This window comes from Chryseobacterium daecheongense, from assembly GCF_003729955.1.
Classification (GTDB): Bacteria; Bacteroidota; Bacteroidia; order Flavobacteriales; family Weeksellaceae; genus Chryseobacterium; species Chryseobacterium daecheongense.
On sequence record NZ_RJTX01000003.1, the window covers coordinates 57672 to 115342 of the forward strand.

Annotated in this window: 60 protein-coding genes and 1 tRNA gene (2 of these 61 cut by a window edge); 33 read left to right on the forward strand and 28 right to left on the reverse strand. The window is 35.1% G+C overall.

Annotated features, from left to right (window positions below; translation table 11 throughout):
* Nucleotides 1-140, reverse strand: partial view of a DUF1573 domain-containing protein gene (locus tag EGI05_RS12800; RefSeq protein WP_123263445.1) — the start only. 364 nt of this gene lie to the left of the window's left edge; only the first 140 of its 504 coding nucleotides appear in the window; its start codon is at nt 138-140; its stop codon lies off the left edge, out of view.
* Between the two features lie 11 nt (nt 141-151).
* Complete coding sequence (gene nusB / locus EGI05_RS12805; RefSeq protein ID WP_123263446.1) at nt 152-1057, reverse strand: transcription antitermination factor NusB; 906 nt, start codon at nt 1055-1057, stop codon at nt 152-154.
* 89 nt (nt 1058-1146) lie between these two features.
* On the opposite strand from nusB, the gene EGI05_RS12810 reads away from it, so the two are divergent.
* Both EGI05_RS12810 and EGI05_RS12815 read left to right on the forward strand, forming a co-directional pair.
* Nucleotides 1147-2808, forward strand: a complete 1662-nt coding sequence (locus EGI05_RS12810) for an ABC transporter ATP-binding protein (protein ID WP_123263447.1) — start codon at nt 1147-1149, stop codon at nt 2806-2808.
* Nucleotides 2809-2907: 99 nt separating this feature from the next.
* Complete coding sequence (locus tag EGI05_RS12815) at nt 2908-3243, forward strand: DUF3276 family protein (RefSeq protein ID WP_121459856.1); 336 nt, start codon at nt 2908-2910, stop codon at nt 3241-3243.
* A gap of 67 nt (nt 3244-3310) precedes the next feature.
* On the opposite strand, the gene EGI05_RS12820 is transcribed toward EGI05_RS12815, so the two are convergent.
* Nucleotides 3311-3727, reverse strand: a complete 417-nt coding sequence (locus tag EGI05_RS12820) for a VOC family protein (RefSeq protein WP_123263448.1) — start codon at nt 3725-3727, stop codon at nt 3311-3313.
* 377 nt (nt 3728-4104) lie between these two features.
* Between EGI05_RS12820 and EGI05_RS12825 the strand changes: the two genes are divergently transcribed.
* Genes EGI05_RS12825 through EGI05_RS12835 form a run of 3 tightly spaced genes read left to right on the forward strand, consistent with a single transcriptional unit; the run spans nt 4105 to nt 5775 of the window.
* The gene (locus EGI05_RS12825) at nt 4105-4998 is read left to right on the forward strand and encodes a hypothetical protein (protein ID WP_123263449.1); all 894 of its coding nucleotides are present in this window, start codon (nt 4105-4107) and stop codon (nt 4996-4998) included.
* A 17-nt stretch (nt 4999-5015) separates the two neighbouring features.
* On the forward strand, nt 5016-5468 hold the full coding sequence (locus tag EGI05_RS12830; protein WP_123263450.1) for a transposase: 453 nt from the start codon (nt 5016-5018) through the stop codon (nt 5466-5468).
* Complete coding sequence (locus tag EGI05_RS12835) at nt 5446-5775, forward strand: helix-turn-helix domain-containing protein (protein WP_123263451.1); 330 nt, start codon at nt 5446-5448, stop codon at nt 5773-5775. The genes EGI05_RS12830 and EGI05_RS12835 overlap by 23 nt, the downstream gene beginning before the upstream one ends.
* 136 nt (nt 5776-5911) lie before the next feature.
* Here the strand turns inward: EGI05_RS12835 and EGI05_RS12840 are convergent, their stop codons facing one another.
* The 12 genes from EGI05_RS12840 to EGI05_RS12895 all read right to left on the reverse strand — a co-directional run bounded on the left by EGI05_RS12840 (nt 5912) and on the right by EGI05_RS12895 (nt 17988).
* Nucleotides 5912-7366 (reverse strand): tetratricopeptide repeat protein, encoded by a 1455-nt coding sequence (locus EGI05_RS12840; protein ID WP_123263452.1) that lies wholly within the window; start codon nt 7364-7366, stop codon nt 5912-5914.
* 172 nt (nt 7367-7538) lie between these two features.
* A tRNA-His gene (locus EGI05_RS12845) sits at nt 7539-7614 on the reverse strand.
* Between the two features lie 35 nt (nt 7615-7649).
* Nucleotides 7650-8369, reverse strand: a complete 720-nt coding sequence (gene bshB1, locus EGI05_RS12850) for a bacillithiol biosynthesis deacetylase BshB1 (RefSeq protein ID WP_123263453.1) — start codon at nt 8367-8369, stop codon at nt 7650-7652.
* 82 nt (nt 8370-8451) lie between these two features.
* Nucleotides 8452-10098: a tetratricopeptide repeat protein gene (locus tag EGI05_RS12855; RefSeq protein ID WP_123263454.1), complete on the reverse strand. Its 1647-nt coding sequence runs from the start codon at nt 10096-10098 to the stop codon at nt 8452-8454.
* 88 nt (nt 10099-10186) lie between these two features.
* Nucleotides 10187-11056 carry a PstS family phosphate ABC transporter substrate-binding protein gene (locus EGI05_RS12860; RefSeq protein ID WP_123263455.1) on the reverse strand — a complete coding sequence of 290 codons (870 nt, stop codon included), beginning with the start codon at nt 11054-11056 and terminating at the stop codon, nt 10187-10189.
* Nucleotides 11046-11243 (reverse strand): C4-dicarboxylate ABC transporter, encoded by a 198-nt coding sequence (locus tag EGI05_RS12865; RefSeq protein WP_317125051.1) that lies wholly within the window; start codon nt 11241-11243, stop codon nt 11046-11048. Before EGI05_RS12865 ends, EGI05_RS12860 begins: the two co-directional genes overlap by 11 nt.
* 76 nt (nt 11244-11319) lie before the next feature.
* Nucleotides 11320-12153, reverse strand: coding sequence for an energy transducer TonB (locus EGI05_RS12870; RefSeq protein ID WP_123263456.1), 834 nt, complete (start codon nt 12151-12153; stop codon nt 11320-11322).
* Nucleotides 12154-12176: 23 nt separating this feature from the next.
* Entirely contained in the window at nt 12177-12731 is a 555-nt protein-coding gene (locus tag EGI05_RS12875) for an ExbD/TolR family protein (protein WP_123263457.1), read from the reverse strand.
* A 9-nt stretch (nt 12732-12740) separates the two neighbouring features.
* Complete coding sequence (locus EGI05_RS12880) at nt 12741-13349, reverse strand: ExbD/TolR family protein (RefSeq protein ID WP_123263458.1); 609 nt, start codon at nt 13347-13349, stop codon at nt 12741-12743.
* 66 nt (nt 13350-13415) lie between these two features.
* Entirely contained in the window at nt 13416-14279 is an 864-nt protein-coding gene (locus tag EGI05_RS12885) for a MotA/TolQ/ExbB proton channel family protein (RefSeq protein ID WP_123263459.1), read from the reverse strand.
* 240 nt (nt 14280-14519) lie between these two features.
* Complete coding sequence (gene leuS, locus EGI05_RS12890) at nt 14520-17333, reverse strand: leucine--tRNA ligase (RefSeq protein ID WP_123263460.1); 2814 nt, start codon at nt 17331-17333, stop codon at nt 14520-14522.
* 181 nt (nt 17334-17514) lie between these two features.
* Nucleotides 17515-17988, reverse strand: a complete 474-nt coding sequence (locus EGI05_RS12895; protein ID WP_123263461.1) for a lipocalin-like domain-containing protein — start codon at nt 17986-17988, stop codon at nt 17515-17517.
* 198 nt (nt 17989-18186) lie between these two features.
* Between EGI05_RS12895 and EGI05_RS12900 the strand changes: the two genes are divergently transcribed.
* Genes EGI05_RS12900 through EGI05_RS12910 form a run of 3 tightly spaced genes read left to right on the forward strand, consistent with a single transcriptional unit; the run spans nt 18187 to nt 20568 of the window.
* Nucleotides 18187-19164, forward strand: coding sequence for an acyltransferase family protein (locus tag EGI05_RS12900; protein ID WP_123263462.1), 978 nt, complete (start codon nt 18187-18189; stop codon nt 19162-19164).
* Between the two features lie 22 nt (nt 19165-19186).
* On the forward strand, nt 19187-19942 hold the full coding sequence (locus EGI05_RS12905) for a glycosyltransferase family 2 protein (RefSeq protein ID WP_123263546.1): 756 nt from the start codon (nt 19187-19189) through the stop codon (nt 19940-19942).
* Entirely contained in the window at nt 19942-20568 is a 627-nt protein-coding gene (locus tag EGI05_RS12910) for a deoxyuridine 5'-triphosphate nucleotidohydrolase (RefSeq protein ID WP_123263463.1), read from the forward strand. Before EGI05_RS12905 ends, EGI05_RS12910 begins: the two co-directional genes overlap by 1 nt.
* Here EGI05_RS12910 and EGI05_RS12915 read toward each other — a convergent pair.
* The 6 genes from EGI05_RS12915 to EGI05_RS12940 form a co-directional block, all read right to left on the reverse strand.
* Entirely contained in the window at nt 20560-21792 is a 1233-nt protein-coding gene (locus tag EGI05_RS12915) for a 3-deoxy-D-manno-octulosonic acid transferase (protein ID WP_123263464.1), read from the reverse strand. The genes EGI05_RS12910 and EGI05_RS12915 overlap by 9 nt on opposite strands.
* 8 nt (nt 21793-21800) lie before the next feature.
* Nucleotides 21801-22142 carry a cupin domain-containing protein gene (locus tag EGI05_RS12920; protein ID WP_123263465.1) on the reverse strand — a complete coding sequence of 114 codons (342 nt, stop codon included), beginning with the start codon at nt 22140-22142 and terminating at the stop codon, nt 21801-21803.
* Complete coding sequence (locus EGI05_RS12925; RefSeq protein ID WP_123263466.1) at nt 22142-22606, reverse strand: DUF1648 domain-containing protein; 465 nt, start codon at nt 22604-22606, stop codon at nt 22142-22144. The genes EGI05_RS12920 and EGI05_RS12925 overlap by 1 nt, the downstream gene beginning before the upstream one ends.
* Nucleotides 22606-23322, reverse strand: a complete 717-nt coding sequence (locus EGI05_RS12930; RefSeq protein ID WP_123263467.1) for a C40 family peptidase — start codon at nt 23320-23322, stop codon at nt 22606-22608. Before EGI05_RS12930 ends, EGI05_RS12925 begins: the two co-directional genes overlap by 1 nt.
* A 33-nt stretch (nt 23323-23355) precedes the next feature.
* Entirely contained in the window at nt 23356-24003 is a 648-nt protein-coding gene (locus tag EGI05_RS12935; protein ID WP_123263468.1) for an O-methyltransferase, read from the reverse strand.
* A gap of 360 nt (nt 24004-24363) precedes the next feature.
* Nucleotides 24364-25197, reverse strand: a complete 834-nt coding sequence (locus EGI05_RS12940; RefSeq protein ID WP_123263469.1) for an OmpA family protein — start codon at nt 25195-25197, stop codon at nt 24364-24366.
* A gap of 87 nt (nt 25198-25284) precedes the next feature.
* Between EGI05_RS12940 and tilS the strand changes: the two genes are divergently transcribed.
* The 6 genes from tilS to EGI05_RS12970 all read left to right on the forward strand — a co-directional run bounded on the left by tilS (nt 25285) and on the right by EGI05_RS12970 (nt 32858).
* On the forward strand, nt 25285-26622 hold the full coding sequence (tilS, locus tag EGI05_RS12945; RefSeq protein WP_123263470.1) for a tRNA lysidine(34) synthetase TilS: 1338 nt from the start codon (nt 25285-25287) through the stop codon (nt 26620-26622).
* A gap of 1 nt (nt 26623) precedes the next feature.
* Nucleotides 26624-28690: a protein-disulfide reductase DsbD family protein gene (locus tag EGI05_RS12950; protein ID WP_123263547.1), complete on the forward strand. Its 2067-nt coding sequence runs from the start codon at nt 26624-26626 to the stop codon at nt 28688-28690.
* A gap of 209 nt (nt 28691-28899) precedes the next feature.
* Complete coding sequence (locus EGI05_RS12955) at nt 28900-30462, forward strand: T9SS type A sorting domain-containing protein (protein ID WP_123263471.1); 1563 nt, start codon at nt 28900-28902, stop codon at nt 30460-30462.
* 171 nt (nt 30463-30633) lie between these two features.
* Entirely contained in the window at nt 30634-31158 is a 525-nt protein-coding gene (locus tag EGI05_RS12960; RefSeq protein ID WP_123263472.1) for a biopolymer transporter ExbD, read from the forward strand.
* A 116-nt stretch (nt 31159-31274) separates the two neighbouring features.
* Nucleotides 31275-32057 (forward strand): alpha/beta fold hydrolase, encoded by a 783-nt coding sequence (locus EGI05_RS12965; protein WP_123263473.1) that lies wholly within the window; start codon nt 31275-31277, stop codon nt 32055-32057.
* Between the two features lie 3 nt (nt 32058-32060).
* Complete coding sequence (locus EGI05_RS12970; protein WP_123263474.1) at nt 32061-32858, forward strand: patatin-like phospholipase family protein; 798 nt, start codon at nt 32061-32063, stop codon at nt 32856-32858.
* Between the two features lie 97 nt (nt 32859-32955).
* On the opposite strand, the gene EGI05_RS12975 is transcribed toward EGI05_RS12970, so the two are convergent.
* A complete protein-coding gene (locus EGI05_RS12975) occupies nt 32956-33960 on the reverse strand; it encodes a DHH family phosphoesterase (RefSeq protein ID WP_123263475.1) in 1005 nt (334 codons plus the stop codon).
* Nucleotides 33961-34198: 238 nt separating this feature from the next.
* Between EGI05_RS12975 and rpmH the strand changes: the two genes are divergently transcribed.
* Together rpmH and EGI05_RS12985 are read left to right on the forward strand one after the other, a co-directional pair.
* Nucleotides 34199-34357, forward strand: a complete 159-nt coding sequence (gene rpmH, locus EGI05_RS12980) for a 50S ribosomal protein L34 (protein ID WP_076443849.1) — start codon at nt 34199-34201, stop codon at nt 34355-34357.
* Between the two features lie 146 nt (nt 34358-34503).
* Nucleotides 34504-35214, forward strand: a complete 711-nt coding sequence (locus EGI05_RS12985; protein WP_123263476.1) for a cell division ATP-binding protein FtsE — start codon at nt 34504-34506, stop codon at nt 35212-35214.
* Nucleotides 35215-35259: 45 nt separating this feature from the next.
* On the opposite strand, the gene EGI05_RS12990 is transcribed toward EGI05_RS12985, so the two are convergent.
* From EGI05_RS12990 to EGI05_RS13005, 4 genes are read right to left on the reverse strand one after another with little or no spacing between them, the layout of a single operon-like run.
* A complete protein-coding gene (locus EGI05_RS12990; protein ID WP_123263477.1) occupies nt 35260-36921 on the reverse strand; it encodes a toxin-antitoxin system YwqK family antitoxin in 1662 nt (553 codons plus the stop codon).
* Nucleotides 36922-36929: 8 nt separating this feature from the next.
* A complete protein-coding gene (locus EGI05_RS12995; protein ID WP_123263478.1) occupies nt 36930-37628 on the reverse strand; it encodes a tRNA1(Val) (adenine(37)-N6)-methyltransferase in 699 nt (232 codons plus the stop codon).
* Complete coding sequence (locus EGI05_RS13000) at nt 37628-39082, reverse strand: sensor histidine kinase (RefSeq protein ID WP_123263479.1); 1455 nt, start codon at nt 39080-39082, stop codon at nt 37628-37630. Before EGI05_RS13000 ends, EGI05_RS12995 begins: the two co-directional genes overlap by 1 nt.
* Nucleotides 39072-39668 carry a riboflavin synthase gene (locus EGI05_RS13005; protein ID WP_123263480.1) on the reverse strand — a complete coding sequence of 199 codons (597 nt, stop codon included), beginning with the start codon at nt 39666-39668 and terminating at the stop codon, nt 39072-39074. Before EGI05_RS13005 ends, EGI05_RS13000 begins: the two co-directional genes overlap by 11 nt.
* A gap of 48 nt (nt 39669-39716) precedes the next feature.
* On the opposite strand from EGI05_RS13005, the gene pdxA reads away from it, so the two are divergent.
* From pdxA to EGI05_RS13075, 14 genes are all read left to right on the forward strand, one after another.
* Complete coding sequence (gene pdxA, locus EGI05_RS13010; RefSeq protein WP_123263481.1) at nt 39717-40808, forward strand: 4-hydroxythreonine-4-phosphate dehydrogenase PdxA; 1092 nt, start codon at nt 39717-39719, stop codon at nt 40806-40808.
* Between the two features lie 84 nt (nt 40809-40892).
* Entirely contained in the window at nt 40893-41423 is a 531-nt protein-coding gene (locus EGI05_RS13015; RefSeq protein WP_123263482.1) for a YceD family protein, read from the forward strand.
* A gap of 62 nt (nt 41424-41485) precedes the next feature.
* On the forward strand, nt 41486-41689 hold the full coding sequence (gene rpmF, locus EGI05_RS13020; protein WP_034681046.1) for a 50S ribosomal protein L32: 204 nt from the start codon (nt 41486-41488) through the stop codon (nt 41687-41689).
* A 126-nt stretch (nt 41690-41815) separates the two neighbouring features.
* Entirely contained in the window at nt 41816-42304 is a 489-nt protein-coding gene (gene accB / locus EGI05_RS13025; protein ID WP_123263483.1) for an acetyl-CoA carboxylase biotin carboxyl carrier protein, read from the forward strand.
* Between the two features lie 95 nt (nt 42305-42399).
* Complete coding sequence (gene accC, locus EGI05_RS13030) at nt 42400-43752, forward strand: acetyl-CoA carboxylase biotin carboxylase subunit (RefSeq protein WP_123263484.1); 1353 nt, start codon at nt 42400-42402, stop codon at nt 43750-43752.
* 128 nt (nt 43753-43880) lie between these two features.
* The gene (locus EGI05_RS13035; RefSeq protein ID WP_134197480.1) at nt 43881-44375 is read left to right on the forward strand and encodes a hypothetical protein; all 495 of its coding nucleotides are present in this window, start codon (nt 43881-43883) and stop codon (nt 44373-44375) included.
* A gap of 69 nt (nt 44376-44444) precedes the next feature.
* Nucleotides 44445-45695 carry an ornithine--oxo-acid transaminase gene (gene rocD / locus EGI05_RS13040; RefSeq protein WP_123263486.1) on the forward strand — a complete coding sequence of 417 codons (1251 nt, stop codon included), beginning with the start codon at nt 44445-44447 and terminating at the stop codon, nt 45693-45695.
* A 2-nt stretch (nt 45696-45697) separates the two neighbouring features.
* Nucleotides 45698-46468 (forward strand): glycosyltransferase family 2 protein, encoded by a 771-nt coding sequence (locus EGI05_RS13045; RefSeq protein WP_123263487.1) that lies wholly within the window; start codon nt 45698-45700, stop codon nt 46466-46468.
* Nucleotides 46465-47442 carry a glycosyltransferase family protein gene (locus EGI05_RS13050; protein WP_123263488.1) on the forward strand — a complete coding sequence of 326 codons (978 nt, stop codon included), beginning with the start codon at nt 46465-46467 and terminating at the stop codon, nt 47440-47442. The genes EGI05_RS13045 and EGI05_RS13050 overlap by 4 nt, the downstream gene beginning before the upstream one ends.
* A 3-nt stretch (nt 47443-47445) precedes the next feature.
* Nucleotides 47446-48633 carry a glycosyltransferase family 4 protein gene (locus tag EGI05_RS13055; protein ID WP_123263489.1) on the forward strand — a complete coding sequence of 396 codons (1188 nt, stop codon included), beginning with the start codon at nt 47446-47448 and terminating at the stop codon, nt 48631-48633.
* A gap of 4 nt (nt 48634-48637) precedes the next feature.
* A complete protein-coding gene (locus tag EGI05_RS13060) occupies nt 48638-49678 on the forward strand; it encodes a glycosyltransferase family 2 protein (protein ID WP_123263490.1) in 1041 nt (346 codons plus the stop codon).
* 4 nt (nt 49679-49682) lie between these two features.
* The gene (locus EGI05_RS13065) at nt 49683-50660 is read left to right on the forward strand and encodes a hypothetical protein (RefSeq protein WP_134197482.1); all 978 of its coding nucleotides are present in this window, start codon (nt 49683-49685) and stop codon (nt 50658-50660) included.
* A 26-nt stretch (nt 50661-50686) separates the two neighbouring features.
* Nucleotides 50687-51523 carry a glycosyltransferase family 2 protein gene (locus tag EGI05_RS13070; RefSeq protein WP_123263492.1) on the forward strand — a complete coding sequence of 279 codons (837 nt, stop codon included), beginning with the start codon at nt 50687-50689 and terminating at the stop codon, nt 51521-51523.
* A gap of 17 nt (nt 51524-51540) precedes the next feature.
* Nucleotides 51541-52422 carry a glycosyltransferase family 2 protein gene (locus EGI05_RS13075; RefSeq protein ID WP_123263493.1) on the forward strand — a complete coding sequence of 294 codons (882 nt, stop codon included), beginning with the start codon at nt 51541-51543 and terminating at the stop codon, nt 52420-52422.
* A gap of 1 nt (nt 52423) precedes the next feature.
* On the opposite strand, the gene EGI05_RS13080 is transcribed toward EGI05_RS13075, so the two are convergent.
* Entirely contained in the window at nt 52424-53641 is a 1218-nt protein-coding gene (locus EGI05_RS13080; protein ID WP_134197484.1) for a hypothetical protein, read from the reverse strand.
* Nucleotides 53642-53805: 164 nt separating this feature from the next.
* On the opposite strand from EGI05_RS13080, the gene gltX reads away from it, so the two are divergent.
* Both gltX and EGI05_RS13090 read left to right on the forward strand, forming a co-directional pair.
* A complete protein-coding gene (gltX, locus tag EGI05_RS13085; protein ID WP_123263495.1) occupies nt 53806-55314 on the forward strand; it encodes a glutamate--tRNA ligase in 1509 nt (502 codons plus the stop codon).
* Nucleotides 55315-55363: 49 nt separating this feature from the next.
* On the forward strand, nt 55364-56320 hold the full coding sequence (locus tag EGI05_RS13090; RefSeq protein ID WP_123263496.1) for an acetyl-CoA carboxylase carboxyltransferase subunit alpha: 957 nt from the start codon (nt 55364-55366) through the stop codon (nt 56318-56320).
* Between the two features lie 53 nt (nt 56321-56373).
* On the opposite strand, the gene EGI05_RS13095 is transcribed toward EGI05_RS13090, so the two are convergent.
* The gene (locus tag EGI05_RS13095; protein WP_123263497.1) at nt 56374-57075 is read right to left on the reverse strand and encodes a DUF6759 domain-containing protein; all 702 of its coding nucleotides are present in this window, start codon (nt 57073-57075) and stop codon (nt 56374-56376) included.
* A 145-nt stretch (nt 57076-57220) separates the two neighbouring features.
* Between EGI05_RS13095 and tsf the strand changes: the two genes are divergently transcribed.
* Nucleotides 57221-57671: the 5' portion of a translation elongation factor Ts gene (gene tsf / locus EGI05_RS13100; RefSeq protein WP_123263498.1), read on the forward strand. Its footprint extends 377 nt past the window's final position; 451 of the gene's 828 nt are visible here — the first part of the coding sequence; it begins with the start codon at nt 57221-57223; the stop codon falls past the right edge of the window.

Genomic DNA, 57671 nt, shown 5'->3' on the forward strand with positions numbered 1-57671 from the left:
TGAGCACTTCTGTCATATTGAATTGAATCTGAAGATAATGTTCCTTGTGATTCACTAGCTGCTTTATTTTCTTCTTTTTTACAAGAAACCAATCCGAAGCCTATGATAGACAAGGCGATGATGGATAACGTCTTTTTCATTTGATATTCTGTTAAATTCTGTTTTTATCTTTACAATATTTATCTAAAATTCCATTAATGAAAATATTCGATCTGTCCGTAGCAAATACTTTTGCAATTTCAATATATTCATTAATAATGACTCTTGAAGGAGTGAAAGGAAAATTATCCAGTTCCGTTATCGCAGTAGATAAAATAACTTTGTCCATTAAAGAAACTCTTTCCAAATCCCAGTTTTCTAATCTTTCTCCCAATTTCTTCTCATTATTTTCCCAGTTATTCAGTGTGTCTCTTAAAAGTTTGCCTGCAAAAGTTTTATCCTCCTCATCTTTGATCATTTTGATTAATGTTCTGCTTTCTTCATTTTCTTTCATGAAACCGATCGTCTTCTGAACCATGGAATTGGAAATATGAATATCATTGGACCATGACAATTCCTTATCCTCGATATAATCATGGAAATCATCATTTTCAGCAATATATCGTAAGAACAATTTACCAATAAACTTCTGATCATCCTCAAAAGAAGGTTCTCCCTCTTTCATAAAATCCTGATAACGTTTTCCGGCAGTAATCCTTTGAAAAGTTTTCACTAATAAATCATCATGCAGATCCCACTTCAATTCTTTATGCTGTCCTGAGAAAAAAAGCCTTTCCGGATTTTCTTCCAATTTGATCAGGATCTGGTTGTTAATGAATTTTTGATTAGGATTGATATCTGCTTCTGTCTTAATGAATTTCTTTTTCCCGATTTCGATTTGATTTTCTGCCAATTCTTTTAAACCTACCAGAAAATTCAGCTGGTAAATGTAAAGATGATAGATTTTTTCTATTCCAGAGAACATGTTTTTCTCTAAAACATCAAATTTAATAGGGTTTTGGTAGTATGAATACACACTTTCTACCACTTTTTCACGGATTTGTCTTCTTCCTAACATTCAAAGAGCTTTTTATGGGCGCAAAGATACAAAAATTAAAATTGATGAAATTCGTAATCTGTTTGAATTTTGTAATTTTGTAAAAGTTTATGAAAGCTTTAAAAACTCTGAACCCTTACTTCTGGAAGCACAAAATATTATTGTTTTGGGGGTTATTATTTATTATTGCCAGTAACTTCTTCAATATCTATAAAGTTCAGTTCGTAGGAAAGTCCGTAGATGAGCTTACCAAAAGCGGACACTTAGGATTCAACAGGCAGGTTCTGATCTATGTAGCCATTATTGTGGGATGTTCTCTTTTAACAGGATTTTTCACTTTCATGATGAGGCAAACTATTATTGTGGCTTCAAGAAGAATTGAATATGAGTTGAAAAATAAAATTTACAGACATTACCAGGAATTATCTTTAACGGATTATAAGCAAACAACTATTGGAGATTTGATGAACCGTTTAAGTGAAGATGTTGTGGCCGTAAGAATGTACCTGGGACCAGGAGTAATGTACGTGGTCAACTTATTGGTTTTATTATTGATCACGAGCATTTATATGGTGAAAACAGATGTTTCCATGACCTTATGGACATTGCTGCCTCTGCCTATTCTATCTTATTTAATTTTTAAAGTAAGTTCTATTATCAATAAAAAGTCGAAGATCATGCAGAAAAGCCAGTCTGCAATCTCCACTTTTGTACAGGATAGCTTTTCAGGCATTCGGGTGGTGAAATTCTTTGCCCGAGAAAAATATATTGAAAAAAACTACGGTGTAAAAGTTTCAGATTATCAGAATAAAGCTTTAGATCTGGCTAAAACCGAAGCCTATTTCTTTACCATCATTTTATTTGTTATCGGTCTGCTCAATGTTGCCGTTATTTTAATCGGTGGACAAAAATATATTGCAGGAGAATTAACTGTTGGTAAAATTGCTGATTTTTTCATGTATATCAATATCCTGATCTGGCCATTCTCATTGGTAGGTTGGGTAACATCAGTCAATCAGAGAGCGGAAGCTTCAATGCAGAGAATTAATGAGTTTTTAGATAAAAAGTCTGAAATTGTCAACAAAAACTTTGAAAACTACCCTATTAAAGGTGATATTGAGTTTAGAAATGTTTCTTATGTGTATCCCAATACAGGAATCAAGGCTCTGGATAACTTAAGCTTTACTATTAAAGCCGGAGAATCTTTGGCAATCATGGGAAAAACAGGAAGCGGAAAATCAACGATCGCTTTATTGCTTTGCCGATTAATTGATCCTACCGAAGGAGAGATTTTAATTGACGGAAAGAATCTCAAAGAGCACAATCTGGACAATTATAGAAATTTCATAGGATATATCCCGCAGGAAAGCTATCTGTTTTCAGATTCTATTGAGAACAATATCGGTTTTGCCATTGACCATCCATCCCATGAAAAAGTAGTTGAATATGCCACCATTGCCGATGTTCATAAAAATATTGTGGAATTCAAAGAACAATATAAAACAATGGTTGGAGAGCGCGGAGTGATGCTATCCGGAGGCCAGAAACAGAGGATTTGTATTGCCAGAGCCTTAATTAAAGACCCTAATATCATTATTTTCGACGATTCCCTGTCTGCATTGGATACCGAAACAGAACAGAATATCCTTGAAAATATAGAAGCCAAAATCCACAATGCTACTTCCATAATTATCACACACAGAGAGTCTAGCGCTCAGAAGGCAGATAAAATCATTAATCTTACTGAAATTACCAATTCTGTAACCGCTTAGCCGTTTCATTTGGAATTGTTAAATAAATCATAAAAAAAATTTTGTGATTAAAAGAAAACTTTTATATTTGTTCTTAACAAGATTAAAAAATATCTAACAATGAGTGAATACAAGGAACGCCATGAAAATGAAATTTTCACGAAGGTGCTAAAAGCAGGGAGAAGAACTTATTTCTTTGATGTGCGCGAGACGAAAGCAGGAGATTATTATCTTACGATTACCGAAAGTAAAAAGAATTTCGGGGAGAATGGAGAAGCTACATTTGAGAAACACAAAATCTATCTTTATAAAGAAGATTTTAAAAGTTTTCAGGAGATGTTCAATGAGTCCACAGAATTCATCATTAATGAAAAGGGTGAAGATGTAATATCTGAAAAGCATGACAAAGACTTTAAAAGCAGATCTTACACTATAGATTCAGACGACGAGGTGTAAACCAGAAAATAGTTAAAAAACATAAAGCATCTTTTCAGATGCTTTTTTTATGCTTTTCCAATAAATTCTAATTCACTGTCTCCTCCCACAATTCAATCTTATTCCCTTCAGAATCCATAATGTGAACAAATTTACCGTAATCGTAAGTTGCAATTTCATCAAGTACGGTTACTCCGTTTTCTTTCAGCTGATCTACAAGTCCTTCAATATTCCGCACTCTGTAATTGATCATAAATTCTTTTTTCGAAGGCGCGAAATATTCACTTCCGGTTTTAAAAGGACTCCATTGTAAAGAGTTAATCTCATCTGGATTATTAATATTTCTGGATTCAAAAGTAGAACCCCATTGATTAACATCCAGTCCCAAATTTTTCGCATACCATTCCCTTGTTTGTTCAGGATTATCAGAAAAAAAGAAAATTCCACCGATTCCGATTACTTTAGGAGTTGTATCATTTGTTGTTTCGTTTTTTTGCTCTTCCATACTTTTATTTATTGATATAATTGGTAAGATAAGAATTACATTTGAAAATTCTCACTATTTGTTTTAACCATTCCTATTGCTAATCTTCACAAGCAATAAGCCCATTCACTTTTGCATAAGCTATTTCAAGGAGGTAAAGTAGCATTTTTACATCATCATCCATCTGCAACTCTTTTTGAAAAATGTTCTTCTTTGAACGAACTATGAATTTAATAAAAAAGCTACATCTAAAAAACACCACATAACTCGCTACATATCAACAAATAACGATTTTTGACAGAAACTCAATAGATGTTGAAAGATAGAATTTTTGAGAATCTCTTCCGCCAATTATAGATTTGCTACACTAAGAATGAAACTCTAAAAATGTTCTAATTATGGAAAATAAATTTATTCGACTTATACTTCTTTTTGTAAGTGTAGGATTTTTTGGTCAAGTAGGTATTAATACTTCTACTCCCACCAGCACACTGAGCGTAAACGGCTCTTTTTCAACATCTTATTCAGAAACTAATTCAACCAATTATACTATTGGGGCTACGCAACATGAAATCACCTGTACTAATACAGGATCAACGCCTCCAACCTGGACTTTACCTGCTTTGGCTGCTGGAACTAATAATATACAAGGCAGAGAATATCTTATAAGAAATGCATCAGGAAATACTTTAACATTAAAGGGTGACGGATCTGAACTGATCGATGTTGCTGGTACAGGCAGTAATGCGATATTAATACCTCACGGTTATACCGGATTTGTAAAAAGTACTGGTGGTATTTCTCCTACAGGAGTGACCTGGGCATTTTCGATGATAGGAACTCCCGGAGGAGCATCATTATCTTTACAATATTCAAGAGTAAGAGTAAGTCCTATAGATACCGCCACCCCCACTAATTCTGTGGTAACCATTGGTAATTTAAAAGTAAGATTTAATGCTACATCTCCAACCACATCAGGTGTAATTGAATACCAGCCTCTTGTAAACAGCCATATTTCAGTGCTTTACTATAAAGGGGGGTCCGGAGCTGCTAATAATGTATTTTATGGTCAGAATGCTGCTACTAGTACTTGGTACAGAATGCCGGGTGGTTCATTTACGGATTATAATCTATCTCAACAAAACAGGGATATCGGTTATGCATATATTGTATTGCACAACACAAAAGAAGTCTATAGAGTTACTGCAAATGTCAATGCAGATATTGCTGCAAGTGGTTCAGTTCCGGCAGTGGCTTCTTCCGCAACATTATTTGTCGAAAAACTAGATTAAGTCAACTCAAATTTTGAATGAATTTAAAAGAAATAAACATTGGCCATCTGATCTATATAAAGGTAAGGGAAACTTCCATAACTATGGAAAGAATCTGTAATTTTTTTGGATTGAGTGAAAATGAGATCAATGAAATGTACGATAAAAGATCCATAAATACAGAATTATTGTTGAAGTGGTGTAAATTATTGGAATATGATTTTTTCAGACTGTATTCCCAGCATTTGATTTTATATTCCCCACCTAAGGCTATTGATAACAGCAAAAACCTGCAAAAAAAAACCAAACTTCCCAGATTCAGAAAAAATCTCTATACAAAAGAAATGATTGACTTTATTTTAGAACTTCTGGAATCTAAGACAAAAAGTACAAAGGAGGTTATCGAGGAATATAAAATTCCGAAAACAACTTTATACAAATGGTTTAATAAATATAAAAACAGCTATCATGAAAAAGATGACCCAGCCTGATTATAGAAAAATATTCCAGGATATTATTACAATAAAACATCCTGAAAAAAAAGAAATATGTAAGAAGATTTTATCGAAACCTAAATTAACGAGTTTGGATATACTAAAACTTAATGACTTAATTTTTGGTTCCGTAAATAAAGAAAATAATATATCCAATCAAAAACACCGTTCATATGATGAATCTTCAATACTGAAAATTTTGACCTTCCAGAAAGAAAATGGTTATTCAAATCTGCAAACAGCTGCTCATTTTAAACTGAGCAAGAACACAATTGCCAACTGGAGAAAAATTATTATAAAATAATTTCATAATAATTATTTTATTAGTCGAATAAAACGCAAACTAATATAAAACTAAATTACAACAAACAACCAAGGAGGTGAAAACACAATGATTTGCTGGTAGCTAAACTGCCAGCTTTTTATTTTTATCAAAATCTCTAAAGTTTATTGATCCAAAGATATAAACTGATATCTTGAGGAACATTCATTTTTTTTCGCAGACGATACTTTCTACTGTCTACAGAATTTATTGAAGTCCGCATATAGTTAGCGATCTCTTTAGTCTGAATATTTAACTTAAGGTAGACACACATTTCAAGATCTAATGGTGTCAGTTCCGGAAATTCAAGCAATTTTTTATATAATTCAGGAAATACATTTTGAAAGACTACAAGCAGATGCTTATCGTTGCGTTTCGCCATTTCCAATAACAACAGAAGATTGTCTCCATTTGTACCAATGTCTTTGTCTTGTAACTCAATTCTTTTATCAGATTTAGAAACCGGATATTTTCTTCGGTAGAAATAGAAGATAATGAGTAATAACAGAATAATCAATGCTATAAGAACAGGTAAAAAAATTGATGAATTATTTTTCTTTTGTTTTATCAATGCTTTTTCATCATTTTTACCCTGTGTGATAAGCGCAGACTGGTTGATTGTTGCCAAACTATCTTTTAGATGCATGTTTTTTTCAAGGTAATAAACCTCCATTTTACTGTCTCCCTCCTTTTTATAATATTCTATCATTTTGGGATAAATGAGCAGCAACCCCTCTGTAAATTTATATTTTTTAAAGATTGGCAGACTTTTATTCCAATATTTTAATGCTTCCTGATCCTTACCCAGATCAAATTTCAGATTTCCTCTGAGCAAATATATATTAGCCAAAAATCTTTTATCATTTTCTTTTATCTGAATTTTCTCGGCCGAATTATAATATTTATCGGCTTCCTTATAATTCTTCTGCATTTCGTATGCTTTTCCTACATTTTGAAGAGCTTGTCCCAGTGTTGGATTTTTATACGGAAATTTATCAGATACTTTTGATATTTCAGAATAACTTTTCAGAGCAAAATATAATATGGAATCTTTATAATTCTTGTCATTATCCTTTTTAACAAGAAGAGTAGAATAATATGTAAGATTATCGTAGAGATAGTATTTTCGGAAATGAACAATGTTTTTATCATCAATCAGATTGATAACTTTAAGCGCTTTGGAACAACAAGAACGAGCATCATCAAAGTTATTGGCCTGTATTAATGATTTTGCTTTGTATTGGAGAAGAGCAGCCCAGTCTGAATACGATTTTAGTTCTTCAGCTACAGGTAGTCCTTCTTCTACAGATTTTAAGCATGAATTGGTATCCATTCTATTGCTGTATATTTCTGAGCGAAAAATTGCAGCTATCAGCATTCCTTTTTTATCACCCTCTTCCTTTGAAAGAGTATAAAGTTCATCACATATTGAAAGAACTTTTTCGTCTCCAAGCTTTGCATAAATATCTTTTTCGTGTATTTGTTTTTTTAATAACTCTATCCTCTGTTTCGAAAAATCTTGTGCCCATATAATCAAGGGGAAGAGTATAAGAATAAGCAGCCTGATTTTCATGAAGAGAGTTTTTTCAAAGTTAACAATTTATCCCACTTATTCATCCGCCATTAAGATATACTAAAAAGGAAATATTGTAAAATAAAAAACTGAGAGGCAGGTAAAGTATGTAAGAGAAAGGAATATAATAGTAAATAAAAAATAAAATCCTGCATATAAATGCAGGATTCTTGGGTGAATGATGGGTCTCGAACCCACGACCTTCGGAACCACAATCCGACGCTCTAACCAACTGAGCTACAATCACCGTTTTGTGGTTGCAAATATAGGGATAATATTTAATCTACAAAACAATTCCATCAAAATTTTTCATTGCAATCAGCTTTTCCGTTGTAAATCCCTCAGCGTAAGTCACTCCCGATAATCTCCCCAGATCTTGTGCTCTGTACGTTAAACTTTCAAAGAAATCTTTTGTAGCAATTGGTGTTACAGGTTCTTTGGAATTAGGATCATAAAATTGGGTTTTAAAAGCCATACAAGCTTCAATTTTTTTATCAAGATGTTCTGATATATCAATAACAAATTCTGGTTCAATATTCTTCCATTGAATATAATGGAAAATATGTTTGGGTCTCCATACCTCTTGGTTCTCTCCTTCTTCTACCGTTTCTATCTTTCTTAGGCCTGCTAAAAAACATGCATCAGACACTAATTTCGCAGCTTTTGCGTGGTCGGGATGTCTATCATCAATCGCATTGGCTAAAACAATTTCCGGGCGGTATTTGCGGATCAATTTTACGATTTTCAACTGATACTCTTCTGAATTCACAAGAAATCCGTCTTTCAATCCTAAATTCTCTCTTGCAGAAACCCCTAAGATCCCGGCAGAATGGGCAGCCTCTTCTTTTCTTGTTTCCTCTGTTCCTCTTGTCCCCAGTTCTCCCCGGGTAAGATCTATAATAACACATGTCTTTCCTTCCGAAACTAATTTGGCTATAGTTCCGCCACATCCCAATTCCACATCATCAGGATGTGCTCCGAATGCAAGTATATCTGTTTTCATAGTTTCAAAGATAAGACTTAAAATAAAAACTTCCCAACCATAACGATTGGGAAGTTTAATTATCTATAATTTACAATATAAATTATTTATTGATCTCTTTATTTAGCTTAATAGCATCTTCGTAAGTAGGATCTAACTGTAACGATTTTGCTACATAATCTTTAGCCTTTGCAATATCTGAGTCTTTACTCATATAAGCCACTGCAAAATATGCGTATGCTAATGTTTGCTTATTAGCTTCCATATCAGCAGGTTTTACTGTACTGATGAATTTCTCATAAGCTGTTTTCGCAGCCTCATTATTCCCAGCCTGCTGGTAAGAATATCCTTGGCTGTAGTAAGCAGGAGCCCAATCAGGAAGAAGAGCGATCATTTTTTGCCATGTTAAAATAGCTCCATTCCAGTTTTTAGCATCCTGATAAGCTGTAGCCAATTTAAACAATGAATCTGAATCCTGAGCATTAGCTGCTACTTTCTTTTTCAATGCTTCAATTTCAGGAGTCGTTGGTCCTGCATCTACAGAGCCTTGTGTAGCTCCTCCTGCAATGTTTGCTAATTCCATATCCCACTTCAATGTTTCGTCTTTAGCAGCTTTTGCAATTGCAACTTTCTGTTGTGCTTCTGTAGTTAGAGCCGTCTTTTTAGCCGGATCTTTCTCATCTTTAGCCAATCCCGCAGCGATCAATCCCTGTAGTCCCTGATCTGCAGGCTGTACTCTTGATTTATCTGCCTGAGAAACGAAAGTATCCATACTTTGCTTAGCTTCAGCATATTTTCCATCTGCATATAACTGATAAGCTCTTAATTTATACTTAATCGGGTCATTGATCTTATCAAAAATTTTATCTAATACCTGCTTAGAGTTGGCATAATCTTCATTGGTGAAGTATAATTTAGCAATTTCTAATTGTGTATATGGATCTTCATCCGCATACTTTGTATAGTTGATCAAATCCTGAGTTGCTTTAGCATTTTGCTGATATCTGATATCGTAAGCAGCCAATGCCTTATATGCAGGTGCATAAGTTGCATCCACAGCGATAGCTTTATCTATATTTTCCTTAGCCAGTTTCCATTGCTGTGCAGCCATCCATAAAGTTCCCATTCTTGTAAACACAGAAGCTTTGTTTTTAGCTGTAGGCAATGCTTTTTCATAAGCACTCATAGCATCACCAGGAAGTTTTTTCAATCTGTATGCATCTCCTAAGGTGTAGTAATAATTGGCAGGTACTCCTTTTTTCTGAGCTTTTTCAACTGCCTTGTTCAAAAATTGAATTGCAAGATCAGGAGCATTGTTCTTTTCGAATAGAGTTAAAGCTTCTGCTGCTCTAAAAAGAACTTCAGCATCTTTTTCTTTAGAATCTGTTACAATCTTCTGAATTTCAGCAACAGCACTTTTATCACCTTTTCCTAATTTTACAGTTGCTAATCCGATCTTATTCAAAAAGCTTTTGCTGTCAGCAGCAAGTCCTTTATTGAAATTTTCTGTAGCTGTTGCAAAATCCGGCTCTACTTGTTTTAAGTATGTATTTCCTAAATAAAAATAATTCTCAGCAGTAGGCTCTTTTGCAATCATTTGTGTGAAATTGTTTTTTGCCTGCGCAAACTTATCGCTATCAATACTATTGATACCATCCTGTAATGTCTGTGCAAACGCAAAATTGGTAAAAAATACCACAGCCGCTCCAAAAGCAATCTTCTTTACATTCATAATCATTATATCTTTCATTTTATATTTTTCTAAAACTGAATAAATTACACACAATTTTCAGACCAAAATAATTTTGTTTTGGCTAAAAATTTAATTTAATATTTTTTTAACGCATCTGTACTTCTCTTTTGTACAGATTATACGGCTGTAACCCTTCTTTTTCAACGATCATTTGACCTAGTTGAGTGCAGGAATAGCGAATAAAACCATTAGCTATGCTGAAATTCCCCTCATTGGTTAAAAAGTAAAGTACACGTGTAAATGGATATTTCATTTCACGTAATCCGTTAGAATCCGGATAGTATTCCTTACCATTATTTTCAACAGGCAATATTTTCACCATATCCCTTAATTTTTCAGCAGTTTTATCATAAGGTCTGCTGAAAGTATTTAGCCCAATAACTCCAATTTTATTAGGATATTTATCAAGTTGTTCTATGATATTCTGATTTCCGGAAATAATAGAAAATTTTAGATCTCTGGGTTGTTTTTGAAGCTTCTCTGCTACAAAATTCAGATTGCTGGAATTTGTTCCATCAAAAATGAAATTTTTATCTTCAGAATTAAGCCCGCTTTTTATTTCATCCAAAGTAATTTTTGTTTTTGGAGAACTTTTAGGAACCACAAAAACAACGGCATCCGCTGCAAATCTTGCAGGCATATATTTCAGGTCCACTTTCTCTTCATATGCCTTGATCTCTTCTTTAGATAAAGATCTTGACATCACAATAAGCTTTGCTTTATTATCTAATAAATCTAAAAAGCCCAGGTCCTCTTTTTTAGTTTCCACTTTGATATGGGTATCCGGATAATTGATCATATATCCTTCTGTTAAAGCCTGGGTAACGCTTTTGAATGATTCATCCGTAAGAACAGTGAGGTTTCCTTTACTATAGGTGGGAATATTTTCATCTTTCTTTTTATTGCACCCTAATACGACAAGTATAAAAGAAAGTAATAATAGTTTACTCTTCATTTTTTGTATTCTTTAATTTGGATATTGCTCTGAAAATTCTGAAAACACCGTAAATCACCAATACAATTCCTAATGGATAGGCCACTGCAGGCTCCAGAACTATAAAAAAGAATTTATAAGTAATAACAACAATACCCAGGATGATATAAAAAAATCCGGTAACTAATGATAACCAATTGAACATCATGTAACAAAAATACCAAAAAAAATAAAAAGAGAAGCAAATGCTTCTCTTTTTTAATTGAATTTATTTTATAAATATATTATTCAAAATTCATAGTGAAAGGTATACTATAGTATGACCTTACTGGCTCTCCATTCTTTTTACCAGGCTTCCACTTCTTCAGAGTTTTAACTACTCTGATCGCTTCACTGTCAAAATCTCCGTTTCCGGATTTTGAAGTGATCTGTACACCTGAAACTGAACCGTCTCTCTCAACAACAAATTTCAACTTCGCTGTTAATTTCCCTTCACCTTCTATACTTGTATCGAAGTTATTGGCAAGGTATTCTCTCAATGCTCCCATACCTCCAGGGTATTCAGCAGATTGATCTACCACATCATATACTTCATTGGTATTAACTGTTTTCACCTCTGCAGTAGAAGTTTTAGTACCTGTAGATGGCGGTGGAGGTGGTGGTGTATAAGCTGGAGCTTTTACTCCTTCCTGATTTTGCAAACCAGTAGTAGTTTCCAACTGCTTTGAAATCGGTGGTGGCGGAGTTTCCACTTTAGGAGCTACCTTAGGTTCAGGAACTACGTTCTGAATTACCTCGATTTTCTCCTCCTCTTTTGGTGGTGGAGGTGGTGGAGGTGGTGCTTCTTCCGGCTGCTCTAGAACTTTATCTTCCTGTAGTACATCTACTAAGTTTGCTTCTACTTTGGTTTCTTCTTTAGCATTCATCTGCTTGATTTTCATCACGATGAATGGTGTAGCAACCGCAAGAACGAAGAAAGCTGTACCAATAAGGAAAGATCTAGTAAGCAATCTTGGATAGCTGCTTCTTAAATCATAGGCTCCATACTCCTTATTTCTATGTTCAAATACAATTTCATCTAAAGTTAGATTATCATTGTATATATTTTCATTTGCCATATCTTTCAATATTTATGGTTAAATTACTTTGTTGCCGGAGCTGGTCCAACTTTTTTCTCATAAATAGCTTTCTCCCATGGCTTCACATCGGTAACCCCGTATTGTTCGCTTTTGGTAATGGCCATCTCATCAAGAATATCAACAAAGTTTTTATATACAGCATCATCAGTAGGCTTGATAATCACAGTAAACTTAGATTTATCAGCCGCTCTGTTTTTTGCATCCTCAATTACTTTTCTAATTCCCTCTCTATCAAAGGTAGTTTCATTAAGATTCTGATCTGTCAGCGTAGTGTTGTCCTGCTGATGCCAGAAAATTCTATTATCTCTTCCTAATAATAAGGAGATAGAGTTAGAAAGTTTAATTTCCGTATCTGGTGGTTTTTGGTTTTCTTTCGGCTTAGCCGGAAGTCCCAAATCCATAACGTTTGGTTTACTAAATGTAGTGGTGAACATAAAGAAGGTAATCAAAAGAAACCCTAAGTCCACCATCGGAGTCATGTCTACACGGGTATTCTGCTTTTTGGAACGGACCTTGCCGCCTTTCCCGCCATCCTCTTTTACTTGTACTTCTGCCATTTCTAATAATTATTCATTAGGTTTACCTTCTTGTGATGTAATCAACCAAAATTTAAGAAAATCGATATCTCTTAAACCTTCAAATAAACTTTTTACTTTTGGATATTCAGTTTTAACGTCACCTTTAATAGCTAACTTATAATCAGGGTTTATAGCTAAACTCTGCTGAATCCAATCTACTAATTGTTTATTTGTACTGTCCATAGGAATCCCTGGAGCTCCTTTAAATGCTTTTTGCTCATCTTCTGGTAAATCCAAATAGCTCTTCAACTGAGTAATTGGAACACCAATTGCCTGAACTTTTGTAAATGCTGCTTTTTCTTGATTAGTAAAGCTAACTCCATATTTTTTTCCCATATTTTCCAACAACTGAATTCTTTCAGTTCCGTTTTCTACAGGCTGGAAGTAAAATTTACCTCCGGGAGTTACATTTACTGACATTAAGCTAGCGTCCGGCAATATTTTTTCGGATATTGAAGATGGCGGTTTTATTTGTTCCACATCAGGTTTTTTAAACTGAGTGGTCAAGATAAAGAACGTAAGTAGTAGGAAAGCAACGTCACACATTGCCGTCATATCCGTAACTACTCCATGTCTTTTTGGTTTGACTCTCGCCATATTAATTGTAAAATTTTAAATTAAACTTCTTTTTTATGATGCAAATTCCTTGCTAGAAATAATTTCTTAGTGGAATTCTGCAAAAGATTGCTGGATGCTCATTGCGATCTCATCGATCTTATAAGTTAATCCGTCAATTTTAGAAGTAAAGAAGTTATAAAGGATGATAGCGATCGCTGAAGTACCAATACCTAAAGCTGTGTTGATCAAGGCTTCAGAGATACCGATTGATAATGCAGCTGCATCCGGAGTACCACCACCAGAACCTAATGCGAAGAATGCTTTGATCATCCCGATTACCGTTCCTAATAGTGCAACTAATGTAGCAACTGTACCTAAAGTAGAAAGAATCATCATGTTCTTTTCTAACATTGGCATTTCAAGAGTAGTAGCTTCTTCAATTGCTTTGTTAAGAGCTACCATTTTTTGTTCTTTATTTAAAGTAGTGTCGCTAGCTAAAGCTTTGTACGTTGTAAGACCTTCTTTTACTACGTTACCTACTGAACCTTGCTGTCTGTCGCACTCTTCTAAAGCCTCATCCACTTTATTCTGGTTTAGAAGGCTTCTGATTTTTAATACGAAGTTATCAAGATTTCCAGATCCTGATGCTTTTCTAAGAACGAAGAAACGTTCGAAAGAGAAAACGATTACAGTGATCATAAACGTAATCAAGATTGGTACGATTGGTCCTCCCATGTAAATAATTCCCATGAAAGACTCTGGGTGTAATTCTTTATCCGGAACATCTGAAAAATAAACAGAACCTCCTGCTAATCTTGGATCTGTTTTAAAGTTTCCAGGATTACCTAATACGAATAGATAAATACATACTCCTATTACTAATAAGATAGGAATAATTAATCCCGGGTTTAACCCTCCTTGCTTTCTAGCAACTACTTGCTCATCATTTTTTGAAACATTCATTTCCATATTTAACTAAATTATATTGTTTTAAATTTTTACGAGGTGTAAATTAAAGGCAAAATTAATTAAAATGCAAGAGTCTGAAATAAACATTTGAGTTTTTTTTGACAAAGAAATTTTAATACAATTCCGATATTTCAATTATTTTCTCTTTTTTTGGCAATATTTACTAATTTTTAAAAATACGTTAAAAATTTAAAAATATTCAGCCATCATTTTTTTTAATTTACCAATGTTAATTTTTTTTTAAATTACTATATTCACAATTCTCTTAGGTACAACAATGATTTTTTTAGGGGTTTTCCCTTCTAAAATCTGCTGTATTTTTTCATCAGCCAACACCAAATCCTCAACTTCCTTAGGCGATAACTGAGCAGAAAGTGACAATTTGAATTTTGTTTTGCCATTTACACTTACCGGATACTCAATTTCATCTTCTACCAGATAAGCCTCATTCAATACTGGGAATTTTTCAAATTCAATAGAAGCATTGTGTCCTAACAGATTCCAAAGCTCCTCACAGATGTGTGGTGCATAAGGAGAGATGATAACGGCTAAAGGTTCTAAAATATTGCGTTTGTTGCATTTTATTTTTTGCAATTCATTCACAGCAATCATAAATGAGGATACCGAAGTATTGAAAGAGAAGTTCTCGATATCAGAAACCACCTTCTTTATTAGGGTATGTAAAACCTTGTACTCTTCTTTTGTAGGCTCTTCGTCTGAAACTTCAAAAGTATCTCCATTGAAATATAAGTTCCAGAATTTTTTAAGGAAACCATAGACTCCACTTAATCCCTGAGTGTTCCAAGGTTTGGACTGCTCCAATGGTCCCAAGAACATTTCATACAATCTCAACCCGTCTGCTCCGTATTCGTCACAAATGTCGTCAGGATTTACCACATTGTATTTTGATTTGGACATTTTCTCTACTTCACGTTCTGTGATGTATTTTCCATCTTCCAAAATAAATTCTGCATCTGCATAATCCGGTCTCCATTGTCTGAATGCTTCAGTATCCAATTCATCTGATGTTCCTTTTAATAATGATACATCAACATGAATCTGCTGTGTCTGATAATCCTTTGCTAAGTTTTTAGATACATATTGATTAGTACCATCAATTCGGTATACAAAAGCACTCATTCCTAAAATCATTCCCTGATTGATCAATTTCTGGAAAGGTTCATTATGATTGATCCATCCTCTGTCTTTTAAGAACATATTCCAGAAACGTGAATATAATAAGTGTCCGGTTGCGTGTTCGCTACCTCCAATATATAAATCTACCTGCCCCCAATAATCTGAAAGATTCTTAGCACAAAACTCTCCGTCATTTTGAGGATCCATATATCTTAAGAAATACCATGAGCTTCCTGCCCAACCCGGCATGGTGGAAAGTTCTAAAGGAAAAACAGTTTTTTCATCAATCAAATCTGTAGACACCACTTTTTGGTTAGCTTCATCCCAAGCAAAAATTTTTGCATTTCCTAATGGTGGATCTCCGTCTTCAGTCGGTAAATATTTTTCAACTTCCGGAAGTTCCAACGGCAAAGCTGAAACTGGCAATGTGTAAGGCATGCTATCCTTATAATATATAGGAACCGGTTCTCCCCAATAACGCTGTCTTGAGAAAATAGCATCTCTCTGTTTATAATTAACAGTTCCGAAACCTATTCCTCTTTTTACAACCTCTTCAATGATTTTTGTTTTTGCCTCTTCATAGCTTAATCCGTTCAAGAAATCTGAGTTGATGCAAACACTGGTTTTGGAATCAAATGATTTTTCCTGAACATCTTCATCGGTCTCTACCACTTTTTTAATTTCCAATCCGAATTTCTTTGCGAATCTATGATCACGCTCATCATGAGCAGGTACTGCCATTACAGCTCCGGTTCCATACCCCATCAATACATAATCTGAAATATAGATCGGCATTTTTTCGTTGCTGAACGGATTGATCGCATAACTTCCCGTGAAAGCCCCTGAAACGGTCTTCACATCTGCCAGGCGGTCTCTTTCCGTTTTCTTGGAAGTTTCTTCTATATAATGATCTATTTCTGCTTTTTGAGCTTCAGTAGTAATGGTATCCACTAAAGGATTTTCCGGAGCCAACACCATAAATGTAGCACCGAAGATTGTATCAGGTCTTGTGGTGAATACTTCAATTACCTCATCATGGTTCTCCACCTGAAATGTTACCTGTGCTCCCTGTGATTTCCCGATCCAGTATTCCTGGGAATCTTTTAGAGGTTGTGGCCAGTCTAATGTTTTAAGACCTTGTAATAATCTTTCTGAATATGCAGAAATTCTCATACTCCACTGCATCATTTTCTTTTGATATACAGGGAATCCTCCCCTTTCCGATTTTCCGTCTTTTACCTCATCATTAGCCAAGACGGTTCCTAAAGCAGGGCACCAGTTTACAGTTGTCTCTGCTCTGTAGGCTAAACGATAATTTAATAAGATGTCTTCTTTATCAAGATCAGAAGCATTGTTCCACTCTTCTGCGGTGAAGTTCAATTCATCATTCTGATTAGCATTTAATCCTTCTGTTCCTTTTTCTTTAAAATGCTGAATCAATGTTTCTATAGATTCTGCCTTGTCTGTACTTTTATTGTACCATGAATGAAACAACTGGATAAAAATCCATTGTGTCCATTTATAATAGGAAGCATCAGAAGTTCTCACTTCTCTGCTCCAGTCAAAAGAGAAACCAATTTTTCTTAATTGCTCTTCATATCTGGTAATATTCTGTTCAGTAGTAATAGCGGGATGCTGTCCTGTTTGGATCGCATATTGCTCAGCAGGAAGTCCAAAGCTGTCGTAGCCTATTGGGTGCAGCACATTGAAACCCTGATGTCTTTTATATCTCGCATAAATATCTGATGCAATATATCCCAGCGGATGCCCTACATGAAGGCCGGCTCCTGAAGGATATGGAAACATATCAAGAACATAAAATTTAGGTTTGTCTGTGTTATTGGAAGTTTTATACGTTTGATTTTCTTCCCAGTATTTCTGCCACTTTTTTTCTATCTGCTGATGATCGTAAAACACTTTTTATAATTAGATGTTAGATTGTTAGACTTTAGATATTAAATATCTTCTTTTTAAAATTGAAAACTTCACAAAAATAAAGATTTTAAAAGAAATGGAACTTTAATTTTGAATTAATTCCTTTCAACGAAAAAATCCCATCTGAAGATGGGACCTTTTATCTTTATTTACATTCTGCTTATTACTGAGGAATTCTCTTTAAAGTATAAGTTACAGAATGGTATTCATTAGGATCTGTGGTATCTTCAATGGTAAGGTTCAACGTAGTTTCGTTGAGCGTCATCACTTTCCCTTTATCCGGAGTGACAATTCCCTGATACTTTATCTGGATAGCTTTACTACTCTTATCGTACGTATAAGTAAGATTACGTTCAAAAGTGGTATCACATTGTCCCGGAGTCGCACTGTCTCCCTTATCCGTTCTTTTTCCGGTTCCGCCTTCTGCGAATACCCATCTTCCTTCTTTCTGGCAGGTTGTATACGTAATTTCATCGGAAACACCAGCTCCACCTACAGGAACCGTTGTCACCACTTCTTTAATGGGCTGCCAAGTTCCTACTAACGGATATTCAATGGTAGTAGTATTGTCATCATCATTACATCCAGTAGCTACAAATAATGATAAACCTGCAAATAGTAATGCTAATTTCTTCATATATCAAATTTTTCAATCGCTAAAATTATAATTTTTTTGATTTATTTAATAGTTTTTTGTGAAAAATTATTTCAAAAACAAATATTTCTATCTATAATCAAATGTTTAATCTTAAAAATCGCTTTATTTATCAAAGATTCCCCGCATGTATGCTATTCCCATTTTATTAAAAAAGCTATTTTTGTACAAACAATACAAATGCAAGACATAACGAAAAATAATTTTGACTTTATACGTGTTCTCCTCGCTTTTATCGTCTTCCTCGGTCATTTAGGAACTCTAAGTGCTTCCAAAGAGCTTAAAATTCTTGAAAACAGCCCCATAGAAATTGCAGTTTTTGGCTTCTTTATTGTCAGCGGATTTCTTATTGCAAGAAGTTATGACAGGTCATCAAGTTTAAAAAGCTATTTAAAAAAGAGGATCAACAGGATTGTTCCTGCTTATTTATTGGTCATTTTTTTGTGTGCCACTTTGTTAAGTCTAGTAAGTACTTATTCTTTTACTGAATATTTTAGCAATACACAGGTTTATAAATATCTTTTCTGGAATTCTTTATTTTTAAACTTTAAAGCGCCCTGGCTTCCGGGAGTTTTCGGAAATCAGGCTGTGAATGGTGCTTTATGGACACTTAAGGTAGAGATGTGCTATTATTTTTGTGTGCCGTTATTATTTTTACTTTTCGGCAAAAACAATAAATACAGAACGCTCAGCTTAGTTATCATCTATTTTTTATCTCTTGTTTATCTTAATTATTTTGAAGCATTGGGTAAAATTTCAATGGCAAAGCAAATTCCGGGAGTATTATGTTATTTTATACCAGGAATGCTGATCTATTTCAATTTTGATCAATTCATTAAGTATAAGAATACTCTTATTATTATTGCATTGATTACAGTATGGATCGATCTGATTTTTGATATCAAATTATTCTCTCCGGCAATGATTGCTATCATTGTATTATACATTGCCTATTCTTTCAAATTTTTGAATAACTTCGGAAAATATGGTGATTTTACCTATGGGATTTATATCTTCCACTTTCCTATGATCAGGACTTTCACAACTTTAGGACTTTTTGCCCATTATAATCCTTACATCATGGCTGTATTATGTGCCTTGCTTGTAATAGCGGTAGGAGTTGCATCATGGCATTTGTATGAAAAAAGATTTTTATAATTTTGCAAGTAGAAAACACTCAATGAAAGATCTTGTTTCCATTATTACTCCCTCCTATAATTCTGCCGAGTTCATCGAAGAAACCATACAATCTGTCCTGAGCCAGACATATCAAAACTGGGAATGGCTGATTACGGATGATCTTTCGAAAGATAACACGGTTGAAATTCTAAAAAAATATAACGATCCGAGAATAAAACTTCATGTGCTGGAAAAAAACGGCGGTGCAGGAAATGCAAGAAATAAAAGCCTGGAAAGGGCGGAAGGAAGATACATTGCTTTCCTGGATTCCGACGATTACTGGCATCCTGATTATTTGCAGACTATGACCAATTATATGCAGGATCACCATGTAGAACTTGTCTATTGCAATTATTCAAGATGTAATGAACAACTGCAGCCTGTATTAAAGGATTTCATTGCAGACAGAATCGTTACGTTTTCCAATCTCCTGAAAACATGCAGATTGGCCCCGGTTTCTACAATGTATGACACAAAAAGAGTCGGTAAATTCTTATTCCCCGTAAAAAGTAAGCGGGAAGATCATGTGATGTGGCTGAATCTGCTTAAAGAAATCCCGGAAGGGCATCCGGTTCCACAAACTCTTGCTAAATACAGAATGCGTGAGAACAGCGTATCCCGCAAGAAAAAAAACATCATCATGGATCAATACCTGGTTTATAAGGATTTCATGGGATTTTCTACTTTAAAGTCTTTGTATTATACCGCAAATTGGGCAATGAACGGGTTTATGAAATATTCTAAGATTTTTAATTGATGGAATATTCAAAAGAGTTTAAAGCAGCTTTAAGTAATTTTTCCTCCATAGAAAAGGACCGTCTTATTTTCAGATTATTGAAAAAAGATAAGCTTTTATCTAAAAAACTGTATTTTGAACTTATTGATCAGGAAACTACTGACGACAAACGTGATGCTATGGAAGAGAACATCCGGGAAAAAGTTCTTTTATCTTCAAAATATATAGGAAATTCAAAATATTTCCTGAGCATCATCAGAAAAATAAGTGCTGAAATTACGGAACACGTGAAGATCACTACAGATAAATTCGGAGAGGTTTCTCTCAATATACTACTAATCAATAAGATTTTAGAATATAACGAAGATCTTAACAGACAACGATTCGATACTGTTTATAAACTTTATATTTATATCATTAATAAGGTTTTCAAAGCTCTGGTATTGGTCAAAAAGCTGGATGAAGATTACTGGATGGAAATAGATGAGTTGCTAAGTGAATTACATCAAAAAATCAATAACAATCATTATTTATTGAAACTTTGCAACAACAATAGCCTGAATCTCAACTGGCTGAAATCTGAAAACATTCCTGACAGTTTAGATTTGATTATGAAAGAGATTAAAAGCCAGGGGTATTTAAGATAAAATTTTTTCCAAGATAAGTTTGGAGGAATCTGGCTTACCATCAACAAAATTTCTGGCATTTTCAGACATTTTCTCCAATATCTCCTTATTGTTAAGAAGGAAAAATACAAAGTCGGCAGCAAGACCTTCTTTTTCAAAAGACCTTCCACCGTCCACAGAAATTAACTCATCTGCTTCCGGATTTTTTCTGTAATGATTCCCAAAAATCACAGGAACACCAAATGTTGCGGCTTCCAAAATATTATGCAATCCTGCATCATGAAAACCACCTCCCACAACAGCAATATCTGCATAAGAATACAATTTTGATAATAAACCAATGCTATCGATAATTAAAACTCTTGAACTAAAATCATGGATATTATTTTGCTTCACCTCACTATATAATAATGCATCGGGAAGAGTCTGTTTCAGGTTTTGAACTCTTTTTAAATCATGTGGAGCCATAATGACCTTTACATACGGATTACCTTTGATCACTTCTTCGGCAATCTTTTCTTCCGCCTGCCAAGAGCTTCCAAAAACCACCGTTTTTTCATTCCCAATAAATTCTTTAATGAAATCTATATGGTTATTACGCTCTCTTAATTGTTTTACACGATCAAATCTGGTATCACCTGCCACAGATGAATTGGTAAGACCTATACTTTTAGCCCATAAGAGAGATTCTTTCGTTTGATGAAAAAACCAGTCTATGTTTTTCTTCAACTGTTTGACAAACCATTTCCCGTACGAAGTGAAAAAGGCTTGTCTATCATAAAACAAAGCAGAAATCACATATGTTTTTACCTTCTGTTTCTTTAAGGTATCCAGAAGGTTGTACCAGTAATCATATTTCACTGTAAAAAACAACTCCGTATTGAATTGTGAAACGAATTCCTGAACAGTACGCTTTTTATCAAACGGCAGATAGCAGATCACATCTGCCAAATATTTCTTTTTAACTACATTTTCATATCCTGAAGGCGAGAAAAACGTTACCAGAATTTTATGCTGCGGAAATTGTTCTTTTAACTTTTCTAAAACAGGAAGTCCCTGTTCATATTCTCCTAAACTTGCGGCATGCATCCAGATCACCTTATCTGATTTTGAGAATGCTGATTTTACCAAATATAAAGATTGTTTCCTTCCTTCCACCCCTTTTTTCGTCTTCTCATTGAACCAGGAGAAAACCTTCATTCCAAAGATCAGGAGACTGATGAATATGTTATAAAGAAAGGACATTTCAGCTATTATTGGATTTCAATTCTGTCATTATTCGTAGAAGGACTGGAAATGACCAGAAATTCCAGATCTTCTGAAGTTTTATTGGAAATATTATGTTTGGATCCGGGTAAAATCGAGATACTTTCGCCGGCTTTCACAGTTAACTTTTCATCGTTTACATAAAATGTAGCTTCTCCCATGAAAATGTAAAAAAACTGTTCGGCATATTCATGAAAGTGAAGCTTCTCTGAAGTCCCGGAAGGCATTCTCTCCTGCTTTACCGATAAGTTTTGAGAATCTCTTAAAACCCAACTGTCACAATGGTTTCCCCATGCGTAGTATTCAGAATTTTCTTTTGAGCGTATCATTATTGTTCAAGTTTCCCTTTTTTAATCATACAAAATATATTCGCCCCAATCACAATCAATAAAAGGCTTAATAAAACAAAAACAGCATTTGTCATTTCTGTCAGTTTTCCCTGAGCCACCCATATACTCTCTACAATGATATCTCCGAATAAAAGTAAGACAGGAAGCAATATACTGTACATAAGCAGTCGTAGACTTTCCTTATTTCTATAGCTATCAGGAACATTTAGTAAGGGAGAATTTGGGTCTTTCGGAATTCCGACAAGAAGTAAAAATATAAAAGTTGCAACAGCAGGTAAAAACCAAATCGCTCTTTTTTCACTTTCTCCGTCTACCGTTCCATTAACTGCAAAGTGAGAAGGAATTATTTCAGGTAAACCTTTATATTCCATTGCTATGAATATCCAAATGAAAACAAGTAAAAGAATATTTACTGTTAACAATACATTGGAAATTTTCATCATTACAGTACGTTTTTAATCACTCTCAGTTTATGAGTATGCTTGTTAAGCTCCTTATTAAAAATCCCCGTGGAATCCAAAGTATCTATTCTCACTTTCCCCGAAGCATGGATAATCTTTTGATTGTCTAGCATTATTCCTACATGGATAATCTTACCTTCCGCATTTTCAAAGAAGGCCAAATCTCCCGGCTGGCTTTCTTCAACAAAGCTTAACGCCTCTCCTACTTCAGCCTGCTGGTAAGTATCTCTTGGAAGTTTTATATTATGAATTTTATATACTAATTGAGTAAATCCGGAACAATCTACTGCAAAAAAACTCTTTCCACCCCATAAATAAGGGACATTAATGAATTCTTTCGCTGTTAAGGCAATACTTTCCCGTACATCATGGCTTCGTCTTGAGGCTACGGCCGGAAATTCCACTTCAGAACCCATAGAAAGCAATGTCTTTCCGTCATTCATGATCACGGAAGAAAAGTCTTCGGTAATAATCGTCACTTTTCTCTTGGACAACTCTTCATCGGTTACCGATTTTATCTGTTTGGTATCCATCCAGCCTTCATAGCCATCATAGTGCATTTTTATTTTGGTCCAGTTTTTATTTACTTCCAAAATATCCGCACTTTCTCCAAACAATATTTCCGTAACGATTTCCGCTTTGTCCGAATTTTCCGCACGAACCGGTGCTACCGTAACAATACAAATTCCTTTATTCATAATATTTAACTGAGAACTTTACGTCTCATCTTTTTATTTTCTTCTAAGAAAATTAACTCCGTCTCGCAAAGGTAAAATAAGATTTTCAAAATCGTCATCCTTTGCAATTAAATCATTAAGCTCTTTAATAATTTGAGTAGACTTTTGTTTAGGGTTTTCTTCCAGCACTTTTCCATACCAAAGCACATTATCGAACATTACAACTGATCCTGATTTCGTTCTAGGCTTGATCAGTTTAAAATATTCTACATAATTCTCTTTATCCGCATCTATAAATACAAGATCAAAGACCTCATCGGTTTCTCGAAGGAATTCTTTGGCATCTTGAAGTTTAAAGTTAATCTGGTTGGAATATTTACTTTCGGCAAAATATTTTTGGGGTAAATAAGCCAAATCTTCATTTACATCCAAAGTGGTTATTTTCCCGTCTTCAGAAAGGCCTTCAGTAAGACAAAGAGTTGCATATCCTGTAAAAGTACCGATTTCCAACACATTTTGAGGCCTCACCATCTGAGAGATCATTGTTAAAAGTCTCCCTTGCTGATATCCTGAAATCATGTGGGGCTGCGTAGTTTTCTGAAAGGTTTCTCTTCGTAATTTTCGCAGAATTTCCGGTTCAGAAGACGCATGGGTTTCCAGGTATCTGTCCATTTCGGGATTCTTCTCTTCAAAAAAGCTCATTCGTCCTAAATTTTGTTATTCAAATGTAGTAAATATAATGAAAAGCCGAAAAAGCAGCTTTCAAAAAATACCGTAAAAACCCGGATACTTTTATAAGGATTTCTAAAATATCTTTGCTTCATAAACTAAGGAAAGAACAAAATAGCTATGAACACTGAAAAAACCGTTAAAAAGAAAACTAAAAATCAAATCATCAGAAAAAATTATCCTTCGAATCAATCTTCCCCTAAAAATAAAGCAGAAATATCCAATTCATTTTTTCATCGAATTATTTCTTTACTGAAAAAAGAAGAATTAATTTAATTGAAAATAAAAATCCCGAAATAATTTCGGGATTTTTATTTATTATTTGATGGGTAATTATTTCTTAGGAGCAATATCCATAAGCTTCATGAATTCGTCAAGCTTAGGCATAATGATAATTTCTGTTCTTCTGTTTTCCGCTCTTCCAGAAACACTCATATTCGTTGCTTTAGGATTGTACTCGGAACGACCTCCTGCCGTAATTCTTGAAGGGTCTACTCCAAATTGCGTTTGCAAGATCTTAGCAATTGCCGTACCTCTCAATGCAGAAAGATCCCAGTTGTCTCTTGGCAGATTTGCAGAATTTAAAGGTGCGTTATCTGTGTTTCCTTCAATCAATACAGAATACTTATCGTAATCATTGATCACTTTGGCTACTTTACCTAAAACTTCCTGTGCAGCAGGCAATACATTGTAATCTCCTGTTTTATAAAGCATTTTATCAGAAAGGGAGATCATTACAACACCTTTAAGAACTTTTACCTGAACATCATCATCCGCTACATTATCCAAAGATCTTTTCAGCTTGTTGGATAAAGCCAAATTTAAACTGTCATTTTTCGCATTGCTTGAAATCAATTGCTTGATATAAGAGTTGGAAGCATTAATCTCTCCTACTAGCTTATCAATATTAGCCGAACTTTTTCCGCTGTTTGCCAAACATGCATCCAAAGATGATTTTAAAGCATCATGCTGGCTTTTCAATAAATTGTTTTCACCTGACAATGCAGAGTTCTGAGCTTTTAAATCCTGGATTTCTCTTTGTCTTTCACCAATATTTTCAATACACTGCTTGTAATTGGTATTTAAAGCATCATATTGCTTTTTGCTGATACAAGATGTCATTCCCAACACCATTGCAGAAACTGCTAAAATTTTAAATATCTTCATAAGTAATCTGTTTTAGACGAATCAAAGTTAGGGAAATTCAATTGAATTATATGGATTATCTTTGCATAAAAGAAATCCTCTATCTCCATGCTGGAAAGAAAAAGCTTCAAAAATCAGTTACAATATCTGGTGAATTCTCCTGAAAATCATTCCTATCTTTTAGCAGTGAGCGGCGGTGCGGATTCTATGGTTTTGGCTTCGTTATTTCTGGAGATGAGAGAAGAGATGAAGAATTCGGGGTTCGAGTTTCAGGTAGCCCATATCAACTATAAACTTCGTGGAGAAGATTCTGATCTGGACCAAAAAACCGTCCAGGATTTCTGTGAAAAATACCACATCAAATTTCATCTATATGAGGTTTCTGAAAAAGATCAAAAGACTGATAATTCTATCCAGCTCTGGGCGAGAGAACTTCGTTATCAATTTTTCAAACAGGTTCAGGAAAAAGAGAAGCTTGAATTTTTGATTACAGCACATCATTTGAACGATCAGCTGGAAACATTCATCATCCATCTTTCAAAAGCAGCAGGGATTAATGGTCTGTCGGGAATCCCGGCTAATGACAATAAGATTCTTCGTCCTCTTTTATCTTTTTCAAAAGAAGATATTTATGAGTTTGCGAAAGCAAATAATGTAAAATATCGTGAGGACCTTTCGAACAAAAAAAATGACTATCTAAGAAATAAAATCCGGAACGAAATTGTTCCGAAACTTCTGGAGACTAATGATCATTTTCTGGAAAATTTTAAAAAAAGTGTTTTTTACCTGAATCAGACGAAGAGCTTTGTTCAACAACAGATCAGGGAGATCGAAAAAAAACTTTCAACATTTAACCTGGATCATGTCATCTTATCCAAAGAAAAATTACAGCTGGAAAGTGATTTTGTACAATTCGAAATTTTAAAACAATACGGATTTGATCAGATAGAGGAAATCCCTAAAATTTTCAAGGCTGAAAACGGAAGCTCTTTTTTTTCCAAAGATTTTGAGCTGAAGACCGGCCGAAATGAACTGGTCATCTTCAACAGATATGCAAAAAAAATGTCAAAGGAAGGAGTCATCCTGATTGAACAATTTGATTTTGACGAAAACCAGATCAACATCAATCTGAAAGACCATATGGAAGACATTGAAGAAATCAATAAGGATTTTGAATGGGATTTCGATGCGGAGAAACTCCGTTTCCCACTGCAATTAAGAAAACAGCAGGAAGGAGATGTTTTTTATCCTTCGGGGTTTTCAGGCAAAAAGAAGGTCTCCAAGTTTTTTAGGGACGAAAAATTATCTATTTTAGCAAAGCAAAAAATCTGGTTGCTGACGGACAGTAATGATACAGTTCTAGGTGTTATTCCTTTCCGGCAGGACAGAAGATACGCGAAGGATGAGAAAGCGAAATATATTCTCAAAATTTTTAATGAAAAGTAAAATGAAATTCAGAAACTGGTTTTTATTAATCCTATTATTCTTATTCTCAGGAATCAATGCACAAATAAAAAATCCTGTAAAGTTCAAATTCACGATCAATGACCTAGGCAACAATCAGTATGAAGCTGTTTTAAATGCCACTATGGAAAGTGGATGGCATATCTATTCCAAAGATCTTCCACCAGATACAGGAATCCCGACTGAATACAAAGTCTCCGGGAAGAATATAGAATTGATTGGAAAGTTTACGGAGGTAGGTAAAAAACATGAAGAATTTTCTGAAGCCTTCGGAGGTACCATTGTATACTACTCTAATACAGCCGGTTTCAAACAAAAATTCAAATTAAAAGACCCTGCAAAACCTGCAGATGTAACTTCTGAAATCACATATCAAACCTGTGACGACAGGGTTTGTTTAGCCCCCAATACATTAGAGTTCAATCAAAAAGTAACTCCAAAAGGAGCTCCTGAAGAAGTAACAGACAATAAAACGGAAGAAATAAAAGATTCTGCAAAAACGGCGGAAGTGACTGTTGTTGCTCCGGCAAATGCAACAGTGACTGTTACAGAAAACTCTCAGCTTGATCCAAAAAAGTTAAAGATTGAAACATTAAATTTCAAAAAACCTTTAACCAACTGCGGTACAGCCTCTGAAAAGATGGATGAAAATTACTGGACGTATTTGTTCTTAGGATTTATCGGAGGGTTAATTGCTTTATTGACACCTTGCGTTTTCCCGATGATTCCGTTAACGGTATCCTTCTTTACTAAAGGAAATAAAAACAAAGCAAAAGGAAAAAGAGATGCACTTATCTATGGTTTTTTCATTCTTTTAATCTTTGTTTTATTGAGTGTACCATTCCATTTGATCGATGGAATTGCAGGAAATATTTTCAATGAAATCTCTACAAGCGTATGGCTGAATATTGTATTCTTTATCATATTCATTTTCTTCGCGGGAAGTTTCTTCGGATATTATGACATTACATTACCAAGCTCTATTGCCAACAAATCTTCTAAAGCAGAAGAAGCTGGTGGAATTATTGGTATTTTCTTCATGGCATTGACGCTGGTAATTGTTTCCTTCTCTTGTACAGGCCCTATTTTAGGAAGTTTACTGGGGAGTGCTGTTACAGGCTCAGCCAATGTTCCAATGCTGCTTACTTTTGCATTGGCCGGATTTGGGTTAGCATGGGCAATCGTTTTTGGATTATTGGCTTTATTCCCACAAGCTTTACAAAGTCTTCCGAAATCCGGAGGATGGATGAATACGGTAAAAGTGGTTCTTGGTTTTGTGGAACTGGCTCTAGCTTTAAAATTCTTATCTAAAGCGGATCTTGTTTCTAAAACTTTCTTATTGAAAAGAGAGCTTTTCATTGTGATCTGGATTATAATCACCATTGGATTGACTTTATATTTATTCGGACTGATAAGATTTCCTCACGATGATAAGAAGCCTAAAATTTCTATCACCAGAAAAATATTGGGAGCTTTAGGAATTGGTTTTGTAATCTATCTGATCCAGGGATTAATTCCATCAGACCGCCCGAAACTACAATTATTAAGTGGAATTTTACCTCCATTAAACGTAAGCTACTTCCATGATGAAAAGGACGGAATTTTAGGAATGCATCCTGAACACGATTTCTTTAAAGCGATTGAAATAGCCAAGCAGGAAAACAAACCAATTCTCATAGACTTCACAGGATACGGTTGTGAAAACTGTAGAAAAATGGAGGAATTTGTCTGGAGTGAGCCGGATATTCTACCTATTCTTCAGAATGATGTTGTACTAGCCTCTCTGTATGTTGACGACAAAGAAGAGCTCCCTGAAGATCAACAGACTAAAATTGACTTAGGAGAAGGACAGGTGAAAAAAGTGAAAACAATTGGCGACAGATGGAGTTTGTTCCAACAGGTGAATTTTAATAATAATTCTCAACCTCACTATGTGTTGGTAACTCCGGGCGGAAAAGTGATTAACACCCCGGTTTCCGGATATATGCCTAAAGAAGATTTCAAGAAATTTCTGGAGTGTGGAGTTAATTTTTACAAGCAGAATAAATAGATAATTTTTCATATACAAAATATAGAAGCCTCACCCTTTTGGGTGAGGCTTTTTACATTTATTAGAAAAATCTCTACACTTACTAATTTTGTTATCAATAACAATTCAAATTCTTAATAATTTTATCATATTAGTAGCTTGTATTAAGTTATTGTTAATAATAAAAACATATAAATTCAAGACATAAATAATCATAGCAATAAAGTATTATGAATTTAAAATTTACTTCTTTAATTTTCTTATTATTAAACTCATTGGTTCTATCCCAGATCCCATCCATTCAATGGCAAAAATCTTTTGGGGGATCAAATAATGAAACAGCAAAATCTATTGTACAAACTCCGGACGGAGGATACATCACTGCTGGATTTTCAAAATCTTCTGATGGAAATGCAACCATAAATCAGGGAGATAATGATTTCTGGGTAGTGAAAATGGATGCTTTAGGAACTTTTCAGTGGCAGAAGTCTCTTGGCGGATCTGGCGACGATCAGGCAAACTCTATCTGTACTACCTCAGACGGGGGATATGTTGTCGCAGGTTTCACCAATTCATCTAATGGAGACATTACCCTGAACAAAGGATTTTCAGATTACTGGATTGTAAAACTAAATGCACTCGGAAATATAGTCTGGCAAAAAACATATGGTGGCCAAGCTCAAGACATTGCAACCTCTGTAAAGCAAACTACCGACGGAGGATATATCGTAACCGGATATTCGAGTTCAAGCAATGGAGACATTACCGGAAACCACGGTCAAACCGATTACTGGGTAGTAAAATTAGACTCTTCAGGAAATTTGCAATGGCAAAAAGCTCTGGGTGGCACCAATAATGAAAGAGCTTTTGAAATTCAGCAGACCAGTGACGGAGGTTATATTGTATCGGGAGATACCTACTCTTCAAACAGCGGAGACGTATCTAGTGCCGCCTTCGGATCGCGAGATTTTTGGATCGTAAAACTCGGAAGTACGGGTAATATTACATGGGAAAAACGTTTCGGCGGTTCCGGAGAGGATAATGCTTATTCTATAAATCAAACTTCAGACAGCGGTTACATTATATCAGGTACTACCACTTCTATTAACGGAAATATAAGTTTTAACAACGGTCAAGGAGATTTCTGGATTATTAAGCTGGATGCATTAGGTAATCTACAATGGGAAAAAGCTCTGGGAAGCGTTACTTATGATCAGGCTTATTCAGTAAAACAAACTCCGGACGGAAACTATATCGCTACAGGATACCTCTCTTCAAATACCGGAGTTGCCGAATCTGAGCCTTTGGCTTCTACACAATATTGGGTAGTAAAATTAGACACTTTAGGAAACTTATTATGGCATAAATCATATGGTGGAAATGGAAACGAGGCGGCTTATAGCATTATTTCTACCACAGATGGTGGATTAGCTGTAGCAGGATATTCAAATACAAATCCCAATAACGGGGATGTTACCGGAAACCATGGTCAACTTGATTTTTGGATTTTAAAGTTAAGCGGATCTAAAGAATTAGGAACCATGGAGAATAATGCTTCTGAAAAACCAATATTGTATCCCAACCCGACAAAAGATTTTGTCTATATCAATCACCTTCCGAAAGAAAGCATAGTGACTATTTTTGATATTGTAGGAAGAAAGGTTTTCAGCAAAAAATATTCTCAGACAAATATTTCCATTGAAACCTCAACATTTGCAAACGGAGTGTATATCATTCAAATTGACAGTGTAGAAAAAAATATTCTTTCTGAAAAATTAATTATTAGAAAATAAATTCCATATTCTTAAAATGTTATAAAACCTTATGAATTTTTAAATTCATAGGGTTTTTACATATTGACAATTTAATAAAATCAAATTTTTATTGCCATTTTAAAATTTTAGGCATCAACTTTGTATGGATTCAATTAATCACATACCGTTTAACCTATTAAAATATGAATTATGGCTGAAGTTATTGCACAAGAGAAACAAGGCGGAAAACAAAGAAAAAAACTGATCCGTATCGATATGACCCCAATGGTAGACTTAGGGTTTTTATTAATTACCTTTTTCATGTTCACTACCAATTTTACAAAACCTAATGTAATGGATCTGGGATTGCCGGCAAAAGATCCAAACCCGGACCCGATCCACACTCCTCCTATTGATGTGAGAAATCAAATTACCTTCATTCTTGGAAAAGACAATCGTATATTTTATCATCAAAGCTCTTCAGAGAATTTAAACACTAGTAATTTAAAAGAAACAGACCTTAGCGGAATGAATGTACCAAAATTGATTGCAGAAGCCTATAACAAAGCTCCTAGAAAAGAAATTTTCACCATCATCATCAAACCTACTGATGAGTCAAACTATAAAAACTTTGTGGATATGCTGGATAATGTTACCATCGCTAAAAAAGAACGATACGGTGTCACTGATATCAAACCATGGGAACAGAAGGTATATAACGAATTGACAAAATAAAAAGAAAGAGCATTTAAAATGCTCTTTTTTACTTAAATTTGGGAGATATGATTTCATCCGGCTAGTTGTAATGGTTCGGGATTTGCAGATCATATCCATATTTTAATTTTGAGATCATGCTATACTTTGAAAGAAAAGGAAACGGAAAAGAAACACTGGTACTGCTTCACGGTTTTATGGAAAACCTTTCCATATGGGATGATATGGAACCTCATCTTTCCGAAAACTTTTCTCTACTGAAAATTGATCTTCCCGGCCATGGAAAATCTGATATTTTAGCAGAAGTACACACCGTGGAACTTATGGCTGATGAAGTAAAAAAAGTGATAGACGATCAGAATTTAACCAAAATACATCTGTTGGGGCACTCCATGGGAGGTTATGTATCTTTAGCTTTTGCCGAAAAATACCCTGATACCCTTAAAAGTTTAACCTTATTTTTTTCCACCTATCTTCCCGATGACGAAGAGAAAAAGAAACAACGCATAAAAAGCTACAGGATTATCAAAGAAGCCTTCTCCAATTATGCAAGAGCCGGAATTCCGAATCTGTTCAACCCCAATGAGAGAGACATTCTGGAGGGAAAAATAGAAACAGCACTTCAAATTGCACTTTCCACCAACAATTTAGGAGCTTTGGCTTGCGTAAAAGGCATGGTTGAAAGAACAGATAAAAAACATGTCTTAGAAAACCTTGAGTCTAAAATTCTGGTATTGACCGGCAAGCATGACAATGCTGTAAAAACCGAGAACACCATAAAAAATCTTCCGGACAGAACCAACATCAAGTCTTATGTTCTGGATTGCGGACACAATGGACACTGGGAAAAGCCTTGCATCTGTGCAGAAATCATCAATACAGAACTGCTTCACAATATGCCGAAAAAATTAGTTCTTTAAAATATGGGGCTGTTTTCTTTCAAAAAAAAGAAGCCAATAATCGGCTTGACACTTTCCGGTGGCGGAATGCGCGGAATTGCTCACATCGCCGTATTAAAAGCTTTGGAAGAATATCATCTGAAACCACATATCATTTCAGGAACAAGCGCAGGATCTATCATCGGAGCTTTTTATTCTTTAGGTAAAACACCGGATGAAATGATAGAGATCGTAAAACAGACTACTTTTTTTTCACGGTCTTATCTGAGGCTTTCCAAAAACGGGATCTTTAGCTCAAGTTTTATTTTAAAACTATTTAAGGATCATTTCCCTGAGGATAATTTCAGTATTTTAAAAATTCCTGTTTATGTAACGGCTACGGAATTAACTCACGGAATCGTTGATTTCTTTTCTGAAGGAGAACTTTTCGGTCCTCTTTTGGCTTCTTCGAGTGTCCCTTTTGTCCTTCCACCTGTACGGATCGGTGAAAAACTATATGTTGACGGTGGTGTTTTGGATAACCTGCCTATTGAACCCATTATTGATAAATGCGATTTTCTGATAGCTTCCCACGTTAATTCCATCAGCTATGATGAGCTTAAAAACATGAGCTTAATGAAGGAATTCGACAGAATTTTACACCTTGCCATCGCCAAATCGGTGTATTCTAAAGCCAAATCCTGTGATATATTCCTTGACCCTCCTAAAATGACCAAGTTCAGCCTTTTCAATAAGAAAAATCTTGATGAAATGTTCAAAGAAGTGTATGACTATACCTGCAAAGAATTAGAGGACAAAGGATACACAAGGACCATTATCTGATATGAGACTCCGAATTCCTGGCTCCGAGGATTTAAGGTTATAATTCAAAAAATCTTCTGCGATTTTACAATTTTGCAGTTTCGCGAGTTTACCCCTTTTAAATCTGAAACTCTTCCACCCTTTTTTTGAATGTTTCAATAGTATCCGGCAAAGATTCGTAAGATTTACCTCCGGCCGCATTGATATGCCCTCCTCCATTGAAATACTTTCTGGAAAACTGATTCACATCCACATCATCTTTGCTTCTGAAAGAAATTTTAATAAAGTCCTCATAAAGGTCTTCCATAAAGAATGCAGACATTTTTACCCCCATAATACTCAGCCCGTAATTCACGAAACCTTCCGTATCGCCTTTCTGGAAACCATATTGCTGCAATTCTTTTCTCGTTAAGGACAACACAGCAACAGTTCCGTCATGAACCACTTCAATTCGTCCTAAAATCAAAGAAAGCAGGTGAAGGCGGGAAACCGTATTCGTATCCCAGGTATTGGAAGTGATCATGGAAGGATCAGCACCTTTCTCAATCAAGTTAGCAATAATCCTGTGTGTGGTAGCGCTTGTAGAACGGAAGCGGAAACCTCCCGTATCCGTCATAATACCCGTATAAAGGCATTCAGCCATATCTTTATTCACCAGCTTTTCATCACCCAATGCTTCAATAAAATGATAGATCATTTGTGAAGTAGCCGGAATAATGGTATCCGAATACACGTAATCGAATGGTTCCGGCTGCTGATGATGGTCAATAAGAATTTTCTTTCCTGTAGCTTTAATCAGCCAGTCTCCCACGATTCCGATTCTGGAAGGCGCATTGAAATCCAAACAAAAAATAACATCTGCTTCGCTGATCAGATCATACGCCACTTTTCTTTTGTATTCTGCAATAATTGCCTTTTTGGATTCAGGCATCCATTTCAGGAACTTTGGAAAATCATTCGGAACAATTACATCAGCATGAATTCCTTTAGCTTTTAAATAATGCTTCAATCCAAAGCTGGAACCAATAGCATCTCCATCAGGATTGTAATGGGTAAGAATAACTATTTTGCTTTCCGGAGAGAGAAGGGTATTAATTTCTAAAAGTTCCGCAGGTGTAAACATCATGTGTGTTTATTTTTTGTTTAAATTTGAGTCTCCAAAGATAAAGTTTTTAAATCAACATTGCGATTAATTTTTGAATATAAAGAATGCTGTTTAGAATCGGCTTTTATCTGCAATCGATGAAAAAACATTTCGAATAATTTCAAAAAAAAGTAATTAAAGTTTGTAACTTTTAAAAAAATACATATCTTTGCAACCTGAAAAATAAATAGATAATTACGATTTAAATATAATAGTAATGAGTAAAAGAACATTCCAGCCATCAGAAAGAAAGAGAAGAAACAAACACGGTTTCAGAGAAAGAATGTCTACGCCAAATGGAAGAAGAGTTTTGGCTGCGAGAAGAGCTAAAGGCAGAAAGAGATTAACTGTAAGTGCATCACGCGCTAAGAGATAATTTCTCGAATTATCATATACAAATCATGCTTGAAAAGAAGTTTTTCAGGCATTTTTTGTTGTTAAAATTTACTAAAATTTAGGTTCCTTACGTTTCTTTTCTCTATTTTTAAATTCTGAATTAAAATAGTACTTTAAAACTGAATTATGCCACATACCCATATTTCCGGAGATAATATTATAAGTTTACAACACGCTAAAATTGCACAAAAAAACTTCACTGTTCTTTCTGATGTTAATCTTAACATCAAAAAAGGCAGATTCTGCTACCTTATCGGGAAAACAGGTTCCGGAAAAAGTTCACTTTTAAAAACATTATATGGGCATATTCCTTTAGCATCCGGACATGGAAGTGTTGTAGGATTCGATCTTGCCAAGCTTAAAATGTCTGATGTTCCGAACTTAAGAAGAAAATTAGGGATCGTTTTCCAGGACTTCCAATTGCTTTCCGACAGAACGGTAGAGAAAAATTTAAGATTTGTTCTTGAAGCAACAGGATGGAGCGATAAGGCAAAAATGGACGAGCGCATCAATGAAGTTCTTGAAAGCGTAAACATGAAAAGCAAGAAGCATAAAATGCCTCATGAGCTTTCAGGCGGAGAGCAGCAGCGTATTGCTATTGCAAGAGCTTTATTAAATCACCCTGATCTTATTTTAGCGGATGAGCCTACAGGAAACCTTGACCCTGAAACGTCCAATGAAATTATGACGCTACTGAAGCAGGTAGCCAAAGAAAATGGTGCCGCAGTAGTGATGGCTACTCACGATTACCACATGATCCAAAACTTCCCGGGTGAAGCCATCCGATGTGAAGATGGGAAAGTTTCCGTATTGGATACTACAGAATTGTTTGAATAAAAAATAGATAATAAAAAAACTGCCCTAGTAAAGGCAGTTTTTTTTTTATTTTTGAGGCTTCGGTGTGGCAACTTCTGCTCTTTGTACATTATTGTTGATATCATCAGTATTTCCTACTTTATAAATAGTAACATCTTCTGTGTAACCTTCCGTACCATCCAATTCCGTCTTTTGCTTCCAGTGATTATAAACATCAAAAAAATTATTTTCGACAAGCCTTTTGGCATAATGATCAATCTCTGAAATTTTAATATTTTTCTCCTTTATCACTTTGATATTTTCAGAATCATAATATTTAAGATTCAAAATATCTCCTTTTCTTTCAAAATCTACCCTTTGTCCTTCATTATCCATAATTGCAATTCCATTTTTCAGCTCGCCGTCCTCAAATGTTGCCCGTGAAAATTCTTTTCCTTTGATAAAAGAAACCAGTTCACCACTGAACCCGAAACGAGGTTCATAATTCTGTGTTGTATAAGTATATTTGGGAAGCCCTTGATCACGGGTAAAGACCTTTCCTTCATATATCTGTTTTTCTTCATTATAAGTCTTTTCATATTCCATTATGTCCTTATAATTATAAAACTGCTGATTGATTACTTCACCTTCTTTATAGGTAAAAACATATCCTCTATCATTTTCTTCTGTTCCGCTGTAAGGTTTATTATTTCTATACTTTATTTCAAATCTTTTACTCCCGTTTTTATTAAAAAATTCTCTTTTGTCAACCATATCTTTTTCCAGATAAGTTACTTTTTCCTTTAAATCCGAATTTTCATAATAATTTTCAACAACTACAAAATCACCGTTTCTTAAAACCACTTTTGTACTTACTATATCTGAAAGATCGCCATCAAAATAATACAGCTGAGTTCCGTCAAAAGCAGAAACATCCCAATTGGAAGTTTCAGGTTTAATATATTTTAGCTCTGCAATTTTCTGTCCTGATTTATTATAAAATACTTTAAAACCGGTATCGCCCTTCTTGCTATATTCAAACTTCAACTGATTATTAGAAAAATAGGCTTTTTCCTTTTGGATCTGGTTAAAATCAAAATAATCTGTAATACTTTTCACCCGCATCGGATGATAAAAATACTCCACATATATTCCATTGTATCTACCTTCTTTATCTCCTATAAACGTTCCTAAGTAAGTTCCCTTTTCATCATAAAATTTTGTTTCTTTATCGCTTTCCGGCGTAGTATAGATTTCTTTCCTCGCCAAAGTGATATCCTGATCATATTCTATTTCCAAAATGAGCTCAGAATCTTTCCATTCCTGAATTTTATTATACGCAAAATCTTTATCCTTATAAAAGTAGACTTTCCCTGAATATTTCCCATTATTAGCATAGGCCAGATCACTTATAATCTGTCCCGATTCATCATACTCTTTCAACACCCCTTCCTGTTTTCCATTTTTAAAATTGGCAATTTTTTCTATCTTGCCATCTTGGAAATACCATTTTACTTCTCCCTCAAAAATCTCTTCTCCATTTTTAATACTGCTTGCGAGACCATCCATCTGCAAATTTCCATTAATGAAAAAATCTTTAATTCTTATTAATTTTCCTTCTTTTGAGGTTTCTCTGTAATAAGAAGCATTCGCTTTAGTAGTCGCCTCCCACTCCTCATTAAAGTATGTTCTTTGCTGAGCAGAAAAAATGTTTGAAAATAACAGAAGTATGATATATAATCGAGTCATAAAAATGGTTATTTTTTGTCGAAAACATGAAACTCCTTAGTGAGTTCAAGATATTGGTCCGAGTATTGTCTAGGACTTTTTTCTATGATCAACTCAGATTCTTCCAGTTGTTTTTCAAACTGAGAAAATTCAAGGATTAATCTTTTTGTATTTGAATGGATAATCCCTTTAATATTGACTTTCCGGCTTAAAAAAAGTTGATTTTCTTTAGCTAAATCAATGAACTCGTCACCCACTTCAACAGGAATAATGACTGATAAAATTCCCCTTTCAGAAAGCATATTAAAAGACTTTGAGATCAATTGTTTGAAGTTCAGCTCCACGGTTTGCCTCGCAATTTTATCTTTATCCGAAGTCGATTCTTCAAAATAAGGTGGATTAGAAACCACCAGATCAAATCTTTCTTCCGTTTCCAAGATCTTAAAATCCTGAAGGATATTTTTTAACCTCGAACTAAAAACAGAATTTTCAAAATTGCTTTTGGTAAGCTGTACAGCATTTTCATTAATATCAATCCCCAGGAATTCAGCATTGGGATTTCTTTGAGCCAGCATTAATGAAATCAAACCGGTACCAGTCCCGATTTCCAAAACCTTTGATGCATTTTCCACACTAGCCAAAGACCCAAGAATGACACCATCCGTTCCTACCCGGAAGACATCTTTAGACTGCTGTACTTCGAATTGTTTAAATTTGAAAGGCTTCACTATAAGTTAGTAGGTAATGTAATGATAAAAGTAGAACCTTTCCCCACTTCGGATTTCACGGAAATTTCCCCTTTATAATCCTCAACCATTTTTCTCACCATGGATAACCCGAGTCCCATTCCACTGTTTTTGGAAGTAAAATTAGGCTCGAAAATTCTTTCATACATATTCTCGGGAATACCAATTCCATTATCCTGAACAGAGATCATCACTCTTCTCTGATGCTGCTCTACATCTACATTGATGATCAGTTTTCTATCATCACTCTGAGCCTGTTTTGCATTAGTCACCAGATTGGTAATGATCCTGGAAAGGTAAATCCTGTCCATATTGATCATGATATTGTTTTTATTGGTATGCAGAAAAATACTTTCGTCATTAAAGACACGAAGAATATCTTCCACTTCGGCATTTAAATTAATGACCTCATTATTTTTTTCAGGAAGCTTGGCAAATTCCGAGAAAGCAGAGGCTACCGTAGCAATAAGATCGATCTGATCCACCATTGTTTTGCTCATCTGTGCCACTCTTTCTCTTATATTCGGATCTTCGGGATCAAACTTTCTTTCAAAATTTTGAATGGTGAGCTTCATGGGCGTAAGAGGGTTTTTCACTTCATGAGCAACCTGCTTTGCCATTTCACGCCATGCTTCCTCAGAGGCTTTGAACCGCAGTCTTTCTTTCTGATCCTGAATCTGGAGGATCATCCTGTTATATGCTCTTGCCAAAGCATTCAATTCATCATTTTTATAATATCTGATAGGGCGAAGTTCATTCTCGAACAAAGTGATTCTCGTGATCATATCGGAGAATTTCGTAATCGTTTTTGCCAGATTGTTAGAAGTTACCCAGCTTATCCAGATACTGAAAAGGATCAGGAAAATATCAACCAGAAGGATGTATTTAACATATTTATGGAGAACATCAAAATAAGCTGATTCATCATGATATAACGGAATATAAACTATCGCAATAGGTTCTAATGCGTTATTCTTCAAAATCAGATAAGATGAAGTACGGGTAGCATCTTTAGCTTTATCGTAGCCCGTAATATCTACTCTTGTATCTGTAGAGAGAATTTTATTAACAATATTAATAGGTATTTTTTTCTGATCTACCTGGTTTTGTTCTGTGCTGGAAAGAAGATAATTTCCTTTCAGGTCATAAATAATAATGGCATGCTGATTAATATCCGCAATTTCATAAATCTTATTCCCTAAAACATTGGGTAAATCTTCAGTTCCAATAAGCTTCTGGCTAACGGCATAATCCAGGAACCTCATGACAGCATTGGTTTTAACCTGCATATCAATCTTACTTTGCTCTAAAGAATTATTCCTTAAAACATAGTACGGAACCAATGAAGACGCCGCCACACTTAACAGACACACGAACAAGAAACCGAAAAACACACGGTTTCGCAGACTATACCCTTTATACTTGTTAAATGACATTCTGTTTTTTAATTAACCTAGCAATATACTTACCAATAATGTCAAATTCTAGATTTACTTTATCTCCTGCTTTCAAATGCTGCATATTCGTAAACTCCCAAGTATATGGAATAATCGCCACCGAAAACTGAGAATCCTCACTATGTGCCACTGTCAGGCTGATTCCATTTACCGTAATGGAGCCTTGCGGAACAGTAACAAAATTTCCGTCTGCTTCATATTTTATGGTAATATAATAACTTCCGTCTTTGTTTTCTATTCCAACTACCTCTCCGGTTTTATCTACATGTCCCTGAACAATGTGCCCGTCCAGTCTCCCATCCATTTTCATACAACGCTCAAGATTTACCACCGTTCCTACTTCCCATTTTTCTAGGTTAGTTTTTTCCAGAGTCTCATTGATGGCAGTAACCACATATTGGTCTCCTTTAATTTCAACAACCGTTAAGCAGCACCCGTTATGCGCTAAACTTTGATCGATCTTTAACTCATTGGTAAAAGGACAAGTGAGCGTAAAATCGATATTACTTCCTTTTTCTTCTATCTTTTCAATAACACCAACTGCTTCAATAATTCCTGTGAACATATTATTTTTGCTAAATTTGTAAAATTCTAATCTTCAAAGATAATCAAAATGAGCCCAAAACACCATAAAGTACGAGTAGGAATTTCAATCGGTGATTTTAACGGAATCGGTCCGGAAATCATCATGAAGTCTCTGAAAGACAAAACCATTACAGATTTTTTCACGCCGGTAATTTTTGGCTCTGGTAAATTATTTACCTTTCAGAAAAACATTTTTAAGCTGAACCTGAACTTCAATTATATTAATGAAGCTTCGCAAGCTCAAGGAGGAAAACTGAATATGGTAAATCTTGTAAAGGATAATGTGAATGTAGAACTAGGAACTCCAACAGAAGAATCTACCAAAATGGCCATTGATTCTTTAGAGGCTGCAACAGAGGCTTTAATGAAAGGAGACATTGATGTTCTGGTTACTGCCCCGATCAACAAAGATGAAATGGTGAAAATGGGATTCAAGCACGCAGGACACACAGGATACTTTGAAGAAAAATTCAGCAAAAAAGGATTGATGTTTCTTGTTACTGAGGAATTAAAAGTAGCGGTTTCAACCCATCATATTCCTATTGCCAAAGTCGCTGAGAATATTTCTAAAGAAAAAATAAAAAAACAGATCAGGATTTTAAATCAAACACTGATCGAAGACTTCTGTATTCAAAAACCTAAAATTGCTGTTTTAGGATTGAATCCGCATTCTGGAGACGGAGGTGTTATCGGAAATGAGGAAATCGAAATCATCGGGCCGGCTATTCAGGAACTTTCGGATAATGGTATTCTGGCTTTCGGACCATTCCCTGCTGACAGTTTTTTCCAGCCGAGCAAGTACAAAAATTTCGACGCTGTTTTAGCGATGTATCACGATCAGGGATTGGCACCATTCAAAACTCTTGCGTATGAAGAGGGCGTAAATTATACGGCCGGATTGCCATTCATCAGAACTTCTCCCGATCATGGCGTTGCTTATGATATTGCCGGAAAAAATATTGCAGATGAACAAAGTTTTACCGAAGCTATTTTTACTGCCATTAAAATTTTTAAAAACAGAAGTGAATATAACGATCTGATGAGCAATCGTCTTCAGCCAAGAAAAATGGCAGCAGATAACGGAATAGATGAAGATCTTCCTGAAGATACTGAAGGATAAAACTTTTGTATAATTTTTTATATAATTTGTTAGATATTTTATTTGTAATTATAAAAAAAATGCATATTTTTGCACACTCATTTTATGGACAAGTTAAGAAACTATGACATAAGCTTTTCCGGATTAAAAACCGGCAAGCACGAGTTCAAATTTGAGATAGATAAAACGTTCTTTCAATTATTTGACACTGATCAGGAATTTACAAATCCTAAGATTGCAGTGGATGTTTTACTTGATAAACACACTACTTTTTTAGAATTTGAGATTAAAACACATGGGACGGTAGAACTTATTTGTGATATCACTAATGAAGCATTCGATCATCCTATTGAAAACGAAATCAAGGTTTTGGTAAAGTTCGGAGAAGAGTATGATGACAGCGAAGAAGATGTAATTACTATTCCAACCACAGACCACGCGTTCAATGTAGCGCATCTGATTTATGAGAACGTGGTACTTTCCATTCCTATGAAAAAGTTATCACCTAACGTAAGTGAGGAAGATTTGAAAATCCTTGATCAATTCAGTCCGAAAGATATTGAAGAAACGGAAGAGGAAGAACACGAAAGCGATCCGAGATGGGACGCCTTGAAAAAGTTAAAAGATAAAAATTAAAATAATTAATATGATGAGATGATGAATCTCATCGCTCATCAAATTAAAAAAGTTATTACAAAATGGCACATCCAAAGAGAAGACAGTCGTCTACAAGAAGAGATAAGAGAAGAACTCACTACAAAGCTGTAGTTCCTCAATTAGCTAAAGATGCAACAACTGGTGAATTACACCTTTATCACAGAGCTCACTGGCATGAAGGAAAACTATACTACAGAGGTAAAGTAGTATTGGAAAAAACAGTTGAAACTACTGAAGAAAACTAAGAGGTATTTTTCCTTAAAAAACCTCATTTTGATACAAAAACCACTCAATTTTGATAAAATTGAGTGGTTTTTTGTTACTTTTTGTTATTTTTTGGTATCTTTGGCTCAAAATCAAATATCAAATTTATGGACATTAAAGACATACAAAATCTTATCAAATTTGTGTCTAAGGCTGAAGTATCAGAGGTAAAATACAAAACAAAAGATTTCGAAATCACTATTAAAACTCCATTAGCTGGAAGCGAAGTTGCTTATGCTCAACCTGCAGTTTACCATACTGCGCCTCAACAAGTAGCTGCTCCGGTTCAGGCCGCTGCTCCTGCGGCATCTTCTGCTCCTGCGGAAAAAGCTGATGCGGCTTCTGATGACAGCAAATATGTGGCAATCAAATCTCCAATGATCGGTACTTTCTACAGAAAACCATCTCCAGACAAAGACGTATTTGTAAATGTAGGGGATGAAGTTTCTGCTGGTAAAGTAGTTTGCGTGATCGAAGCGATGAAGTTATTCAACCAGATCGAATCTGAAATCAGCGGAAAAATCGTTAAGATCTTGGTAGACGATGCTACTCCTGTAGAATATGACCAACCTTTATTCTTAGTAGATCCATCTTAATTTAGAAGTTAGATGTTAGACATTAGATGTTAGACTCTGTGCTACATTAAACAACATTATCTAATTTTCAAATTCTAATTTTCAAATTTAAGAAGATGTTCAAAAAAATATTAATAGCCAATCGTGGCGAAATTGCAATGCGTATTCTTCGCACTTGTAAAGAAATGGGGATCAAAACCGTAGCAGTATATTCTACTGCAGATAAAGACAGTCTTCACGTAAGATTTGCTGACGAGGCGGTATGTATTGGTCCTGCCATGAGTAAAGACTCATACCTTAAAATCCCTAACATTATTGCAGCTGCGGAAATTACCAACGCAGATGCTATTCACCCGGGTTACGGATTCTTATCTGAAAATGCTAACTTTTCAAGAATTTGCCAGAAAAACAACATTAAGTTTATTGGAGCTACTCCTGAGCAAATTGAAAAAATGGGAGACAAGGCCAACGCTAAAGCAACCATGAAAGCTGCTGGGGTACCATGTGTACCGGGTTCAGACGGATTGATCGAATCTTATGAAGTAGCTGCTAAAACAGCTGAAGAGATCGGTTATCCGGTAATGATCAAGGCGACTGCAGGTGGAGGTGGAAAAGGAATGAGAGCAGTTTGGAAAGCTGAAGATCTTAAAGACCACTGGGAATCTGCTATTCAGGAAGCTGTTGCTGCTTTCGGAAACGGAGGTATGTATATGGAAAAACTGATCGAAGAGCCTAGACATATTGAAATTCAGGTTGCTGGAGACCAGTATGGGAAAGCTTGCCACCTTTCTGAAAGAGACTGTTCCGTACAAAGAAGAAACCAGAAATTAACCGAAGAAACTCCTTCTCCGTTCATGACAGATGAGCTTCGTGAGAAAATGGGTGAAGCCGCTGTAAAAGCCGCTGAATTTATCGGTTATGAAGGGGTAGGAACTATTGAATTCTTAGTAGACAAACACAGAAATTTCTATTTCATGGAAATGAATACAAGAATTCAGGTAGAACACCCGATCACTGAACAGGTAATCGATTATGACCTGATCAGAGAACAGATCCTTCTTGCTGCCGGAACTCCGATTTCAGGAATTAATTACTATCCGAAGCTACATTCCATCGAGTGTAGAATTAATGCAGAAGATCCTTACAATGATTTCAGACCATCTCCGGGAAAAATCACAGGATTGAATATTCCTGGCGGACACGGAATCAGAGTTGATACTCACGTATATTCAGGATATACCATTCCTTCTAACTATGACTCCATGATTGCTAAGCTTATCACTACTGCTCAGACGCGTGAAGAAGCTATTGCCAAAATGAGACGTGCATTGGAAGAATTCTATATTGAAGGAGTAAAAACTACCATTCCATTCCACAGACAACTAATGGATAATGAAGATTACCTGTCTGGAAACTATACAACGAAATTCATGGAGAGTTTCGTAATGGATAAGAAATATGATCACTAAGATTATTGATAATTGATAAAACGGCCTCATAAGAGGCCGTTTTTATTTTATACGTTCGGCACTACAAACTAAAATGATCATAAATACGTTTCAAGAATATCTTATCATAAAAACTAAACCATATAATTATGAAGCCCATTGTTTTATTTCTACTCATTTTCGGTATGTGGAATACAAATTCTGCACAGGAAAAGAAAATACTCAATATATTGAACAGAGAGCTTAAAAAAGAAGTAAAAAACCAATTCAAGTCACGACTTTTTAATGGAGACACGATTAGTATTGTTAAGGAATTCTCTATTGATCAAGAAAAAAAGCTGTCTTTTGAAATCAGAATGACCAGTTCATATTTCACAGGCACTCAATTGATCAAACAGGAGGTTCCCCTCGCCAAGCTTAAAAAAATAGGAAAAGACATTCAGATTATTCTGGAAGCAGAAGATGATTCCGTAATTACAACCGTTACCAATGCCAAAGCAGATGAAAAAACACAAACTTCAAAAAGCAATCTGTTCTATCTTTATATGTCCAGTGAACAAAACAATGAAAAAATGGGTGAAGAACTGCAAAATGCTTTTAAAAAAGCAGGCTATCCACTTATTAAAGAATACTGGGCAGATTAGCAGAGTAAAACCCATGCTATTTTCCTAACTTTAAAATTATCACTAACTTTGTGAAAAACCTAAGAATATATGTCAACAGTAGAAACAGCAAAAAATTCACAGTATTTTATTGACCTTGAAGATCAGCATGGCGCGCACAATTATCATCCACTTCCGGTAGTTCTTGACCGTGGAGAAGGTGTTTTTGTATGGGATGTGGAAGGCAAGAAATATTATGATTTTCTTTCTGCCTACTCTGCTGTTAATCAAGGGCATTCTCACCCTAAAATTGTAGAAGCATTAGTCAGCCAGGCTCAAAAATTAGCCCTGACTTCAAGAGCATTTTACAACTCAAAACTAGGAGAATACGAACAGAAAATCACTTCCCTTTTTGGTTTTGATAAAGTGTTACCAATGAACTCCGGAGCAGAAGCTGTGGAAACAGCGGTAAAATTAGCCAGAAAATGGAGCTATGAAGTAAAAGGTATTTCTGAAAACGCAGCTAAGATTATCGTTTGTGAAAATAACTTCCACGGAAGAACAACCACTATTGTTTCTTTCTCTAATGATCCGGATGCGAACCACAACTATGGACCTTTCACTCCAGGATTCATCAAAATTCCGTATAATGATCTTGCGGCTTTAGAAGATGTTTTAACAAAAGATGCTCAGAATATTGCAGCATTCCTTGTTGAACCTATTCAGGGGGAAGCCGGAGTATATGTTCCGGATGAAAATTTCCTTAAAAATGCTTCCGAATTATGTAAAAAACATAACGTTCTTTTCATTGCCGATGAAGTTCAGACCGGAATTGCAAGAACAGGAAAGCTGATCGCCTGTCATCATGAAGATGTACAGCCGGATATTTTAATTTTAGGAAAAGCGCTTTCAGGCGGAATGTACCCTGTTTCAGCTGTTTTAGCGAACAATAACATCATGAATGTGATCAAGCCGGGACAACATGGTTCTACATTCGGTGGAAACCCATTAGCTTGTGCAGTTGCAATGGCAGCTTTAGATGTGGTTTCTGAAGAAAACCTGTCTGAAAGAGCTGAACATTTAGGACAATTATTCAGAGCTGAAATTGAAAAAGTGATTGAAAGAACCGACCTTATTACCAAAGTAAGAGGTAAAGGTTTATTGAATGCCATTTTAATTAATGACACTCCGGAAAGTTCTACTGCATGGAATCTTTGTTTACAATTAAAAGAAAACGGATTGCTTGCCAAACCTACTCATGGAAATATCATAAGACTTGCACCGCCATTGGTAATCACCGAAGAACAATTAATGGATTGTGTGAGGATTATAGAGAAAACCATTACTGATTTCAAAAAGTAAATATGCCTCAACTCACTGAGAAAGTAAGCGGCTTAATCATAACCTATAACGAAGAAAAAAACATTCGGGAAGTACTCGAATGTTTTGACTTTTGTGATGAAATCATCATTGTTGATTCATTCAGCACTGATAAAACGTTAGAAATAGTCCGAACTTTCCCCAAAGTAAAGGTGGTTCAGCACACGTTTGAGGATTTTACATCTCAAAGAAATCTGGCGCTGGATTATGCCACCAATGATTGGGTATTATTTTTAGATGGTGATGAAAGAATTACTCCCCAGCTGAAAAAAGAAATCATCGAAGAATTAAACAAACCCGATAAAAAAGATGCTTATTATTTTTATCGCAAATTCTTTTTTGCCGGCAAGCCCATCCATTTTTCCGGAACTCAAACGGACAAGAATTTCAGGCTTTTCAGGAAATCAAAAGCCCGATATATAGAAGAGAGAAAAGTTCACGAAACTTTGGAAGTAAACGGATCGATTGGAGAGCTGAAAAATAAGCTTCTGCATTATTCCGTGACGGATTATGAATCTTACAAGAAAAAGATGATCCATTACGGAAAGCTGAAAGGATTAGAGCTTGCTTCCAAAGGAAAAAAATACAGTGCTTCAACTCAATATTTCAAAACGGCTTACAAATTTTTTAAAGCGTATATTATGCGGTTGGGAATTTTAGACGGCAAAGAAGGCTTTCAGCTTTCTTACCTGCAATCTTTGAGTGCTTTTGAAACGTATGAATCTCTAAAGAACGAACAAAAAGAATTCGAATGAAAATTTGTGTCATCAGTTTTGACTTTTGGGGCTATGATCAATATATTGTAGATGTTTTACGCCATAAAGGTATTGATGCCCATCATATTAAAATTGGTGCCGTAACGCATGCCAATTTTACAGAAAAAGCAGTGAATGCATTCAGCAAAGTCTTTTTAAAGAAAAACCTTAAAAAGGAAAAACGCCAGCAGTACGTTTTGGACTCTTTAGCTCAGCTTGGATATCAGGATCAAATTTTGGTGTTAAATCCGGACACTTTCGATCTTTCCACACTGGAAAAAATAAAAACTTATACAAACAGAATGATCACTTATCTGTATGATAATCTTGAAAGGTTTCCTGTGGAAGATAAGCTTCATCTTTTTGATAAGATTTTTTCATTTGATGATAAGGATATTAAAAAGCACGGCTTTGAAAGACTGACCAACTATAATTATCTGGAATATATTCCACAAGAAAAGCAGCATCCTACATTGGACCTGTATTACATTACTTCATTTGATAAAGGAAGAAACAAGATATTATTACCTTTAGCTAAAATTTTGCAGAAAAAAGGCATTGTATATGATTTTGTAGTGGTAGGAAAAAAAGTATGGAAAGAGCAGGTGAAGCTTGGAAAAGATACATTGAAAAATTTCACAGCCTTAAAAAGAAGACCTATTTCCACAGCAACTACTGCTAATATTTATAAAAACACCAAAGCCTTATTGGATCTGATGAGATCCGGGCAAACGGGGCTTAGCTTCAGAGTTTTTGAAGCGATGGCGATGGAAAAGAAAATTGTGACCGACAATCCGGAAATTAAAAATTACGATTTTTACAATCCGAATAATATTTTAGTATTGAATCACGATTTAAGCAATATCAGTAAAGAATTTTTCCAACAGCCTTATGAAAAGGTTCCGGAAGATATTTACCAAAAATACACACTCGATTACTGGACAGACAAGGTTTTCGGATTGAATAAAAACTAAGCGATGGGAATTGTAAAAAAAATAAAGAAACATTTTAAGAGGAAGGAAAAACTTAAGATTCTTCAGACGCAGGACGTTGTGAATATAGAACTGTGGGACCCTTCCAGAAAAACAATTGTATTTGTTTCAAGGGATTTTCCTACTCACGATCAAGATTCCGGATCAAACAGATTAAAGGAAATCATACTACTCTATAAGCAAATGGGCTATAATTGTATCCTGTTTGCACCACATGTTTTTGAAGATAATTCTTATGTGAAGTTTTATCAAAGCTTAGATGTTATTGTATTTGTAGAAAATAACAAATACAAAACTATTGATGAGTTCCTGCCGACATTAAAATCTGTTGATTACATTTGGTTTAACGGGCCGTTTGCCCTGAATTTATTCTATAAAAAATTAAAAAACATCCTGCCTCAAACCAAGTTCATATATGACATGGTGGATATTCATTTTTTACGATATAAAAGAGCCATTGAGATAGAACCGACAAGAATTTCTTTGAAGAAAAACTATAAACATTTCTTTCGCCTGGAAACGGTTGTGGCACCTCAGCTCGATTACATTATTGCTATTTCCGATAAGGAAAAAGAAGTTATGAGCCAATATGCAGACCGCAATAAGATCATTACGATTTCTAATATTCACTATCCGAAAATTGATATTTCAGAAAGAAAATCATTCAGTGAAAGTAAAGGAATCATTTTCATTGGTTCCATTCACGAGCCGAATATTGATGCCGTAAAATATTTATACGAAAACATTATGCCTATTGTCTGGAAAGCCAATCCGGAGATTGAAGTGAGCGTAATTGGTAATGTAGCAGATAAATTAGACCTGAAATTATTTCCTAAATTTAAGTTTTTAGGATTTGTAGAGAGCATTGAAGAGCTTTTTATGAATTCCAGGATCATGGTTGCTCCATTAAGATTCGGAGCGGGTGTCAAAGGAAAAATCGGGCAGGCTTTCGAATATTTTTTACCTGTAATCACTACAGATATTGGCGCAGAAGGAATGCAGCTTGTGAATAACAAAAACGTACTGATTGCCAATGACAAAGATTCTTTTGCCGAAGCTATTATTCGCCTCAATAATGATGAAACTCTTTGGAACACATTAAGCCAACATTCAATAGACAGTTTACAACCATTTTCTTTGGAAGCAGTAAGCTCCACTCTTAAAAATATCTGATCACATGAAGACCTCTGATTTTTTAGTAAGTATTATCGTTCCGTGCTACAATGCCTCTTATTATGTGAGAGAGGTGCTTGAAAGCATCCAGAGTCAGACTTATGCTAACATAGAATGCATTATCATCAACGACGGAAGTACAGATAATACATTAGAAATTCTCAATAGCTTTACAGATTCCAGATTCCAGATATACAATCAGGAAAACAAAGGGCTTTCCGATACCCGAAATTTTGGTTTGGAAAAAGCGGCAGGTGATTTCATCTACTTCTGTGACAGTGATGACCTGCTTCCCTCACATGCTATAGAATCTCTGATTTCCGCCTACACAGAGAAAGAAGATATCATCATCGGGAAAACGGCTACTTTTGCATGGGAAGAAAAAAAGATCGTTTCTTACCTTCCGCATCCAAAAGAAAAACAGCATTTTGAAAATACTAACTCAGAAGTGTTGCTTAAAAATATCACAGAAGGATTAAGCCCGATTGCTCAGAATAAATTATACCGTACAGAGTTTTTAAGAAAGAATAATTTGAAATTTCTAAGCGGAATCTATCATGAAGATGAATTATGGTTCTTCGAGACCCTATTCAACGCTAAGAATGTGACGTTTATTCCAGAAGTAACGTATCATTATACGGTAGATAATGCTCAATCCATCACCAAGAAAAACAGTGATAAAAATCTTTTGGGCTATCTTAGTGTTATCAAAACCATTTATGAAAAATATTATCTGAAATATCCTGAACGAAGCATTACAGCTTACTATCTTGCCTATCTGAAGAAGATTATCATCGGGAATTTCAAGCATCATGGGAATTATTCCTCTGAAGCACTTCAGCAGATGGAAAAAACGTTTAGGGAGGTAAATCCTGAGTTTAAAGATAATATTGAGCTTAAAAGTATTGAGAAAAAATATTTCAGATTCTTAAATAATGTAAGCTTGAAAGATTCTGATACCATCAGGAAAGAATATTTCAATAATCCGGTAAACAGTCTTAGAAAGCATTATAAAATTGTAATGTTCAGTTTATTTAACAAATAAAACAGTGAAAAAAGAAAGGTTCCTTTTGGTCATGCCCGATTATTCGGATTTTCCCCAATTATTTTTAGATAATCTGGAGAAAGTAGGCTTTGAAACTTCTCTGATCACAGATAAAGTCTGCCAGTTCAGATATAAAGGCACTGAAAATATCCAAAACTTTTTCATTAAAAACATTCTGAGAAACAAGGAATACAAGCAAAATCTTATCAATAGGCATCAACTCGAAGAACTCAATAAGAGCCTCTCTGAATTGGAAGGCAAGTTCGATTATATTTTGGTGATCCGTCCTGATAACTTCCCTATTCCTTTCATTCAGAATTTAAAAAAGAAAACCAAAAAGCTGGTTGCCTATCAATGGGACGGGATTGAAAAATTCCCCGAAGTCAAAAATTACTTCGGGCTTTTCGATACATTCTTCTGCTTTGAAAGGGTGGAATCTGAACACAACATCCATTCCATTACCAATTTTTATTTTGATCATCTTCCGCCTTCTCACAAAGAATACAATACGGAAAAACCTGTACTCTACTTCGTTGGTTTGTATTGGAAGAGCCGTGAAGAAAAAATAGACCGCTTTATTGAAGAAGTTTCAGCCTTCTCAGTCAACCTCAACATTTTCATCCAGTATTTTCAGGAGCCCGAACGAAAAAATAGTAAGATCAAATATATTTCAGACCGAATCACTTTCAAGGAAAACCTGGAACTGGTAAAAAGTTCAGATGTTCTTTTAGACTTTGTTGATCCATTGCATGACGGACTTTCCATTCGTTTTTTTGAAGGAATGTATTATGGCAAAAAAGTGATCACGGATAATATTATGGTAAAAAATTATGACTTTTACCATTCTGACAATATATTTGTCGTAGAAAATGATAATTATAAAAACATAGAGCAATTTTTGAAAACACCTTATCATCCGTTACCTGAAGAAATCGTACAGCAATACAGCTTCAGCAATTGGATCAAGGAGATCATAAAATAACTCGATTGATAGATAGATAAAAAACCATGAGCGATTTGATTTCTGTAATTGTCCCCTATTATAACGGGGAAGACTATATTGAAGAATGTCTTAACAGTATTTATGGGCAGACTTTCAAAAATATTGAGGTCATTGTGATTAATGATGGATCGCCAAAAGAGTTTCTGGATCATCTGAAAGCCGATAAATATCCTGACCTGATTTTGCACCATCAGGAAAATCAGGGCCAGTCTATGGCAAGAAACAAAGGAGCCGAAATAGCACGAGGCAAATATATTTTGTTTGTGGATTGCGATGATAAAATTGCGCCTGAGTTTTTAAAGAAAACATACGATGTATTAATCTCTAATCCAGCAATCAGGGTTTGCTACACCAAAGGGCAATATTTTGAAAAAGAAAATACGGAATGGTATTTACCTGATTTTGAAATCAAGGATTTTCTTTTCGCCAACTGCATCCCTATTTCTGCTTTGCTGTATAAGGAAGATTTTATCAAAGCTAACGGTTTCGATAAAAACCTGACCTATTTTGAAGACTGGGATCTATGGATCTCAATTATTGAAAATGGTGGTGAAGTATATAGAATTCCGGAACATTTATTTTTTTACAGAATCAGGCACAATGACAATTCTCTTACCAATGTAAGTACCCAACAGGAAGAGAAAATAGCCCAGAACAGGTTTCTTATCTACCAAAAGCATTATGCATTTTATGAGAAACACGGATTTGATTTCAGCAACATAAGCTACATTATCCTGAACAGAAACCAATACAAAAAAAGATATTATAATGTTTGGTACAGAAAACTGGCTTATCAACTTTTCAAACCAAAGAAATTCAACGAAATATACCGCCAATTTTAAAATAACTTCCAGCATCCATGAAAATTTCAATCGTAACTGCTTACTACAACCGTAAAGCATTATTTATCAAAACCCTTGAAAGTATTCAAAGGCAGTTGAAAGATCATGATTTTGATCTTGAGTTCATTGCAGTGGATGATGCAAGCAATGAAGAAGAAAGACTGGAAGACCTTGTTGGGCGGTTCCCTTTTTTAAGAGTAATCCGTCTGAAAAAATGGAGCAAGTGGTACAAAAATTCATGCATCCCTTTTAATGTAGGCTTTAAAGCTGCTAAAGGAGATTTTATCATATTGCAAAACCCGGAATGTCTGCATTTTGGTCATATTTTACAATATACCAGCGAACATCTGGTTAAAAACAAATACCTAAGCTTCGGATGCTATTCTTTGGATGAAGAACCTACTGATAATATAGATGAATACATCCGTCATCCTGAAAAAATGGAAAAGCTCATTCAGGAAAACAATGTGGAAAATACCAGCGATGGAAGCAATAGTTGGTATAACCATTCTGTTATAAGACCTGTAGCGTATCATTTCTGCTGTGCTATTACCCGGGAAGATTTATTTGATCTGGGAGGGTTTGATCCGGCTTATGCAGAAGGAGTGGCGTATGATGATAATGAATTTCTGCACAGAATAAAACTAAAGAAAATGCAGATTGAGATCGTTGATAGTGAAATTGTTCTGCATCAAAATCACTACCGAAGAAAATCATCTTTAAATAATACGGTGAAGCTGAATGAAAAGGAGCTGAAAAAAAGAAGTGCATTATTATATAAGAATGAAATGCTTTTTAAAAATTATACCCTCAACAAAAAAACATGGAAAGTGGATGGGCTTTCCGGAAATATTTTGCTAAAAGGATTATTCAGAAAGTTTAAATCAAAGAAAAGTTGAATTATTTCATAAAATTCAATGATTTTTTGAATATCAGGAAAATATAAATAATCAGCACAACAGCCAAAGAAGTTATCAATAACTGGTTGATTAGAAAAATACTATTGGAATTGTCAGAAAACATTTCTGTTATTTTCCTTAAAGTTTGATTCCACAAAATAATAGGTAAAATAATGATCATGTATTTCGCTCCGAATTGATTGCTTTTCGCCCAACTGATCAAAGCAGGCACACATAATACCAGGAAAAACAATCTGTATTCCCAGCTTATAGACAGGAAAAAACTGAACAGGAAAACTCCGGCTCCTATCAAAAACAAGTACAGTTCTCGTCTTGTAATATTTGTAAGGTCCACGTGATTCCATTGATTTCTGAATATTTTAAACAGCAGAAAAATAATAGAAATCCATAATACAATATATCCCGCCCAATATACCCCTTCTATTTTGTACATTTTACGGTTGTGAGACATAAAATTTTCCAACGGAACCTGAAATCCAAAACTAAACTCAGAAATAGAAATAGGCGTTCTTTCGCGAATCATGATAATCTCTTCGTAATTCAACCCTATATAAACAAGTATAACCACTGCAACCCCTATCAACACAGCTATATTCTTAAAATTAATTTCTTTATATAAATAGAGAACCAGTAACCCCGCTCCAATTGGATAAAGCTTCAGCATGAAAGCAAGCAGGAAGAATAGAATATAAAGCAGTTTACTTTTAGGAAAAACCAAAATAGGAAACAGGAGAAGCAGAAATATAACTAAGTCATTATTTCCCCTTTCAAAAAGTAAAAGCGATACTGGAGAAAGTAGTAATAAAAGATAATAAAAAGCCTTTTTTGCGTCCCAATTTCCCGATGCCCATAACAACATGCTCTGCGTACAAAACACAAGCAAAAAACCGATTGCTTTATAATGAACAGCATCAAAACCTTTGAGATAAGAAAAGAATCTCCAGAATGAAGGATAGTTATAAGGCGGTTCATAATGTTCTTTGAAAGGATCTTTCCCTATTCCATATAAATCTGTCCCTTTTAAAAGAAGCCGCAGATCACCGTACACTGACCAGGAATCAAATTGTATATACGATTTGAATAGGTACCAGTATTGGTTATAGTCGAATACAAGCAGGAATATGAATAATGCTAACACATAATATATTCTAAGATCTTTTTTCAATCCTATTAGTAAAGCCTTATTATTACCTGCCATATTCATCTTCTTGCGAAGCAGTGTTTCCTGTTTTCAGCATAATCGGAGTATCCTTAATAGACACAAAAGTAAAGATTAAGATCAAAAAAGCCAATAATACAGTACCAAAACATCATGAAAAACCTGATAATTTTAAGTAAATTTGCACCAAAATTTTATTAAAAATGGAGAAAGTGAGAGTACGTTTTGCTCCAAGTCCTACAGGACCTTTGCATTTGGGAGGCGTAAGAACCGCATTATATGATTATCTTTTTGCTAAAAACCAAGGCGGTGAATTTGTATTGAGAATTGAAGATACAGACACGGCAAGATATGTGGAAGGAGCTGAAGAATATATTGAAGAAGCCTTGGAATGGTGCGGCATTATTCCGGATGAAAGCCCTACAAAGGGAGGAAAATTTGCTCCTTACAGACAATCCGAAAGAAGAGACATCTATGACAGATATACTGAGCAAATCTTAAAAACGGATTATGCGTATCTTGCTTTTGATACTCCTGAAGAATTAGATGCCATCCGTGCAGAATATGAAGCAAAAGGAGATGTCTTCTCTTATGACAACAGATCCAGAAACCGTTTGAGAAATAGCCTCGCCCTTTCCGAAGAAGAGGTTAAGAAACTTTTGGATGAAAAAACTCCATACGTTGTAAGATTTAAAATGCCGGTTGACAGAACCTTAAATCTTGAAGATATCATCCGTGGAAAATTCTCTGTGAACACCAATACTTTAGATGATAAAGTTTTGGTAAAAAACGACGGAATGCCAACGTACCATTTCGCCAACATCATTGATGATCATGAAATGGAAATCTCTCACGTGATCCGTGGAGAAGAATGGCTCCCTTCTTTAGGACTACATACTTTATTATATGAAGCGATGGGCTGGGAAGCACCACAATTTGCCCACCTTTCTCTGATCCTGAAACCCGAAGGAAAAGGAAAATTAAGCAAAAGAGATGGTGATAAATTCGGATTCCCTGTATTTCCATTGGATTTCAAAGATCCTGCAACAGGAATTGTTTCTAAAGGATACAGAGAAAATGGATATCTTCCGGAAGCTTTCATTAATATGGTAGCATTATTGGGATGGTCTCCTGCTGACGATAAGGAAATCCTTTCTATTGATGAAATGGCCAAAGAATTCGATCTCCATAAAGTGCATAAAGCCGGAGCAAGATTCAGTAAGGAAAAGGCAGAATGGTTCAACCATCAGTATATTCAAATGAAGTCTGATGAAGAATTGCTGCAGATTTTGAAAAACTCTGATCTTGATTTATCAGGTGTTGCAGATGAAAAGCTTTTAAAAGTGATTCATTTAATGAAAGAAAGAGCAACATTCCCAAAAGACATCTATGATAACGGTAAATTTTTCTTTGAAGCACCAACCTCTTACGATGAAAAAGCCGCTAAAAAAGCCTGGAATGAAGAAACTTCCTCTATTTTAGGTGAACTGGCTTCCACATTGGAAACTGCAGATTTCCAAGCAGAAGCATTGAAACAAACGGTTCATGATTTTGCGGAGAATAAAGGATTGGGAATGGGGAAAGTAATGATGCCGCTTCGTTTATCTTTAGTGGGCGAGCTGAAAGGACCGGACGTTCCGGACATTTTGGAAATCGTTGGAAAAGAAGAAAGTATAACGAGAATACATAATGCTATAAATAATTTTAAATAAGGTTTCATTAATTTTTCATAAATTTGAAAGATTTAATTTACTTCAAGAAATGGAATATTTAAGTTTCGAACTTCCTATCAAAGAATTAATGGATCAATACCAGACATGTTCTTTAGTAGGAGAAGAAAGTGGTGTTGATGTAAAATTAGCATGCAGCCAGATAGAGGACAAGATTGTAGAAAAGAAAAAAGAGATCTATGGAAATCTTACCCCTTGGCAAAGAGTACAATTATCTCGTCACCCGGACCGTCCATATACTTTGGACTACATCAATGGAATGGTGGACAAAGGCAGCTTCTTAGAACTTCACGGAGACAGAAATTTTGCTGATGACCCGGCAATGATCGGCGGTTTAGCCACTCTTGACGGTCAGAAAGTAATGATCATAGGAACTCAAAAAGGGAGAACAACCAAAGAAAGACAACACAGAAGATTCGGGATGCCGAATCCTGAAGGATATAGAAAAGCTTTAAGATTAATGAAGCTTGCTGAAAAATTCAATATTCCTGTGATCACTTTGGTAGACACACCGGGAGCATACCCTGGATTGGAAGCTGAAGAAAGAGGACAAGGGGAAGCAATTGCAAGAAACATTTTCGAAATGGTTCAGCTTAAAACCCCAATCTTTACCTATATTATTGGAGAAGGAGCCAGTGGTGGGGCATTAGGAATTGGTGTAGGAAACAAAGTATACATGTTGGAAAACACTTGGTACACTGTAATTGCACCGGAAAGCTGCTCTTCTATCTTATGGAGAAACTGGGATCATAAAGAAGATGCAGCCAATGCATTGAACCTGACTCCGAAAGATGCCTTAAGAGAAAAGTTCATTGATGGAATTATCGAAGAACCACTTGGTGGGGCTCATTATGATCCGGAAACGGCTTATCTGAATCTTAAAAATTCGATTTTACAAAATATCAAGGCCTTCTCTAAATTCACAGGGCAGGAACTTGAAACCCAAAGACAAGAGAAATTTATTGCAATGGGGCAATTTAAAGGATAAAATAAAAAACGGTTAAGAAATATCTTAACCGTTTTTTTTATTATTACTTTTATTTAATCTTCACTTACATTCAATTCAATTTCAATATCCTTATTGATTTTCTTTAGTGAAGAATATTTGGCGTCGCAAACCATGGTTGTTAAAATATATTCCCCTTTATCAATCAGAATAAAATTTTGTCCTTTAGCAGGAACATCCAGATTGTAGTATTTTTTACCGCTTATTTTAACGATCAGATTACATTTTGATCTGTTCTTAATATTAATATAAGCTTCTTTATCCATCGGATCATTATTAAAAATATGCGTCAGCATGGCTGCCGTTCTTTTATTTTTTTCACTGGGCTCCGATTTTTTGCTTACGGTTCCTACACTTGCATAATTGACTGTTCTTTCCGGAGTCGCGCTTTTTGTATTAGAAGCCAGCGTTTTAGAATTATTCAGTTCATTATTATTAACCATTTTCTCCACTTCTTTTTTACTCATCGGAGTGATGGTAGGTTTTGCTTCCGGAGAATTATCTGCCATGATAATTTCCATTAGTTTTCTCTTAAAATAGTCGGTTTTAGGGTGATTCGGATTCTGTTTCAAAAATCCGGCGATCACTCTTGCTTCCTTACTACTTTCTGCATCTGTTTCCGTGTAGATAATCATTGTTTCTTTTTCTACCACGGCTTTTGACTTGGCTTTTTTCTTTTTTTGAGAAAAACCGAGGCAAAATATGCATAAAAATATGAGAAGAAATATTTTTTTCATTAACTAAACATTAAAAAATTTATTAAACAACTAAATAACGTAAAAAGTCATTTTTTAGTTTATCATTAAAATCATTATCTTTGCACTGCTCAAAAATAAACTAAAAATCAATACCACGTTTTAAATAAAAAAAATAATAAATATTATGTCTTATACACCAGCTGCTGCAGACGTAGCAAAATTAAGAAACACAACAGGTGCAGGTATGATGGACTGCAAAAAAGCTTTAGTTGAAGCTGAAGGAGATTTCGAAAAAGCAATCGAGATCCTTAGAAAAAAAGGACAGAAAGTTGCTGCGAACAGAGCTGACAGAGAATCTACTGAAGGTGCAGTTATCGCTAGAGTAAACGAAGATAACACTTTAGGAGCTATCATCTCTTTAAATTGTGAAACTGACTTCGTTGCTAAAAACGAAGCGTTCATCGAGTTAGCTTATGAATTAGCTGAAATGGCTATTTTTGCTGCTAACAAAGAAGAACTTTTAGCTACTGACTTCCACGGAATCACTGTTGCTGAAAAATTAGTTGAGCAAACTGGAGTTATCGGTGAGAAAATCGAGATCGGTGCTTTCGAAAGAATCGAAGGTCCATTCTTAG

Excerpts from the sequence above, each read along its gene's own strand:
- nusB (WP_123263446.1), bottom strand. The coding sequence starts at position 1,057 with ATGTTAGGAAGAAGACAAATCCGTGAAAAAGTGGTAGAAAGTGTGTAT.
- EGI05_RS12810 (WP_123263447.1), top strand. The coding sequence starts at position 1,147 with ATGAAAGCTTTAAAAACTCTGAACCCTTACTTCTGGAAGCACAAAATA.
- EGI05_RS12815 (WP_121459856.1), top strand. The coding sequence starts at position 2,908 with ATGAGTGAATACAAGGAACGCCATGAAAATGAAATTTTCACGAAGGTG.
- EGI05_RS12820 (WP_123263448.1), bottom strand. The coding sequence starts at position 3,727 with ATGGAAGAGCAAAAAAACGAAACAACAAATGATACAACTCCTAAAGTA.
- EGI05_RS12825 (WP_123263449.1), top strand. The coding sequence starts at position 4,105 with ATGGAAAATAAATTTATTCGACTTATACTTCTTTTTGTAAGTGTAGGA.
- EGI05_RS12830 (WP_123263450.1), top strand. The coding sequence starts at position 5,016 with ATGAATTTAAAAGAAATAAACATTGGCCATCTGATCTATATAAAGGTA.
- EGI05_RS12835 (WP_123263451.1), top strand. The coding sequence starts at position 5,446 with ATGAAAAAGATGACCCAGCCTGATTATAGAAAAATATTCCAGGATATT.
- EGI05_RS12840 (WP_123263452.1), bottom strand. The coding sequence starts at position 7,366 with ATGAAAATCAGGCTGCTTATTCTTATACTCTTCCCCTTGATTATATGG.
- bshB1 (WP_123263453.1), bottom strand. The coding sequence starts at position 8,369 with ATGAAAACAGATATACTTGCATTCGGAGCACATCCTGATGATGTGGAA.
- EGI05_RS12855 (WP_123263454.1), bottom strand. The coding sequence starts at position 10,098 with ATGAAAGATATAATGATTATGAATGTAAAGAAGATTGCTTTTGGAGCG.
- EGI05_RS12860 (WP_123263455.1), bottom strand. The coding sequence starts at position 11,056 with ATGAAGAGTAAACTATTATTACTTTCTTTTATACTTGTCGTATTAGGG.
- EGI05_RS12865 (WP_317125051.1), bottom strand. The coding sequence starts at position 11,243 with ATGATGTTCAATTGGTTATCATTAGTTACCGGATTTTTTTATATCATC.
- EGI05_RS12870 (WP_123263456.1), bottom strand. The coding sequence starts at position 12,153 with ATGGCAAATGAAAATATATACAATGATAATCTAACTTTAGATGAAATT.
- EGI05_RS12875 (WP_123263457.1), bottom strand. The coding sequence starts at position 12,731 with ATGGCAGAAGTACAAGTAAAAGAGGATGGCGGGAAAGGCGGCAAGGTC.
- EGI05_RS12880 (WP_123263458.1), bottom strand. The coding sequence starts at position 13,349 with ATGGCGAGAGTCAAACCAAAAAGACATGGAGTAGTTACGGATATGACG.
- EGI05_RS12885 (WP_123263459.1), bottom strand. The coding sequence starts at position 14,279 with ATGGAAATGAATGTTTCAAAAAATGATGAGCAAGTAGTTGCTAGAAAG.
- EGI05_RS12895 (WP_123263461.1), bottom strand. The coding sequence starts at position 17,988 with ATGAAGAAATTAGCATTACTATTTGCAGGTTTATCATTATTTGTAGCT.
- EGI05_RS12900 (WP_123263462.1), top strand. The coding sequence starts at position 18,187 with ATGCAAGACATAACGAAAAATAATTTTGACTTTATACGTGTTCTCCTC.
- EGI05_RS12905 (WP_123263546.1), top strand. The coding sequence starts at position 19,187 with ATGAAAGATCTTGTTTCCATTATTACTCCCTCCTATAATTCTGCCGAG.
- EGI05_RS12910 (WP_123263463.1), top strand. The coding sequence starts at position 19,942 with ATGGAATATTCAAAAGAGTTTAAAGCAGCTTTAAGTAATTTTTCCTCC.
- EGI05_RS12915 (WP_123263464.1), bottom strand. The coding sequence starts at position 21,792 with ATGTCCTTTCTTTATAACATATTCATCAGTCTCCTGATCTTTGGAATG.
- EGI05_RS12920 (WP_123263465.1), bottom strand. The coding sequence starts at position 22,142 with ATGATACGCTCAAAAGAAAATTCTGAATACTACGCATGGGGAAACCAT.
- EGI05_RS12925 (WP_123263466.1), bottom strand. The coding sequence starts at position 22,606 with ATGATGAAAATTTCCAATGTATTGTTAACAGTAAATATTCTTTTACTT.
- EGI05_RS12930 (WP_123263467.1), bottom strand. The coding sequence starts at position 23,322 with ATGAATAAAGGAATTTGTATTGTTACGGTAGCACCGGTTCGTGCGGAA.
- EGI05_RS12935 (WP_123263468.1), bottom strand. The coding sequence starts at position 24,003 with ATGAGCTTTTTTGAAGAGAAGAATCCCGAAATGGACAGATACCTGGAA.
- EGI05_RS12940 (WP_123263469.1), bottom strand. The coding sequence starts at position 25,197 with ATGAAGATATTTAAAATTTTAGCAGTTTCTGCAATGGTGTTGGGAATG.
- tilS (WP_123263470.1), top strand. The coding sequence starts at position 25,285 with ATGCTGGAAAGAAAAAGCTTCAAAAATCAGTTACAATATCTGGTGAAT.
- EGI05_RS12950 (WP_123263547.1), top strand. The coding sequence starts at position 26,624 with ATGAAATTCAGAAACTGGTTTTTATTAATCCTATTATTCTTATTCTCA.
- EGI05_RS12955 (WP_123263471.1), top strand. The coding sequence starts at position 28,900 with ATGAATTTAAAATTTACTTCTTTAATTTTCTTATTATTAAACTCATTG.
- EGI05_RS12960 (WP_123263472.1), top strand. The coding sequence starts at position 30,634 with ATGGCTGAAGTTATTGCACAAGAGAAACAAGGCGGAAAACAAAGAAAA.
- EGI05_RS12965 (WP_123263473.1), top strand. The coding sequence starts at position 31,275 with ATGCTATACTTTGAAAGAAAAGGAAACGGAAAAGAAACACTGGTACTG.
- EGI05_RS12970 (WP_123263474.1), top strand. The coding sequence starts at position 32,061 with ATGGGGCTGTTTTCTTTCAAAAAAAAGAAGCCAATAATCGGCTTGACA.
- EGI05_RS12975 (WP_123263475.1), bottom strand. The coding sequence starts at position 33,960 with ATGTTTACACCTGCGGAACTTTTAGAAATTAATACCCTTCTCTCTCCG.
- rpmH (WP_076443849.1), top strand. The coding sequence starts at position 34,199 with ATGAGTAAAAGAACATTCCAGCCATCAGAAAGAAAGAGAAGAAACAAA.
- EGI05_RS12985 (WP_123263476.1), top strand. The coding sequence starts at position 34,504 with ATGCCACATACCCATATTTCCGGAGATAATATTATAAGTTTACAACAC.
- EGI05_RS12990 (WP_123263477.1), bottom strand. The coding sequence starts at position 36,921 with ATGACTCGATTATATATCATACTTCTGTTATTTTCAAACATTTTTTCT.
- EGI05_RS13000 (WP_123263479.1), bottom strand. The coding sequence starts at position 39,082 with ATGTCATTTAACAAGTATAAAGGGTATAGTCTGCGAAACCGTGTGTTT.
- EGI05_RS13005 (WP_123263480.1), bottom strand. The coding sequence starts at position 39,668 with ATGTTCACAGGAATTATTGAAGCAGTTGGTGTTATTGAAAAGATAGAA.
- pdxA (WP_123263481.1), top strand. The coding sequence starts at position 39,717 with ATGAGCCCAAAACACCATAAAGTACGAGTAGGAATTTCAATCGGTGAT.
- EGI05_RS13015 (WP_123263482.1), top strand. The coding sequence starts at position 40,893 with ATGGACAAGTTAAGAAACTATGACATAAGCTTTTCCGGATTAAAAACC.
- rpmF (WP_034681046.1), top strand. The coding sequence starts at position 41,486 with ATGGCACATCCAAAGAGAAGACAGTCGTCTACAAGAAGAGATAAGAGA.
- accB (WP_123263483.1), top strand. The coding sequence starts at position 41,816 with ATGGACATTAAAGACATACAAAATCTTATCAAATTTGTGTCTAAGGCT.
- accC (WP_123263484.1), top strand. The coding sequence starts at position 42,400 with ATGTTCAAAAAAATATTAATAGCCAATCGTGGCGAAATTGCAATGCGT.
- EGI05_RS13035 (WP_134197480.1), top strand. The coding sequence starts at position 43,881 with ATGAAGCCCATTGTTTTATTTCTACTCATTTTCGGTATGTGGAATACA.
- rocD (WP_123263486.1), top strand. The coding sequence starts at position 44,445 with ATGTCAACAGTAGAAACAGCAAAAAATTCACAGTATTTTATTGACCTT.
- EGI05_RS13045 (WP_123263487.1), top strand. The coding sequence starts at position 45,698 with ATGCCTCAACTCACTGAGAAAGTAAGCGGCTTAATCATAACCTATAAC.
- EGI05_RS13050 (WP_123263488.1), top strand. The coding sequence starts at position 46,465 with ATGAAAATTTGTGTCATCAGTTTTGACTTTTGGGGCTATGATCAATAT.
- EGI05_RS13055 (WP_123263489.1), top strand. The coding sequence starts at position 47,446 with ATGGGAATTGTAAAAAAAATAAAGAAACATTTTAAGAGGAAGGAAAAA.
- EGI05_RS13060 (WP_123263490.1), top strand. The coding sequence starts at position 48,638 with ATGAAGACCTCTGATTTTTTAGTAAGTATTATCGTTCCGTGCTACAAT.
- EGI05_RS13070 (WP_123263492.1), top strand. The coding sequence starts at position 50,687 with ATGAGCGATTTGATTTCTGTAATTGTCCCCTATTATAACGGGGAAGAC.
- EGI05_RS13075 (WP_123263493.1), top strand. The coding sequence starts at position 51,541 with ATGAAAATTTCAATCGTAACTGCTTACTACAACCGTAAAGCATTATTT.
- EGI05_RS13080 (WP_134197484.1), bottom strand. The coding sequence starts at position 53,641 with ATGGCAGGTAATAATAAGGCTTTACTAATAGGATTGAAAAAAGATCTT.
- gltX (WP_123263495.1), top strand. The coding sequence starts at position 53,806 with ATGGAGAAAGTGAGAGTACGTTTTGCTCCAAGTCCTACAGGACCTTTG.
- EGI05_RS13090 (WP_123263496.1), top strand. The coding sequence starts at position 55,364 with ATGGAATATTTAAGTTTCGAACTTCCTATCAAAGAATTAATGGATCAA.
- EGI05_RS13095 (WP_123263497.1), bottom strand. The coding sequence starts at position 57,075 with ATGAAAAAAATATTTCTTCTCATATTTTTATGCATATTTTGCCTCGGT.